49 protein-coding genes and 1 pseudogene (2 of these 50 only partly in view) are annotated in these 57,671 nt (G+C 67.0%); 33 read left to right on the top strand and 17 right to left on the bottom strand.

Annotated features, from left to right (window positions below):
- The 7 genes from Sri02f_RS19830 to Sri02f_RS19800 form a co-directional block, all read right to left on the bottom strand.
- Window positions 1–151, bottom strand: partial view of an AurF N-oxygenase family protein gene (locus Sri02f_RS19830; protein ID WP_109002659.1) — the 5' end (the start) only. 788 nt of this gene lie to the left of the window's left edge; only the first 151 of its 939 coding nucleotides appear in the window; its start codon is at window positions 149–151; its stop codon lies beyond the left edge, outside the window.
- Between the two features lie 79 nt (window positions 152–230).
- A complete protein-coding gene (locus tag Sri02f_RS19825) occupies window positions 231–1,688 on the bottom strand; it encodes a peptidoglycan D,D-transpeptidase FtsI family protein (RefSeq protein WP_109002658.1) in 1,458 nt (485 codons plus the stop codon).
- Window positions 1,685–3,268, bottom strand: a complete 1,584-nt coding sequence (locus Sri02f_RS19820) for an FtsW/RodA/SpoVE family cell cycle protein (protein WP_245970698.1) — start codon at window positions 3,266–3,268, stop codon at window positions 1,685–1,687. Before Sri02f_RS19820 ends, Sri02f_RS19825 begins: the two co-directional genes overlap by 4 nt.
- Before the next feature lie 70 nt (window positions 3,269–3,338).
- Window positions 3,339–4,016: an SH3 domain-containing protein gene (locus tag Sri02f_RS19815; protein WP_109002657.1), complete on the bottom strand. Its 678-nt coding sequence runs from the start codon at window positions 4,014–4,016 to the stop codon at window positions 3,339–3,341.
- Window positions 4,017–4,086: 70 nt separating this feature from the next.
- Window positions 4,087–5,487 (bottom strand): ATP-binding protein, encoded by a 1,401-nt coding sequence (locus Sri02f_RS19810; RefSeq protein ID WP_109002656.1) that lies wholly within the window; start codon window positions 5,485–5,487, stop codon window positions 4,087–4,089.
- On the bottom strand, window positions 5,484–6,275 hold the full coding sequence (locus Sri02f_RS19805; protein WP_109002655.1) for a hypothetical protein: 792 nt from the start codon (window positions 6,273–6,275) through the stop codon (window positions 5,484–5,486). The genes Sri02f_RS19810 and Sri02f_RS19805 overlap by 4 nt, the downstream gene beginning before the upstream one ends.
- Before the next feature lie 302 nt (window positions 6,276–6,577).
- Entirely contained in the window at window positions 6,578–7,087 is a 510-nt protein-coding gene (locus Sri02f_RS19800; protein ID WP_109002654.1) for a protein-tyrosine phosphatase family protein, read from the bottom strand.
- 111 nt (window positions 7,088–7,198) lie between these two features.
- On the opposite strand from Sri02f_RS19800, the gene Sri02f_RS19795 reads away from it, so the two are divergent.
- Entirely contained in the window at window positions 7,199–8,002 is an 804-nt protein-coding gene (locus tag Sri02f_RS19795; RefSeq protein WP_109002653.1) for a nuclease-related domain-containing protein, read from the top strand.
- 71 nt (window positions 8,003–8,073) lie between these two features.
- On the opposite strand, the gene ligD is transcribed toward Sri02f_RS19795, so the two are convergent.
- Entirely contained in the window at window positions 8,074–8,985 is a 912-nt protein-coding gene (gene ligD, locus Sri02f_RS19790) for a non-homologous end-joining DNA ligase (RefSeq protein WP_109002652.1), read from the bottom strand.
- Between the two features lie 55 nt (window positions 8,986–9,040).
- On the opposite strand from ligD, the gene ku reads away from it, so the two are divergent.
- Window positions 9,041–10,180, top strand: coding sequence for a non-homologous end joining protein Ku (ku, locus tag Sri02f_RS19785; protein WP_445009689.1), 1,140 nt, complete (start codon window positions 9,041–9,043; stop codon window positions 10,178–10,180).
- Between the two features lie 133 nt (window positions 10,181–10,313).
- Here the strand turns inward: ku and Sri02f_RS19780 are convergent, their stop codons facing one another.
- Window positions 10,314–11,903 carry an acyltransferase family protein gene (locus Sri02f_RS19780; RefSeq protein WP_245970697.1) on the bottom strand — a complete coding sequence of 530 codons (1,590 nt, stop codon included), beginning with the start codon at window positions 11,901–11,903 and terminating at the stop codon, window positions 10,314–10,316.
- A gap of 227 nt (window positions 11,904–12,130) precedes the next feature.
- Between Sri02f_RS19780 and Sri02f_RS19775 the strand changes: the two genes are divergently transcribed.
- From Sri02f_RS19775 to Sri02f_RS19765, 3 genes are all read left to right on the top strand, one after another.
- Window positions 12,131–13,414, top strand: a complete 1,284-nt coding sequence (locus Sri02f_RS19775; RefSeq protein WP_109002650.1) for an MFS transporter — start codon at window positions 12,131–12,133, stop codon at window positions 13,412–13,414.
- A gap of 251 nt (window positions 13,415–13,665) precedes the next feature.
- The gene (locus tag Sri02f_RS19770) at window positions 13,666–15,429 is read left to right on the top strand and encodes a glycoside hydrolase family 35 protein (RefSeq protein WP_109002649.1); all 1,764 of its coding nucleotides are present in this window, start codon (window positions 13,666–13,668) and stop codon (window positions 15,427–15,429) included.
- A gap of 135 nt (window positions 15,430–15,564) precedes the next feature.
- On the top strand, window positions 15,565–16,647 hold the full coding sequence (locus Sri02f_RS19765; protein ID WP_109002648.1) for a LacI family DNA-binding transcriptional regulator: 1,083 nt from the start codon (window positions 15,565–15,567) through the stop codon (window positions 16,645–16,647).
- 211 nt (window positions 16,648–16,858) lie between these two features.
- On the opposite strand, the gene Sri02f_RS19760 is transcribed toward Sri02f_RS19765, so the two are convergent.
- Window positions 16,859–17,146: a DUF4190 domain-containing protein gene (locus Sri02f_RS19760; RefSeq protein WP_109002647.1), complete on the bottom strand. Its 288-nt coding sequence runs from the start codon at window positions 17,144–17,146 to the stop codon at window positions 16,859–16,861.
- A 285-nt stretch (window positions 17,147–17,431) separates the two neighbouring features.
- On the opposite strand from Sri02f_RS19760, the gene Sri02f_RS19755 reads away from it, so the two are divergent.
- Window positions 17,432–19,606: a TerD family protein gene (locus Sri02f_RS19755; protein WP_109002646.1), complete on the top strand. Its 2,175-nt coding sequence runs from the start codon at window positions 17,432–17,434 to the stop codon at window positions 19,604–19,606.
- A gap of 140 nt (window positions 19,607–19,746) precedes the next feature.
- The gene (locus Sri02f_RS19750; RefSeq protein WP_245970696.1) at window positions 19,747–20,277 is read left to right on the top strand and encodes a hypothetical protein; all 531 of its coding nucleotides are present in this window, start codon (window positions 19,747–19,749) and stop codon (window positions 20,275–20,277) included.
- Between the two features lie 126 nt (window positions 20,278–20,403).
- Here the strand turns inward: Sri02f_RS19750 and Sri02f_RS19745 are convergent, their stop codons facing one another.
- The gene (locus Sri02f_RS19745; protein WP_109002644.1) at window positions 20,404–22,647 is read right to left on the bottom strand and encodes an FG-GAP repeat domain-containing protein; all 2,244 of its coding nucleotides are present in this window, start codon (window positions 22,645–22,647) and stop codon (window positions 20,404–20,406) included.
- Between the two features lie 241 nt (window positions 22,648–22,888).
- Here Sri02f_RS19745 and Sri02f_RS19740 point away from each other — a divergent pair, with 241 nt between their 5' ends.
- On the top strand, window positions 22,889–23,305 hold the full coding sequence (locus Sri02f_RS19740) for a DUF6262 family protein (protein ID WP_109002643.1): 417 nt from the start codon (window positions 22,889–22,891) through the stop codon (window positions 23,303–23,305).
- Between the two features lie 23 nt (window positions 23,306–23,328).
- On the opposite strand, the gene Sri02f_RS19735 is transcribed toward Sri02f_RS19740, so the two are convergent.
- A complete protein-coding gene (locus Sri02f_RS19735) occupies window positions 23,329–23,814 on the bottom strand; it encodes a hypothetical protein (RefSeq protein WP_174855671.1) in 486 nt (161 codons plus the stop codon).
- A gap of 155 nt (window positions 23,815–23,969) precedes the next feature.
- Here Sri02f_RS19735 and istB point away from each other — a divergent pair, with 155 nt between their 5' ends.
- From istB to Sri02f_RS19715, 4 genes are all read left to right on the top strand, one after another.
- Window positions 23,970–24,521 (top strand): IS21-like element helper ATPase IstB, encoded by a 552-nt coding sequence (istB, locus tag Sri02f_RS19730; RefSeq protein WP_281261901.1) that lies wholly within the window; start codon window positions 23,970–23,972, stop codon window positions 24,519–24,521.
- A gap of 283 nt (window positions 24,522–24,804) precedes the next feature.
- Window positions 24,805–25,320, top strand: coding sequence for a DUF3761 domain-containing protein (locus tag Sri02f_RS19725; RefSeq protein ID WP_109002642.1), 516 nt, complete (start codon window positions 24,805–24,807; stop codon window positions 25,318–25,320).
- 1,111 nt (window positions 25,321–26,431) lie between these two features.
- Window positions 26,432–27,700, top strand: a complete 1,269-nt coding sequence (locus Sri02f_RS19720; RefSeq protein ID WP_109002641.1) for a restriction endonuclease — start codon at window positions 26,432–26,434, stop codon at window positions 27,698–27,700.
- Between the two features lie 231 nt (window positions 27,701–27,931).
- A complete protein-coding gene (locus Sri02f_RS19715) occupies window positions 27,932–29,368 on the top strand; it encodes a DNA phosphorothioation-associated putative methyltransferase (protein ID WP_109002640.1) in 1,437 nt (478 codons plus the stop codon).
- A 6-nt stretch (window positions 29,369–29,374) separates the two neighbouring features.
- Here the strand turns inward: Sri02f_RS19715 and dndA are convergent, their stop codons facing one another.
- Window positions 29,375–30,529, bottom strand: coding sequence for a cysteine desulfurase DndA (dndA, locus tag Sri02f_RS19710; RefSeq protein WP_109002639.1), 1,155 nt, complete (start codon window positions 30,527–30,529; stop codon window positions 29,375–29,377).
- A 244-nt stretch (window positions 30,530–30,773) separates the two neighbouring features.
- Between dndA and dndB the strand changes: the two genes are divergently transcribed.
- The 10 genes and pseudogenes from dndB (at window position 30,774) to Sri02f_RS19655 (ending at window position 44,491) form a co-directional block, all read left to right on the top strand.
- Window positions 30,774–31,913 carry a DNA sulfur modification protein DndB gene (gene dndB / locus Sri02f_RS19705; protein ID WP_218029887.1) on the top strand — a complete coding sequence of 380 codons (1,140 nt, stop codon included), beginning with the start codon at window positions 30,774–30,776 and terminating at the stop codon, window positions 31,911–31,913.
- Window positions 31,910–33,490 (top strand): DNA phosphorothioation system sulfurtransferase DndC, encoded by a 1,581-nt coding sequence (gene dndC, locus Sri02f_RS19700; protein WP_174855670.1) that lies wholly within the window; start codon window positions 31,910–31,912, stop codon window positions 33,488–33,490. The genes dndB and dndC overlap by 4 nt, the downstream gene beginning before the upstream one ends.
- Window positions 33,477–35,504 (top strand): DNA sulfur modification protein DndD, encoded by a 2,028-nt coding sequence (gene dndD / locus Sri02f_RS19695; protein WP_109002638.1) that lies wholly within the window; start codon window positions 33,477–33,479, stop codon window positions 35,502–35,504. Before dndC ends, dndD begins: the two co-directional genes overlap by 14 nt.
- On the top strand, window positions 35,494–35,874 hold the full coding sequence (gene dndE / locus Sri02f_RS19690; RefSeq protein ID WP_109002637.1) for a DNA sulfur modification protein DndE: 381 nt from the start codon (window positions 35,494–35,496) through the stop codon (window positions 35,872–35,874). The genes dndD and dndE overlap by 11 nt, the downstream gene beginning before the upstream one ends.
- 744 nt (window positions 35,875–36,618) lie before the next feature.
- Complete coding sequence (locus tag Sri02f_RS19685) at window positions 36,619–37,095, top strand: hypothetical protein (RefSeq protein WP_109002636.1); 477 nt, start codon at window positions 36,619–36,621, stop codon at window positions 37,093–37,095.
- Entirely contained in the window at window positions 37,095–39,302 is a 2,208-nt protein-coding gene (locus Sri02f_RS19680; RefSeq protein WP_159106750.1) for a DEAD/DEAH box helicase family protein, read from the top strand. Before Sri02f_RS19685 ends, Sri02f_RS19680 begins: the two co-directional genes overlap by 1 nt.
- 181 nt (window positions 39,303–39,483) lie before the next feature.
- The gene (locus tag Sri02f_RS19670; RefSeq protein ID WP_109002633.1) at window positions 39,484–41,613 is read left to right on the top strand and encodes an AAA family ATPase; all 2,130 of its coding nucleotides are present in this window, start codon (window positions 39,484–39,486) and stop codon (window positions 41,611–41,613) included.
- 10 nt (window positions 41,614–41,623) lie between these two features.
- On the top strand, window positions 41,624–42,169 hold the full coding sequence (locus Sri02f_RS19665; protein WP_159106749.1) for a DNA phosphorothioation-associated 4-like protein: 546 nt from the start codon (window positions 41,624–41,626) through the stop codon (window positions 42,167–42,169).
- A 1,101-nt stretch (window positions 42,170–43,270) separates the two neighbouring features.
- A pseudogene (locus tag Sri02f_RS19660) lies at window positions 43,271–43,780 on the top strand (site-specific integrase); the annotation flags it as partial.
- 102 nt (window positions 43,781–43,882) lie between these two features.
- Entirely contained in the window at window positions 43,883–44,491 is a 609-nt protein-coding gene (locus Sri02f_RS19655) for a hypothetical protein (protein WP_245970695.1), read from the top strand.
- A 232-nt stretch (window positions 44,492–44,723) separates the two neighbouring features.
- On the opposite strand, the gene Sri02f_RS19650 is transcribed toward Sri02f_RS19655, so the two are convergent.
- From Sri02f_RS19650 to Sri02f_RS19640, 3 genes are all read right to left on the bottom strand, one after another.
- Window positions 44,724–45,941, bottom strand: coding sequence for a PIN domain-containing protein (locus Sri02f_RS19650; RefSeq protein WP_159106748.1), 1,218 nt, complete (start codon window positions 45,939–45,941; stop codon window positions 44,724–44,726).
- Between the two features lie 712 nt (window positions 45,942–46,653).
- A complete protein-coding gene (locus Sri02f_RS19645) occupies window positions 46,654–47,646 on the bottom strand; it encodes a DUF4062 domain-containing protein (RefSeq protein ID WP_109002630.1) in 993 nt (330 codons plus the stop codon).
- 366 nt (window positions 47,647–48,012) lie between these two features.
- Complete coding sequence (locus Sri02f_RS19640; RefSeq protein ID WP_109002629.1) at window positions 48,013–48,897, bottom strand: S1 family peptidase; 885 nt, start codon at window positions 48,895–48,897, stop codon at window positions 48,013–48,015.
- A gap of 343 nt (window positions 48,898–49,240) precedes the next feature.
- Here Sri02f_RS19640 and Sri02f_RS19635 point away from each other — a divergent pair, with 343 nt between their 5' ends.
- The 4 genes from Sri02f_RS19635 (at window position 49,241) to Sri02f_RS19620 (ending at window position 52,436) form a co-directional block, all read left to right on the top strand.
- Window positions 49,241–50,089, top strand: coding sequence for a helix-turn-helix domain-containing protein (locus Sri02f_RS19635; RefSeq protein ID WP_109002628.1), 849 nt, complete (start codon window positions 49,241–49,243; stop codon window positions 50,087–50,089).
- Between the two features lie 97 nt (window positions 50,090–50,186).
- Window positions 50,187–50,588: an ATP-binding protein gene (locus Sri02f_RS19630; protein ID WP_109002627.1), complete on the top strand. Its 402-nt coding sequence runs from the start codon at window positions 50,187–50,189 to the stop codon at window positions 50,586–50,588.
- Window positions 50,589–50,763: 175 nt separating this feature from the next.
- Window positions 50,764–51,615 carry a sigma factor-like helix-turn-helix DNA-binding protein gene (locus Sri02f_RS19625; protein WP_109002626.1) on the top strand — a complete coding sequence of 284 codons (852 nt, stop codon included), beginning with the start codon at window positions 50,764–50,766 and terminating at the stop codon, window positions 51,613–51,615.
- The gene (locus tag Sri02f_RS19620) at window positions 51,612–52,436 is read left to right on the top strand and encodes an integrase (protein ID WP_109002625.1); all 825 of its coding nucleotides are present in this window, start codon (window positions 51,612–51,614) and stop codon (window positions 52,434–52,436) included. The genes Sri02f_RS19625 and Sri02f_RS19620 overlap by 4 nt, the downstream gene beginning before the upstream one ends.
- A 28-nt stretch (window positions 52,437–52,464) precedes the next feature.
- On the opposite strand, the gene Sri02f_RS19615 is transcribed toward Sri02f_RS19620, so the two are convergent.
- The gene (locus Sri02f_RS19615; RefSeq protein ID WP_245970694.1) at window positions 52,465–53,772 is read right to left on the bottom strand and encodes a HEAT repeat domain-containing protein; all 1,308 of its coding nucleotides are present in this window, start codon (window positions 53,770–53,772) and stop codon (window positions 52,465–52,467) included.
- 230 nt (window positions 53,773–54,002) lie between these two features.
- Here Sri02f_RS19615 and Sri02f_RS19610 point away from each other — a divergent pair, with 230 nt between their 5' ends.
- From Sri02f_RS19610 to Sri02f_RS19585, 7 genes are all read left to right on the top strand, one after another.
- Window positions 54,003–54,350: an SCO3933 family regulatory protein gene (locus Sri02f_RS19610; RefSeq protein ID WP_109002623.1), complete on the top strand. Its 348-nt coding sequence runs from the start codon at window positions 54,003–54,005 to the stop codon at window positions 54,348–54,350.
- Between the two features lie 5 nt (window positions 54,351–54,355).
- Window positions 54,356–55,720 (top strand): FtsK/SpoIIIE domain-containing protein, encoded by a 1,365-nt coding sequence (locus Sri02f_RS19605; RefSeq protein ID WP_109002622.1) that lies wholly within the window; start codon window positions 54,356–54,358, stop codon window positions 55,718–55,720.
- A gap of 87 nt (window positions 55,721–55,807) precedes the next feature.
- Complete coding sequence (locus tag Sri02f_RS19600; protein ID WP_109002621.1) at window positions 55,808–56,509, top strand: DUF2637 domain-containing protein; 702 nt, start codon at window positions 55,808–55,810, stop codon at window positions 56,507–56,509.
- 15 nt (window positions 56,510–56,524) lie between these two features.
- A complete protein-coding gene (locus Sri02f_RS19595) occupies window positions 56,525–56,704 on the top strand; it encodes a mobile element transfer protein (protein WP_109002620.1) in 180 nt (59 codons plus the stop codon).
- Window positions 56,705–56,719: 15 nt separating this feature from the next.
- Entirely contained in the window at window positions 56,720–56,875 is a 156-nt protein-coding gene (locus Sri02f_RS41765; protein ID WP_167467581.1) for a hypothetical protein, read from the top strand.
- 59 nt (window positions 56,876–56,934) lie between these two features.
- Window positions 56,935–57,210, top strand: a complete 276-nt coding sequence (locus tag Sri02f_RS19590) for a SpdD protein (RefSeq protein ID WP_373865105.1) — start codon at window positions 56,935–56,937, stop codon at window positions 57,208–57,210.
- A 98-nt stretch (window positions 57,211–57,308) separates the two neighbouring features.
- On the top strand, window positions 57,309–57,671 hold the 5' portion of the coding sequence (locus tag Sri02f_RS19585; RefSeq protein ID WP_109002618.1) for a replication initiator. 1,005 nt of this gene lie beyond the right edge of the window; 363 of the gene's 1,368 nt are visible here — the first part of the coding sequence; it begins with the start codon at window positions 57,309–57,311; its stop codon lies off the right edge, out of view.

Here is a 57,671-nt window from a genome sequence, read left to right as displayed (position 1 = left end):
ACGGCGCGTCCCAGTCCAGCTCCTTGTCCGGGTCGAAGGAGTGCTTGGCGGAGGACGCGAGCAGCCGCTCGGCCACCTGCTCCCGGTCCTTGAGCAGGCCCAGCGCGTCCCGCAGCCCTTCCAGCGCGTCGGCATCCGTGAGGGTCGTCATGGCTCTTATGAGACTGCCTGTCAGCAAGGCCGTCAATCCCCCGGACGCCACTTCTTGCCGAGCCCGTGGAGCGTCCGTCTCAGGAGTTGAGCACCGCCGCCATCACCGCCCGAGCGATCGGCGCCGCCATCCCGCCCCCGGTGATGTCCCCGCGGCGCGCCGACCCGTCCTCCACGACCACCGCGACCGCGACCCTCGGCTCCAGGTCCCGCTCGCCCTGCGCCCAGGAGACGAACCAGGCGTAGGGAATGCCGGCGTTGCCCAGCCCGTGCTGGGCGGTGCCCGTCTTGCCGCCGACGATCGCGCCCGGGATCGCGGCGTTGGTCCCGGTGCCCTCCCGCACCACGTCCGCCATCAGCTCCCGCAGCCGCCGCGCCGTCGAGGGAAGCATCGCCTGGCGGGACGGCCGGGAGCCGGCCGTGGCCACCGTCGCCCCGCCCTTCCTCGTGGTCCGCTCCACCAGGTACGGCGTGCGCACCCGCCCTCCGTCGGCCACGGCCGCCGACACCATCGCCATCTGGAGCGGGGTGGCCCGCGTGTTGTACTGGCCGATCGAGGACAACGCCAACTGCGCCCTGTCGAGCGAGGTGTCGAAGGTGCTCGGCGCGACGCCGAACGGGATCCGCACCTTGTCGTCGTTGAAGCCGAACGCCTGAGCCGTCCGGGTCATCCCGGCCAGCCCCGTGTCCACGCCGAGCTTGGCGAACACCGTGTTGCACGACCACTCGAAGGCCTCCCGCAGGGGCGCGTCCTCGCAGCCCTCGCCCTCGTTCGTCAGGCTCGTCGTCGTCCCGGGCAGGCGGTAGGGGGCGGGGGAGTCGGTCGGCGCGTCCAGGTCCGTGACCACGCCCGCGTCCAGCGCCGCCGCCGCGGTGACCACCTTGAAGGTCGACCCCGGCGGATACGTCTGCCGCACCGCGCGGTTCAGCATCGGCTTGTCCGGGTCGCTGTTGAGCCGGGCCCAGGCCCGTTCGGCGCGGGCGCCGTTGCCGGACAGCACGCCCGGGTCGTACGACGGACTGGACACCAGCGCCAGCACCCGCCCCGTCGACGGCTCCACCGCCGCCACCGCTCCCTTGCGCCCGTCCAGTCCCTCGTAGGCGGCCCACTGGGCGTGGCGGTTCAGCGTCGTCACCACGTCGCCGCCGGGCGGCCGTCCGTGCGTGACGTCGTTCCACAGCGGGAACGGCGAGAGCAGCGGATCCGTCCCGGAGAGCACGTCGTCGCCGGCGTGCTCCAGGAACGTCGTCCCGTACACCTGCGAGGCGAACCCGGTCACCGGTGCGTACAGCGGCCCGTCCTGGTACGTGCGCTCGAAGCGCAGCTGCTCACCGGTGTCCCGGGAGCCGGTGACCGGGGTGCCGCCGACGAGGATGTCGCCGCGGGGCTGCGCGTAACGGGCGATGGCGCCGCGCCGGTTGGCGGGGTTGTCGTCGTAGGACCCGGACCGGACGAGCTGGACGCGCGCGGCGTTGACCAGGAGCGCTGTCAGCAGCAGGGCGCAGAAGACGGCGGCATGCCGGATGTGCCGGGTCAACGGGTTCTCCCTGGGCTCTTGTCGACCAGCGCGTCGACCGGTTCGGCGGGCTGCCCGGCGGACGGTTCGAGGCGCGGGACAGCGGACGGTTCGACGCGCGGGATGGCGGACGCGGCGGAGTGAGCGTCGGACGGAGCGGCGGACTGAGCGGCGGACGGAGCGGCGGACTGGGCGTCGGACGGAGCGTCGGACGGCGCGTCGGACGGCGCGTCGTACGGTCTGCGGGCCGAGTCGCTCACCCGGATCAGCAGTGCCACGATCGCCCAGTTGGTGACCACCGAGGAGCCGCCCTGTGCCAGGAACGGCATCGCCATCCCGGTCAGCGGGATCAGGCCGGTCACCCCGCCCGCGATCACGAACACCTGGAGTGCCACGATCGAGGCGAGGCCGGCCGCCAGCAGCCGCCCGAAGGGGTCGCGCAGCGACAGCCCCGCCCGGTAGCCGCGCTCGACGAGCAGGCCGTAGAGCAGGAACAGCGCCGACAGCCCCGCCAGGCCCAGCTCCTCGCCCGCCGTGGCCAGGATGAAGTCCGACTTCACGGCGAAGCCGATGAGGACCGAGTGGCCGACGCCGAGCCCCGTGCCGAACACCCCGCCGGCCGCGAAGGAGAACAGCGACTGGGCGAGCTGGTTGGCGCCCTGACCGGCCTCGATCGACGCGAACGGATGCAGCCAGTCCTCGACCCTGCTGTGCACATGCGGCTCCAGGCGGCCGACGGCGACCGCGCCGAGCGAGGCGAGCAGCAGACCCACGGCGATCCAGCCGGTGCGGCCGGTGGCGACGTAGAGCATCACCACGAACAGGCCGAAGAAGAGCAGGGACGTGCCGAGGTCCCGCTCCAGGACCAGCACGCCGACGCTCAGCAGCCAGATCGTGACGATCGGGCCGAGGACCCGTCCGGTGGGCAGCTGCATCCGGCTGAAGCGCCAGATCCGGCGGCCCGCGTACGCCAGCGCCGTGCGGTTGGCGGCCAGGTAGGCGGCGAAGAACACCGCCAGCAGCACCTTCGCGAACTCCCCCGGCTGGATGGAGAAGCCGGCGATCCGGATCCAGATGCGGGCCCCGTTCACGGCCGGGAACAGGATGGGGAGGGTCAGGAGGGCGAGCGCGGCCACCACGCACACGTACGAGTACCGCTGGAGCACGCGATGGTCGCGCAGCGCCGTCACGACCACGATGAACAGAGCCACCCCGACCGTGGACCACACCAGTTGCGTGGGAGCCGCCCGGTCGCCCGGCGTCTCCAGGTCGAGCCGGTAGATCAGCACCAGGCCCATCCCGTTGAGCAGCACGGCGATGGGAAGCAGCAGCGGATCGGCGCAGGGGGCGCGCAGCCGCACCGCGAGATGCGCCAGCAGCGCGAGCACGCCGAGCCCCGCGCCGTAACCCGCGGCGCCGGGCGGTACCGCGCCGCTCCGGGCCAGCCCGACGGCGCAGTACCCGTACACGGAGAGCAGAACGGCCAGGACGATGAGGGACAGTTCGACGCCACGGCGCCGGGGGAGGCCCACCATGGCGGCGGGCGCGTCCGCCGCCGCCACGGTGGTACCGGTTCCTGCTCCGACTCCGGCTTTCGTCATGTCCGGAACCTACCCAAATGGGGCTCCTCGTGAGCCTTGGACGATCTTTCGTGTCAGCTCCGGCGCGGCGTCAGCACCAGCGCGGCGTCGTGCCGATGACGTCGATGTACCGCGCCGCGCCCCAGGCCCAGGTGCCGTCCGTGAGGAGGTACCAGACGGAGTTGCCCTGGACGTTCTGGCCGCGGGTCCTGCAGAAGATGGAGACGATCTCGCCGCGACGGGCGACCCGGATCACCTGGCTGGCGCGGTTGGGCGCGCTGCGCAGCAGCAGTTCGCTCGCGGTGACGCGTCCGCGGTACCGGCGGGAGTCGTTCTGGTTGCCGGACTGCCAGTTGCCGCCGCCCCCGTCGCCGCCGCCCGACTGCCAGTCGCCGCCGTCGCCACCCGACTGCCAGTTGCCGTTCTGCCCGTTCTGGCTGTTCTGCCCGTTCTGGTTGCCCTGGCCGTTCTGATTGCCCTGGCCGTTCTGATTGCCCTGGCCGTTCTGGTTGCCGTTCTGAGCGGCCTGGTTGCCCTGGCCGTTCTGGTTGCCCTGGTTCCCTTGGTCGTTCGGGTCGCCGGGCTGGTCGTTCTGGACGCCTCCGCCCCCTTGGTCCACCCAGTCGTGCGAGTCGCCGCCCTGGGTGGTGTTGCCGCCGCCGTCGCCGTCCCAGTCGTCGGCGAGGGCGGGGGCGACGGCCGCGGTGGCGGCGAGTGCGCCGGCTGCGGTGACTATGGCCAGACGGGTGAGAGCCGAGCGCAAGGACATGGCGATACCTCCACGAAGAGGGTGAAACTGACTTATCGCCACATTAGGAGCGGTTCGCGCGTGTCGCCCGTCACGCTGCGCCATCGGGGAGACGTGCCGGGGCGGGAGGCGTCTGAGGCAGCGTCAGCGTCGCCACCGCGCCGCCGTCCGGCGCGTTCGTGAACGCCAGCCGCGCGCCCAGCACCTCGGCCTGCCCGACCGCGATGGTCAGCCCCAGCCCGTGGCCCTTGGCCCCGCCCTCGGTGCGGAACCGCTGCGGCCCGTGCGTGACCAGGTACTCCGGATATCCGTCCCCGTGGTCCCGCACGGTGACGACGGGCCCGTCCACCGTGAGCGTCACCGGAGCCCGACCGTGCCGGTGCGCATTGGCCAGCAGATTGCCGAGCACCCGCTCGAGCCGCCGCCGGTCGGTCTCCACGTGCGCGTTCCGGACGATGACGACCGTGACCTGACCGTCGGTCGCCGCAGCCCCGTCGGCGACCCAAGCGCCGGAGGCCGCCGAGGTTCCTTGGGCTGCCGGAGTCCCGAGGGCTGCCGTGGTCCCGGAGGCCGCCGGAGTCTCGAAGAAGTCCGAGGCCTCCGCCGCCCGCACCACCCGCACCGCCAGCGCGCCCAGGTCCTCGGCGTCCAGCTCCAGCCGCTCGCGCCCGGTGTCCAGCCGGGAGATCTCCAGCAGGTCCTCGGTGAGCGTACGCAGGGCCGTCACCCGGTCGCGCACCAGTTCGGTCGGCCGTCCGGGTGGCAGCAGCTCGGCCGCCGCGTGCAGTCCGGTCAGGGGCGTGCGCAGTTCGTGCGCCACGTCGGCGGTGAAGCGCTGCTCGCTGAGCAGCTTGCCCTGCAGCGAGGAGGCCATGGAGTCCAGCGCGACGGCGACCGCGCCGACCTCGTCCTGTGGCCGGCCCGGCTCCTTCGCGCGGCGGTCGTCCACCCGCGCGTCCAGGTCGCCGGCGGTGATCCGGCGAGCCACCTGCGCGGTGGTGTGCAGCCGACGGGTCACCCGGGTCACGGCGACGGCCCCGACCAGCAGCGTCGCGCCGATCGCGAGCGCCGACGACCACAGGATCGCGGTGTCGAGCGCCTCGATGGTGTGGGCGCTCTGCGAGTAGTCGACCGCGACCGCGAGGGCCCGCCGCCCGTCGGCGGGGCCCGCCGCCCACATCGTGGGGCGGCCCCGGCGGTCGGCGACCATCGTGCCGCGTTCCCCGCCCACCGCCAGCGCCCGCAGCGACGCGGGCAGCTCGGGCGGGTCCAGGCTCGCCGCGTGGCCGAGGGAGTTCCCGGCCTCGAACGCCGTGGTCGCGTCCGACAGCCGGGACAGCGCGAGGTCGCGGGCCTGGCCGACGGTCTGGTTCGTCACCGATACGTGCACCAGGATGCCGAGCAGGGCGGCCAGCGCGCAGCACATCACCGTGATGAAGACGGCGGCCTTCACGGCGAGCGTGCCCGCCCACGAGGGCAGCGCCGGTCTCATCGGCCGCTCGCGGAAGAGGACACCCGCGACGACGGAGACGCAGACGCAGACGCGGACGACGCGGACGCCGATGACGGGGCCGGCCGGCCGGCCGGAGCCGCCGGGGACGCGCCGGAGGCGGAGGGTCGGGGGGAGCGCTTGCGACCGCCGGTGCGGCGCATCTCGTCATGGGTGAGCAGCATCGCCTGCTGCTGCTGGTCCCAGGTCCACTGCAGCCGGTACTCGTAGCCGGCGACCTCCGAGGGGGCGCGGATGATCACGGACCGCCCGGCCAGCTCGACCCCGCTCACGGCGTCCTCGTAGGCCATGATCTTCACGAGCCTGTTCTTGCGCACGGTGTAGACGCGGACGGCCGTCAGGTTGCCCGGCAGCTGGCGGAAGCCGAGGGTCAGGTCGGGGTGGCCGTCGCCGGTGAGGTCGCGGTAGTACGCCTTGAGCACGGGACATCTGCTGCCCTGCGCGCCGCTCTTGCCGCAGTCGGCCATCCGCCGGGCCGTCTCGTCGTACGACCCCTGGCCGTAGTCGCCCGGGTGCTCGGCGATCTCCTTGCGCACCACCGCGACCGGGTCGACCTTGCGGATGTCGCCGTCGGGCACGGTGATGCCCTTGACCACCTCGGTGTCCACCTCCCCGATGTCGAACGCCGGGCGGGAGGCGGGGGTGAGATCCGGCCAGAGCCTGTCCGGGCTGATCGCCGTCGGCGTCGCCCCCGCGCCCTGCAGCTCACCGGCGTCACCGCAGCCCACGGCGGCCGAGGCCAGCAGGACCGCGACGGCGGCGGCGAGCACGGGACGGCCGGGGAGCCCCGAGCGGCCGAGGCCACCGGGACGGCCCGAGCGGCCGGGGCGGCCGGGGAGACCAGGGCGGCCGAGGAGACCAGAGCGGCCGGGGAGGCCGGGGCGGGTGCGGAACACGGGACTCCTGTGGCTCCTCTCGGACGACGACGATGCCAGGCCCCGTACACCTTATTCATAGGGAAGTCCGTTTTGCGTACCGGTGGGCCGGCGGCGCTGAGGCAGCGTACTGCCGCGCTGAGGCGCAGTGCTGTGGCGCTGACCACGGGCGAAACGATTACTCGGGTACGCGGCGGCTACTCGGCCAGTTCCTCCAGAAGCCGGGCCGTGGGCAACCCCGCCCGCAGGTACTCCACGAACAGCTCGTTGTGCAGGGCCCAGGGCGAGCGCCGTGACCGTATCAGCCGGATGGCCCCGTCGGCCGAGTGCCCCCGGCCCACCAACGTGTGGGCGACGACCAGGCCCGAACGGTTGTAACCGCTGTAGCAGCGCACGAGCACCGTGAGGCCCTCGTCCAGCGCGTCTCCCGCGGCCTGCGCCAGCCGGATCACCCCGGCGAGCTGGGTCCCGTCCAGCGGCCCGTCCGGGATCGGCCACACCTGGTGCCGCACACCCGGATCGGGCCCGTGCCCCTGCCGGGCCCGGGTCAGCGTCTGGACGAGATCGAACTCGTCGCGCGCCACGGCGAGCCGCGGCTCTCCGCCGGGCCCCCGGAACTCGTGGCCGCCCATCCACAGGCCGGGCACGATCTCGCTCCACGGACGATCCGGAACAGGTACGTCGGGCTGCTTCCTGCGGGTCCGCAACGGCGCCTCCCCAAACGCGCTGCCCAGTGCCTGCCCAACGCGCGCCGGGGATAACCGCCTTCTTGCCCCGGAGCGCCCCTCCTGTTCCCATGGTCGGAGGGGTGATGGTGCATGAACGGACTGCGCGTCATACCGACCCGGCGGCATGGCCGGGAGCGGCTCTACGTCCGCCTCGCGGACGGCAGCAACGTCGCCTGGTACGACCGTGAGGCGGCCAGGGTCAACCTCATCGGGGACGACCGCAGGGAGGACGTCCTGGAAGCCCTCGGCCCCTTCCTCACGGGCCCGGTGACGGTGGGCCCGCCCCCGGTGCCGACCCCGGCGGAACTGGCCCGGCTCTCCCTCCACCCGGACGACGACCTGGCCCCCAACCGTCCCGGCGAGGCCCTGGTGATCGACCTGGACCGCGACCCGCCCCCCGCCCACCGGCTCCGGACCGACCCGCGCCGCCACGCCCTCGCGGCCGAGCAGACGGTCGGCGAGGCCCTGGACCGCCTCGACGGCGCCGGCTGGCACACACTGCACTCCGTCGCGCTGCCCGGCGGGGACCGCGTCCACCACCTGGCCATCGGCCCGGCCGGCCTGTTCGCGATCCACGCCGTCTACGCCCGCAGACGCCGGGTCCGGATCGCCGACCCGATGGTCGCCCTGGGCCGCCGCGCCCCCGAGCCCCTGCTGCGCCGGGTGCGCGCCGACGCCGACCGCGCCTCCTACGCCCTGACGGCCGAGGTCCACCCCGTGCTGGCCCTCGTCGGCCCGACGGACGTCTCCGTGACGGCACCCCCGCGAACGACCCGCATCCTCACCGACGCCGACCTCCCCGACCTGGCCCGCCTGGGCGGCGTGCTGAAGCCGGCGGACGTGGAGGCCCTGCACGCGATGGCGCGGGACCGGGGGACCTGGGCGAGGGTGTGAGCAGGAACCGCCCGCCGCAGTAGCATCCCGGGTGCCATGGGGCGGCATTCCAGGTGTCTGGGGGGCGGGTGTCATGAGGTCGCCCCGGCCTCCGGCTCCGGCGCCGGCACCGTTCCCGCGTGCCGCGCGTCCGTCAGCGGCGCCAGCAGGTCGCCGAAGTCCTGCAACCGCGGCGCGACGTCGGACGCCAGGAACGTGAGCGTCCCGGCCGACCGGCACTCCTCGACCTCCTCCCACGTCACCGGCGCCGACACGGTCGGCTCGGCCCGGGCCCGCAGTGTGTACGGCGCGGCCGTCGTCTTGCGCGCCGCGTTCTGACTCCAGTCGACGAACACCTTCCCCGGCCGCAGGCTCCGCGTCATCCGGTGCAGCACCAGCCGCGGAGCGGCCCGTTCCGCCTCCACGGCCAGCTGTTTGGCGTACTCCGTGACCCGTTCGGACGACGCCCCCCGCACCGGCGCGAGCAGATGCAGCCCCTTCGACCCGGACGTCTTCGGGTACGCCTCGATGCCGTCCGCCGCCAGCCGCTCCCGCAGCCACAGCGCGACCTCGCAGCACTCGACGACGGTCGCGGGCGCGCCGGGGTCGAGGTCGAAGACGAGTCGGTCGGCGAGCTCCGGCTCATGGATCACCCACTGGGGCGTATGGAACTCGGTGACGAGGTTCGCCGCCCAGACGAGGCTCGCCAGGTCCTGCACGACGACCATCCGCGCCGGCCCCTCCGAGCGCGGCACCTCGGCGGTGGTGACCCACCCGGGCGTCCCGGGCGGCACGTTCTTGGCGAAGAACACCTGGCCGTCGGGCCCGTCCGGATAGCGCAGGAAGGACAGCGGCCGGTCGCGCAGATGGGGCAGCAGGGCATCGGCGACGGTCGCGTAGTAGTGCAGCACCTCGCCCTTCGTGAACCCGGTCGCCGGGTACAGCACCTTCTCCAGATTGCTGAGCGCGAGCCTCCGCCCCTCCACCTCGGTGATCGGCGTCATACGATGAGAATCACACGAAACCAGTGCATAACGCTCACTCGGGAGGGTGCTGCACGTGCGATCCATCTGGAACGGCGCCATCTCGTTCGGCCTGGTCAGCATCCCGATCAAGCTGGTGAACGCCACCGAGAGCCACTCGATCTCCTTCCGCCAGATCCACACCGAGGACGGCGGCCGCATCCGCTACCGCAAGGTCTGCGAGCTGGAGGAGCGCGAGGTCAGCTCGGCCGAGATCGGCAAGGGGTACGAGGACGCGGACGGCACGATCATCCCGATCACCGACGAGGACCTGTCCCACCTGCCGCTCCCGACCGCGAAGACCATCGAGATCGTGGCCTTCGTCCCGGCCGAGCGGATCGACCCGCTCCAGATGGACGCCGCCTACTACCTCCAGGCGGGCGGCGCCCCGGCGGCGAAGCCGTACACGCTGCTCAGGGAGGCTCTGAAACGCAGCCACAAGGTGGCCATCGCGAAGTACGCCCTTCGCGGCCGTGAACGCCTCGGCATGCTCCGCGTGGTCGGCGACGCGATCGCCATGCACGGCCTGCTCTGGCCCGACGAGGTGCGCGCGCCGGAGGGCGTCGCCCCCGACACCTCCGTCACCGTCCGCGACAAGGAACTCGACCTCGCGGACGCCCTGATGGACACCCTCGGCGAGGTCGATCTGGACGACCTGCACGACGAGTACCGCGAGGCCGTCGAGGAGGTCGTGGCGGCGAAGGCGGCCGGTGAGACGCCTCGGGAGGCCCCGAGCGCGCCGTCCAGCGGCAAGGTGCTGGACCTGATGGCCGCCCTGGAGAAGAGCGTGCGGGCGGCGAAGGAGTCGAGGGGCGAGGAACCGGAGCCCGCGGCGGACTCGGACTCGGAGGCGGACTCGGAGTCCGGGCCCGCGTCGGGGCGGGCGAAGGTGAGCCGCCTGCCCCAGCGCAAGTCCGCCCGCAGCGCGCCCAAGCAGACCGGCGGCAAGAAATCGACGTCGACGGCGAAGAAGACGGCGGCGGCCCCCAGGAAGTCGACCCAGGCGGCGAAGAAGTCGACGGCGGCCAAGAGCGCGACGGCGGCGAAGAGCACGTCGAGCGCCAAGAGCACGACGAAGAAGACCGCCGCCAAGAAGACGACGGCGACGGCGACGGCGACGCCGACCGCGAAGAAGACCCCGGCGAAGAAGACCGCAGCCCGCAAGCGAACAGCCTGACCGCCCAGCCGCCCGCCGCCCGCCGCCGAGCTGCCCAGGCGTCCAGGTCCCAGTCGCACCCGGTCGAGCAGGAGGTCATTGCGGGCGGCGGGCGGCGGCCGGCGGGTGCCGGTCACCGGATGCGGGTCGCGGGTCACGTCCCAGAACCGACCGTGCTCCCCGTGCTCCCCGTGCTCCCCGCGCTCCCCGCGCTCCCCGGATGCCCCGCAGTCCCCGGGCTCTCCGGAGTTCCCGGACTCTGTGCGCCACCCACGCTCGTGCCCTGGCCCCCGGCCTCCTTCCCGTCGACCGCGCCGGGGCCGTCGGCCCCGGCGGCCTCCCGGCGGCGCGCAGCGCCGGAGGAGACGCCGGCTCCCCGGGTCAGACTCAGCAGAACCGTGCCCGCCCCCAGCCCCACCGCGGGCCACACCGGAAACGTGCCCCCGTACGCGAAGCCGTGCCCCGCGAAGTACGTCAGTGCGCAGACGCTCATCCCGAGCCCACCCCACATCGGCCAGGACGCCGCTCCCCGAAGCCCCGCGTCGGGCCGCACCCGCGCCTCCGCGACGGCCACCCCCCGCTCCAGCGGCGACAGCGCCCGCACCACGCCCGCAAGGACTGCGCCCAGTACCAGCAGCCACGGCAACCGCAGCACCCACCAGGCGGCGGAGCCGTAGCCGGGTTCGGGAGCGAGGCCGGTCAGATAGAACGCGGCGGCGACGATCAGCACCGGCGCCATGTGCCACAGGTAGAGCGCCATGCTGCCGGCCCCCAGCACCCGCACGGCTCTCTCCACCCGGGCCCGTCGCAGCACCCGTCGCACGAGCGGTGCGACGAGCAGGGCCACCCCGACCTGCGCCACGGCCCAGGCCAGCATGGCGGGCGACGGCGGGTCGGCGTTGCTCAGCTCCTGCCCGGTCACCAGGATCAGACTCACGGGAAACGGACCCGGCCCGACCAGTGCGACGAACGCCGCCCCGCCGCCCACCGCGAGTGCGAGCGCGATCGGCGCAGCCGGCCGCCCGCCGTTGCCCAGCGTTCCGCTGCCGCCCAGCGTCCCGTCACCGCCCAGCGTCCCGTCGCGCCAGCAGAAGCCGAGTTGGTAGACGACCCCCCACACGAGCAGGTAGTTGAGCGCCCCGACGGCTTCGACGATCCCGGGACGGGGCGAACCGGCGGCCGCGACCGACGCACCGATGCCGAACCCGACGACGCCCATGCCCACGGGCACACGCACCCCCCAGCGTTCGTGGAGGGCGTACATCGCCGGTGTCAGGGCGCTGAGCAGCAGATACACCGGCAGGAACCAGAACTGCATGGCCAGCGCCCACCCCACCAGCGCCAGTGTCGCGGGGTCCACGCCCAGCCCGGCGCACACCCCGACGGCGAGCAGCACGAGGCCGCTGTACGCGGCGGCGGGGAGCAGCAGCCGCACCGCCCGCTGTCCCACCCACCCGGCGACGGTCCCGCCTGCGGACCGGGCCCGCACCCAGGAGCCGCCGGCGGCATGCCCTCCGGCGAGGAAGAACAACGGCATGATCTGGAAACCCAGGGTGAGCCACTGCGTCCAGGGCACGGTCGCCAGCAGCTCCGGCGCGACGATCTCCCCGTCCGGACGCCGGACCAGACCGGTGATCAGCCAGTGTCCGAGCACCACCAGCAGAATGGCCCAGGCCCGCAGAAAATCGACGTACCGATCGCGACCCCGCTCCCCGTCTCCGTCCCCATCTCGGTCTCGGCTCATGCCTCGCATGCTGCCGTTCCGCCAAAGCCCCTACGGCGTAAAGCCCTTGTCGCAACCAACCCGTGCCCGGTCCGACACCCCGTACGCCCGGTCCCGTGCCCGGCCCGACGCTCCGGGCTCCTTGCGACGGTCATCTTGACGGTCTGGATGTTACCGGTAACATCGACGCTCGTCGGAGCATCACCCGCATCCCACACCGCAGTGGGCCGTCCGCCACTGGAGTCCGCGTGACCGACCACCCCACGGCACAGCGCGCCCCGGCCACCCACCCCCACTCGCTCGCCCCGCCCGGGCCCGCCGCCCCGCCCACGCCCGTCTTCACCGCGTCCGCGGCGGTCGCCTCCTGTGCGGGCTTCGTCCTGATAGGCGCCCTGCAAGCCCTCTACGGTCCCTCGATCCCGTCCCTCCGTGACGAGTTCGGACTCTCGCCCTCCGCGGCGGGACTCGGCCTGAGCGCTCACTTCGTCGGCGGGGTCGCCGGAGTCCTCCTCTTCGACCGCCGCTACGGGCGCACGGGCAACCGCCGGATCCTGGGGGCCTCGTACCTCCTGATGGCGGCCGGAGCCGCAGGCTTCGCACTCGCGCCCGACTGGCCCGTGGCCCTCGTCGCGGCGTTCGTCGCAGGGCTCGGCTTCGGCGGCATCGACTACGGCCTCAACCAGCTCTTCTCCATCGGCTTCGGCCACCGCTCCACGGCGATGCTCAACATCCTCAACGCCCACTTCGGCATCGGCGCGATCCTCGGCCCGGCCCTGGTCGGCGTCGTCGGATCCGAGCACTACCGGGCCCTCTTCCTGGCCTTCGCGCTCGCCAACCTCCCCCTGCTGCTGTGCCTGGGAGGCGTGAGAAGCCACGCCCCGCACCCCACCGACCAGACCGGGACAGGCAGCGATCCCGATCCCACTGCCGGCGCCCATCCCGGGACGGGTGCCGCGGACCGAGCGCCGGCCAATGCCGCGCTGCACTCGGTCCTCGCGGTCTTCGTCACCCTCTACGTCCTGCACGTGGGCATCGAAGCGGGGGTGGGCGGCTGGGAGCCCACCCACCTGGAGACCGTCGGCTACGGTGCGGGCGCGGCGGCCACCGCGACCAGCGTCTACTGGCTGATGATGACCGTGGGCCGTTTTCTGGTCGCTCCGATCGCCCTGCGCTTCTCCGCCCGGGCCATCATCACGGTCTCGTGCGCCGGCATGACCGCGTGCCTGCTCCTGGCGGGCGTCCCCGACCTCGCCCCCTACGCCTACGCGGGCGTGGGCCTCTTCATCGCCCCGATCTTCCCCACCGGCCTGCCCTGGCTCAACCGGGCCGCCCCGAGAGCCCGTCGCGCCGGAGCGGTCGTCATCGCCGCGTCCATGCTGGGCGGCGTGGCAGCGGGCCCGGCCCTCGGCAGAACCATCGAGTGGTCGGGCGTCCGAGCGGTCCCCCTCATCCTCGCCGCGGTCTCGGCGGCCTGTCTGGCAGCCACCCTCTGGCTGGCCCGGGCGACGCAGACGCACCGGACGTCCGCCTGAGAGCGACCGCGGAACCGCACCCGAACCGCCTCGCACCCGAACCGCCTCGCACCCGAACCGCCTCGCACCCGAACCGCCTCGCACCCGAACCGCCTCGCACCCGATCGCGGAACCGCACCTGAACCGCACCTGAACCGCACCTGAACCGCACCTGAACCGCACCTGAATCGCCTCGCCCCCCATCTCACCGCATCGCATCCCACCGCATCGCATCCCATCGCATCGCGCCGCACCTGAACCGAAGGGACCCCATGCCCGCTCTCACCACGACCTCCGACGGCTTCCTCCTCCACGGAGCCCCCTTCCGGATCATCTCCGGCGCCCTGCACTACTTCCGGGTCCACCCCGACCAGTGGACCGACCGCCTTCGCAAGGCCCGCCTCATGGGCCTGAACACCGTGGAGACGTACATCCCCTGGAACCTCCACCAGCCCGAACCCGGCGCCCTCGTCCTGGACGGCCTCCTCGACCTGCCCCGCTTCCTCCGCCTGGCGGCGGCGGAGGGCCTGCACGTCCTTCTGCGCCCCGGCCCCTTCATCTGCGCCGAGTGGGACGGCGGCGGCCTGCCCCACTGGCTCACCGCCGACCCCGACATGCGCCTGCGCAGCAGCGACCCCCGCTTCACGGACGTCATCGACCGCTACCTCGACCTCCTCCTCCCGCCGCTTCTGCCGTACATGGCGGAGGCGGGCGGCCCGGTCATCGCCGTGCAGGTGGAGAACGAGTACGGGGCCTACGGCGACGACGCGGCCTACCTCAAGCATCTGGAGCAGGCCTTCCGCTCACGCGGTGTCGGGGAACTCCTGTTCACCTGCGACCAGACCGACGGCGACCACCTCGAGAACGGCACCATCCCCGGCGTCCTGGCCACCGGCACCTTCGGCAGCCGCGTCGAGACGTCGCTGCGGCGACTGCGCGAGGCGCAGCCCGAAGGCCCGCTCATGTGCGCCGAGTTCTGGATCGGCTGGTTCGACCACTGGGGCGGCCCCCATCACGGCCGGAACACCGAGGAGGCCGCCGCCGACCTGGACCGGCTCCTGTCGGCGGGCGCCTCCGTCAACATCTACATGTTCCACGGGGGCACCAACTTCGGTCACACCAACGGTGCCAACCACCACCATGCCTACGCCCCGACCGTCACGTCCTACGACTACGACGCCCCGCTCACCGAGAGCGGCGACCCGGGCCCGAAGTACCACGCCTTCCGCGAGGTCATAGCCCGTCACGCCCCGGTCCCCGACGAGCCGGCGCCCACCCCGGCCCCGAAACTCCCCCCGACCACCGTCGAGTTGACCCACCGCACCCCCCTCTTCTCCCTCGCCGGAAGCCCCGTCCGCGCCACGGACCCCCTCACCGCCGACGACCTGGACCAGCGGGCCGGATACACCCTGTACCGGACGACGGTCCCGGTCCACGGCCCCGGCCTCCTCCACTTCACGGGCGGCGTCGGAGACCGGGCCCAGGTCTTCCTGGACGGCGCCCCCGTGGGCGTCCTGGAACGCGAGCGCTACGACGAGACGCTGCCCGTGCACGTCCCGCGCCCCGACGCCGTCCTGGAGGTGCTCGTGGAGAACATGGGCCGGGTCAACTACGGCCCGCGTATCGGCGTCCCCAAGGGCCTCCTGGGCCCGGTCGCCTTCAACGGCACCCCTCTGCAGGACTGGGACTGCCACGCCCTGCCGCTGGACGACGCCCCCGCCCCGGCAGACCGCGCCCCCGCGTCGATCGCCACCGAGCCGCCCTGCGTCCAACCGGCCTTCCACCACGGCACGTTCGAGGTGAGGACCTCCGCCGACACGTTCCTCTCCCTCCCCGGCTGGACCAAGGGCGAGGCCTGGATCAACGGCTTCCACCTGGGCCGCTACTGGAACCGCGGCCCGCAGCGCACCCTCTACGTCCCGGCCCCCGTCCTGCGTCCCGGCGTCAACGACCTGGTCCTCCTCGAACTGCACGGCACGACCGCCCTCCGAGCCCACCTCACGGACACCCCCGACCTGGGCCCGTCGAGCCCCTGACACCCAGCACCCTCCCTCCCGCGTGCCACCGGCCTATCCTGTGGGTCCGCCGGGCAGGGCAGGGCAGGCCCGTCGGATCCGCGGTCGAGACCCCACTCGCCCGCGGATCACTCCAGGCCGAAGGAAGCACCCACCATGACCCCAGGCGCCGCCGACGGCCCGGCGACCAAGGGACGCAGCCGCCGCAACTTCGCGGGCGCCCGCCCGGTGATGGACGACGTCGCGAAACTGGCCGGCGTCTCCAAGCAGACGGTCTCCCGGGTGCTCAACGACCACCCGGCCGTCCGCGCCGAGACCCGGGAGGCCGTCCGGACGGCCATGCGCACGCTGGGCTACCGCCCCAGCAGCAGCGCGCGCTCGCTGGCCAGCGGCCGCACCCGCATGCTCGGCGTGATCTCCTTCGACGCGGCCCGCTACGGCCCCGCCTCCACCCTGACCGCGATCAACACGGCGGCACAGGAGGCGGGCTACCTGGTGAGCTCGATCGCCCTGGACACGGCGGACCGGGACACGGTGGTGCGGGCCGCGGACCGGCTGTCGGCCGAGGGCGCGGACGGCGTGATCGCGATCGCCCCGCAGGTCAGGGTGGCCCGGGCGCTGGCCGAGGCCCGTCTGGACACCCCGCTGGTCGTCATGGACAACGACCTCGGGGACGGCACCCCCATGGTCACCTCCGACGCCCGCACCGGCGCCCGCAAGGCGACGCGGCACCTCCTCTCCCTCGGTCACCCGACGGTCCGCCACCTCGCGGGCCCGACGGGCTGGTCATCGGCCGACCGCAGGGCGGAGAGCTGGCGCGACACCCTCAAAGCGGCCGGAGCGGAGATCCACGCCCCCCTCGTCGGCGACTGGAGCGCCGACTCCGGCTACGACCTGGGCCGCAGACTGGCCAAGGACCGGACCCTCACCGCGATCTTCGTGTCGAACGACCAGATGGCCCTGGGTCTGTTGCGCGCCCTCCACGAGGCGGGACGCCGGGTCCCCGAGGACGTCAGCGTCGTCGGCTACGACGACATCCCGGAAGCCGCCCACTTCATGCCCCCGCTGACCACGATCCGCACGGACTTCACGGACATCGGCACCATCGCGCTCCGCATCCTGCTCGACCGCATGGACACCCCGCCGCAGCCCGCCGACCCCCCTGCGACACCCGTCCCCGCCCTGACCCTCGTCCCCGTCGAACTGAAGATCCGCCACAGCACCGCCACGAGAGGCTGAGAACCCCGCCTCCGCACCACGAACACGACGGTGGGCCCGACCCCAGGCCGGACCCACCGTCACACACCCGCGCCCCGCACACTCATGCGGCCCAGACACTCACGCACCCACGGAATCACGCGCCCATGCCCCACATGGCCGCGATGCCATATCGGTATCCGTATCCGTATCCGTATCCGTATCCGTATCCGTATCCGAAGCCTGAGGCGCGTCAGCCGCCCACGTACCAGCTGAAACCGCCGTTGCTGGCGGCGACGGCGAGCAGCAGGAGCCAGAGCACCACGTCGACGACGCCGAGCACGATGCCCGCCTTCGCCATTCCGGCCCCGTTCCTGACGGACGCCTGCCGCCGGGCCACGGCGCCGAAGACGATGGCCAAGGGGCCGAGGACGATGTTCAGGAGGAACAGCCCGACGATGCCGCAGCACAGGCTGGCGATCGCGAGGCCGTTGGTGCGTGATCCGGAGGACGCGGCGGAAGAGCTGCCGTAACTCGTCATTGCACACTCCCGGTTGTCGGTTGCACGGACCGAACGGGTCACGCGCTCCTTACTTTCGACTTGGATCTCCGAGTGCCCCTTCGCGTCGCGGGCATGTCGACGGATCGTCAGATCCACGGCCGACTTCGACGATGTCGCGGTGAACGCGTTGTTCCGGGACGCAACCCCCGGGCTCGTCGTCAGGCACTACAGTCTCTCGTCATGCCGTGCGTCACATGGGGGTGACGTGAGCCGGATGGCCGGGTGCGAACCCGGGCGCCCGCGCGGTGAGCTCTGGGGGGCTTCATGCACGAGATGGTCAAAGGCTCGAACGTGGCGCTGGCGGCGCTGAGCGAGAACGCCGGTTCGCTGATCGCCGGACTGAGCTGGGTCAGCCCGACCGGCGACGGCGATGCGGACGTGTCCGTCCTGCTGCTGGACGCGAACGGCAAGGTCCGCGGCAACGGCGACTTCTACTTCTACAACAACCCCGTCGCCGCCGACGGAAGCGTGCAACTGCTGGGCAAGACCCCGACGGAGAGCGGCGACGAGGACCGGATGAGCTTCGACCTGACGGCGGTCCCCGCCGTCGTCGACCGCGTCGTCGTGGCGGCGAGCCGATACGAGGGGGCCGGCTTCGACGAGCTGGAAGACCTGAAGGTGACGCTGACCGACGCGGGCGGCGAGACCCTCCTCGTATTCGCCGTCGAGGACCCCGGCACCGTGAGCGCGATCATCTTCGGAGAGTTGTACCGGCGCGGGGACGAGTGGAAGTTCCGCGCCGTCGGACAGGGCTACGACACCGGCCTCGCCGGTCTGGCGACGGACTTCGGCGTCGACATCGACGACGAGGCCGCGACGGAGACGCCGAACGGCGCCCAGAGCGGCGAGCAGACGGAGAGCGGCGCGCGGGCCGAGAGCGGCGAGCAGGCCGAGAGCGTCGGCCAGGCCGGGAGCGTGGGCCAGGCCGAGAGCGTGGGCCAGGCCGAGAGCGGTGCGCGGGCCGGGAGCGTCGGCCAGGCCGACACGGCCGTCGCGGCTCCGGCCGTCGAGCAGGAACCGCAGCCCACGCCGGGCGGCTTGGTGCCCACCCCTCGTTCGCCGGGCGACGCGGTGGAACCCGGGAAGTCCGAGAGGACGGCACGGCCGCGCACCGCGAAGAAGAAGGTCACCGTGCCCAGGGTGACCAGGAAGTCCCTGGCCGACAACGACTCCTGGAAGCAGGCCAGGCTGTTCCCGGTCTCGGCGCTCAAGAGCGACCGGGACCGGGAGATGCGCGCCACGTCGGTACTGCTGTCGGTGATGGCCCAGGTGCCGGAGTTCGGCCGCAGACTCACAGCGGCGTTCGGAGCGCCGGCGGGCCGTATGGAGACCTTCACCGAGGTCTCCCTGCCGCACGGCGACACCCCGCGCCGTCCCGACGGGATCATCCGCGTCGAACGGGCCGGGAAGCTGTGGACCGCCCTGGTGGAGACCAAGACCAACGGCAACGGCCTCAAGTCCGAACAGGTGCAGGCCTACGCGGACATCGCCGCCCGCCGCGGCTACGAGGCCGTGATCACGCTGTCGAACGACGTCGCGCTGGAAGGAAGCCCACTCGTCGACGTCAAGATCGACGGCCGGCGCAAGCACAAGGTGGCTCTGCGGCACCTGTCCTGGGCCGAGGTCACCCACGTGGCACAGATGCTGATCGGGCACGAGGGCGTCGGGGACAAGGCCCATGCCTGGCTGCTCCAGGAACTGCTGCACTACCTGCGGCACGAGAACTCCGGCTGCCACGGCTTCCAGAACATGGGGGCCGCCTGGGTCCCGGTGCGCAACGGAATCGAAGACGAGACCCTGTGCCAGGGAGATCCGCGTGCCCTGGAGGTCGTCGAGAGCTGGGAACGGCTCATCCGGCAGATCTGCCTAAGCCTCGGCGGCGAACTCGGACAGAAGGTGCTGCCCGTCCAGCGGGCCAAGCGCGGAGCCGATCCGGGAACCCGTCGCATCGGCCTGGCCGACCGACTCTGCCTCGACGGCAGGCTGCAGGCCGAACTCCGGATCGAGGGCGCACCCGGAATCCTGGGGGTCGGCGCCGACCTGCGCACCGGCAGGCTCCGCACCTCCGTCGAGATCCCCGCCCCCGAGCAGGGCTACCCCCTGACCTGGGCCAAGCGCCTCGTCCGCCACCTGGCCGAGGCCCCGGCGGACCTCCACATCGAAACCCTCGTCGAAGGGGACACCGGCGGACCGCGGGGGACACTGGAACGACTTCGCCCGGAGCCGGCGGACCTGCTCCCCAAGCAGAACGACACCCGCATCACCGGCTTCCGCCTGTCCCTGTTCAAGAGCATGGGAAGCAGCCGCGGAAACGCCGAATCCGGCTTCATCCGCAGCGTCGACGACGCGGTGCACCGCTTCCACAACACCGTCGTGGTCCACCTGGATCGGCTGACGCCCCGACAAGCGCCGGCGCAGGAAAGCACCGGAACCCCCTGACAACCTCGGAACCCCTGACAACCTCGGAACCCCTGACAACCTCGGAACCCCTGACAGCCTCTGGCGACGCCTGACAACCTGTGTCCTCGGGACGGCGTCAGCCGCGAGGCGTCAGGGGGGAATCGGCGTTGTGGGAGCAGGTGCCGGCATTGCTGGGGGTGGTGGTCGGAGCGGCGAGTTCGTACGTGGCGACGAACATCGCCGAGCGGAACCGGTGGCGACGAGGCCGGGCCGAGCGATGGGACGTGAAGCGGCTGGACGCGTACGCGTCCTACGCCAACATCCTCAAGCAGCAGCTGAGCATCGCGCAGCGCATGGGCGCCGCACGGGGCTTTCCGCACACGGCGGACCCGCTGGACCCGGAACCGGGCATGACGCAGCTCGCGGAGAACGAGGTGCGGCGAGCGGCCGAGTGGGAGTCCGTCCTCCTGATCGGGGAGGCCGAGACGATCGGCGCCGCACGTCAGTGGCACGAGGCGGTGTGGAACGTCGAGCTGTACGCGCGCGGCCTGAAGGACGATCACGCAGGATGGACCAGAGCCGTACAGCAGGTGAGCCGAGCGCGCGACGCCTTCTACGCCCTGGCCCGACGCGACCTGGACATAGCGGGGCCGCCTCCGCCTTCGGGCAACTGGCCCCGGGCCTGGCAGCAGGAGGACGAGCCCATCTGACCGAGGACGCCCGCACCGGCCCGCGACCCCACCACGGCAGCCCCGCGGTGGGGTCGGGTGCGAGCGCCGAACGTCAGACGGCCCGGGGCGGGACGGACCACCCGGACACGACCTGACGAAGCACCGCTAGGCGATGTCGTCGAACGTGGCGCCCTCGCCCGCGTAGAGGTCGGTCGTCAGCCGGCTGAAGGGGGCCGTCGTCGAACCGGTCGAGCGGTAGACGTACGTGCCGTTCGGGCCGTGGGCGACCAGGTCGGGGCGGCCGTCGGCGGTCACGTCGCCGGCGCCGACGAGGTGGGAGAAGGCGTTCCACCCGGAACCGATCCTGACGCGAGCGGTGAAGTTGCCGGCGCCGTTGCCCTGGTACATCCACAGGACGCCCGAGGTGTCGCGGGCGACGAGGTCGCCGGCCGCGGTGCCCGCGACGTCGCCGACGGCGGTGATCTGGTTGTAGATCTGCCAGCCGCCGCCGAGCCGGACTCGGGCCGCGAAGGGGGCGGTCGAACCGCCCGTGCCCCTGTACAGCCACAGGACGCCGGAGGCGTCGGTGGCCAGGAGGTCGGATCGGCCGTCTCCGTCGAGGTCGCTGCCGCCGGTGAGCTTCTGGTAGGTCTGCCAGCCGGCGCCGACCTTGACGCGGGCCGCGAAGGCGCCGTCGCCCCTGCCCTGGTACATCCACAGGACGCCCGAGGTGTCGCGGGCGACGACGTCGCCCGTGGGGGAGCCGGCGACGTTCCCCACCGCCTCGATCTGGTTGTAGACCTGCCAACCGGTCCCGCTCCTCGTCCGCCCGGCCGTGGCCACCTTGCTGTCCGACGGCCAGTCGAAGAGGTCGTCCCGCCACAGCACACCCGAGGCGTCCCGCGCGAGGACGTCCGTCGAGCCGTTGTCGGTGAAGTCGTGCGGGTTGGCCTGACGCGAGACCTGGAAGCTCCCCTGGGCCGTCGCCGTGCCGCCGACGCCGTCGGCCGGGGTGGCGGTGATCTGCCAGGTGTAGGCGCCGTTCGGGGCGCTGCCGCCTTCCAGGACGCCGTCCCAGACGAAGGCGAACCGGCTGCCGGAGACCGGCCGGGCCAGGTGCGCGGTGAGCTTCCTGCCGGTGGCCGTGTGCGTCAGCGTGAGGTCCACGGTGGCGTTCGCGAGGGACAGGGTCCACTCCATCGGGACCGTGGCGCCCGCCGTCTCCAGGCTCACCGCGGTGGGGACCTTCGACTCGGTCGCCTTGAGGGGCAGGACCCGGCCCGTGCCGGGCACGAGCGTGGCGCTCGGAAGGCCGCCGGTCCCCTCCCAGATCCGGAACAGCCCGTCGGTGCTCGCCGTGGCGCCGCGCACGAGCAGGCCGCCGTCAGGGGCGTGGGCCACGCTGGAGAAGCGCTCCAGGAGTATGTACGGCGCGGCGGTGGGATCGGTGACACTCCGGGCGTACAGCGGGCTCGGCGTCCCGTCCGCCGCCTTGCCGGGGACGCCGTAGAGCAGTGTGTCCCGGGTGACGCCGACGATGACGGCCCCGCTCATGGAGCTGTCCATGGCGTACATCCGGTGGACGAACGTCCCGTCCACGAGGAGTTCGGTGACCCCGGCCCGGTATTCGACCCACGCCTCGTAATCGGCGGTGTAGGCGCCCGTCGAGGCCTGGGCCCACGGGCCGATGGCCTTCCTGCTGCCCGACTCGATCGCGGCGTCGCCGCCGACGGTCGTGCGCGTCTTCCAGTACTCGGTCCGGAACGTCGACGAGCTGGGGAAGACCCGGTTGCTGCTCAGGACGAGCATGACATCGCTGGTGGAGGCGATGACCTTGAAGTCCATGCTGTAGGAGTTCGAGGACCGCTTCGTCTTCTTGACGACCCCGTCGACCTGGGTGAGCTGCCACAGTTCCTGGTAGCCGCCGCTGCCCGTCGGAACCTTCACGAAGAGGTTGTCGCCGACCACGCCGACGAGCTTCGCGCCGGGCTTGAACTCGGCCGCGAGATCGTAGGACGCGGACCAGGTGGCGTCGTCCTTCATGTCCCGCAGGAAGACCGTGCTGCCGCCGTCGCTCGTCACGACGACGTCGGAGCTGCTGTCGTAGCCCACGACGCCCGCGCTGATCGGCAGCACCGAGCCGTCGGCGTACTTGTGCCACTCCAGAACCCGGTTGCCGGAGTCGTCCGTCCGGGACGTGAGGAATCCGGTGTCGCCGGTGCTGACGACCTCGGAGCCGATGGCCAGATCCGCCTCGTCCGCGGTGCCGGCGGTGACCCCGGTCATGGGCGCGGGAGCGGGAGCGGCGGCGGCCCCGGGCGAGGCCAACACGCCGGCGCCGACCGTCACGGCGAGAACGGCCGCGACGGAGGCGCAGAGACGGCGTCGGGTGGTGCGTCGGGAAGCCAAGGAAGCCCTTCCTGATGAGCCGGGGCGTACGCACATCCGTGCGTGCCGCTGGATCGGACCTGCGAAGGGGAAGGGGGGTTGTACGAGTTGCTCGTACTCTTTTCCGCGACACGGAGCGGAAGAGCGGACGGGGAGCGCAGGGCACGCCCCCGAGACCGACCGCCGGCCGATCCAGACCCGGCCGGCGAAGCCGGCTGAACGACGCCGCACGGCCCGGCCGGACGACACGGCCCCGCCAACCGTGCCTCCTGCTGACCGGCGGATCGCCGCCCTGCGGCAGGCCGCCCAGGACAAACACCAGCAGGCCGTCCAACGAGCGGAGGCGGGCATCCGCAAGCTGATCAAGGAGGGCGAGGAGATCAACTTCCGGGCCGTCGCCCGCAGGGCGGGCGTCAGCCTGGACTTCCTCTACGCCCACACCCACCTGCGTAACCGCATCGAAACCCTGCGCGGCCAGCAACGGACCGAGGACCGACCTCTCCCTCACGCGCCCTCAGCCGACGACGGTACGGTCATCCATTCCCTTACCGAAACCCTTCGTCGTGAGCACACCACCCACCGCGAGCGCGTCCAAGAACTCGAACAGCGACTGGCCGCCGCACACGGCGAGATCCTGCGCTTGCAACGCGTGATCCAGTCACACGGCCCAGGGCTGTGACAGCGCTCTCCGGGCTGCAGAACCTACGATCCAGAGCGCAATCCCAGAGCACTGTGCTCCACCACACCCGAGGGAAGATCACTCTTTCCCGAAGCCCTGGCAGTCAACTCAACAAGGCCAGCCCGGAGTTCAGCGGCGGGCTCACCAAGGACGATCGCGCTGATGATCAGCTCCATCATCAGACAGTCGTACTCGTCGCCCATGCTCCGATAGCGCTCCCCATCGGCCTCCACCACAGCAGAGGCGATGCTCCTCCCACGGCCAGCCGCGGGGGCAAAGGACACCTCATAGACGCCGTGACCGGTCCAACTCCGGTGCATGAAAAGGACATCGCCTTCAACGAAGACGTTCCACTTCTCATCCATGTCCCGGGCTCGATATCCGCGCTGGATCCGGTCCCAGTCCTCGTCAGTCCAGAGACGATCCGGCAACTGAGACACCGGCCGGGGCGTGCTGATCGGGTGGAGGCGCCGGAACGACTCTCGGGTGAGCGGGGCAGCGGCAGTCATGACGTGATCCTATGGAAGCACCACTCCAACAAAACAGTGGATTACCTCCAAGAGCAGGCAACCTGGGCGGAGGCCGCGCCTCAGCCGCCTTCCCGACGCGTCCGCAGCGTCCTGAACAGCAGCTTTGCAAGAATCCTCATCACTACCCCAGATAACTGCGGGACTTCGACTTCGCTCACCTGCGCGGGCTGAAGCGGGAGGCGGTGGCCCATCTGGGCACCCTGGACTTCATCACCGGCAAGGAGAAAGTGGTCTTCCTCGGCCCGCCCGGCACCGGCAAGACCCACCTGGCCATCGCGCTGGGCATCCGCGCCTGCCAGGCCGGACACCGTGTCGCGTTCGCCACCGCCTCGCAGTGGGTCGACCGCCTGGCCGCCGCCCACACCACCGGCAGGCTCCAGGACGAGCTGCTGCGACTCGCGCGCGTCCCCGTTCTGGTGATCGATGAGGTCGGCTGCATCCCGTTCGAACCCGAAGCGGCGAACCTGTTCTTCCAGCTGATCTCGGGCCGCTACGAACGCGCGTCCGTGGTCGTGACCAGCAACAAGCCCTTCGGACGCTGGGGAGAGGTCTTCGGTGACGACACCGTCGCCGCCGCCATGATCGACCGTCTCGTCCACCACGCCGATGTGCTCTCCTTGAAGGGAGACTCCTACCGGCTCAAAGACCGTGACATCGGCCGCACACCGAGCGCGGCAACCGGGTGAACAACTGCACACACGGGGTCAAAAGTCACCGACCCCAAAGGGGTCCAGGTTCAGAGCGCCGACACCTGACATCCTGTCCGGCTTGCTTGTCGCTGATGAGGCAACTCTTGCGCCGTGTAGGGCACCAGGGCCCGCCTGATGGCCGGGGTCCCGCTGCGTGTCGGCCTGCAGGGACAGTTGGGAGCCGCGAGGTCACAACTGGATCACCGTCTTCACCATTTCCTCACGCATGGCGTACCGGTGTAGGTAGCTTCACCCCTCACGTACTGAAGCAGGGGGCCCTGTGAGCTACTACCCGCCTCAACCGCCTTTCCAGCCTCCGCCGGGACCGCCGACCACCCGTCCCGCCCCGAAGTGGGCCCGCAATCGCTTCGTACTGCCCGCCCTGGGCCTCGCGTTCCTCATCGGCCTGGGCGGCGCCGGCCCAGACAGCCAGAACCCGAACACGACGAAGACGGCGGTCAGCGACAAGGCGCAGCCGACGGTCACGGCCACGGCCACGGTCACCGCGACAGCCACGGCGACGGAGACCGCGACGCCGAAGCCTGCGCCGACCGTGACGGAAACGGTCAAGGTGAAGGTGACCGTCACCGCGCACGCCGCTGCCGCAGGATCGGGAACGGGCGGCAGTTTGTCGTCTGGCGGATCGTCGTCCAGCGGCGGCTCCAGCTCGTCGGGCGGCTCCAGCTCCGATGGCGGCGGCGCGACGGCTCTGTGCAACGACGGTACGTACTCGTACGCCGCTCATCATCAGGGCGCCTGCTCACATCACGGCGGTGTGTCTGTCTTCTACCGGTAGCCAACGCCTCGGCCCGGTGCTTCCGACGGCTGTGCGAGCACGGAACCGCCCGCCCCGCCGAACCGAGGAAGGCAGATCCCGCCCTCTCGGGACCTCTAGGCCCGCGCGGGCGTCACAACGCCCGGCCGACCCGTCACGGCATAAGCGCGGGCTGGAACAGAGGCCGCCGCGACAGGCGCGGCCGAGGGATAGGCCTTGCTCCCCCAAAGGCCGAGGCTCAAGGTCGTCGCACACGCGGGGCCTCACCTACGGGGACGCCTCAAGACCCCGTCCACCTCATCCACGGACCCCGACATACGACCGCTCCGAGCGGCACACGGCTGCACATACGCCAAGACCCCGTCCTCAGCGAAAGCGCTGGTGGCGGGGTCTTTGGGCACCTAATCCAAGGTGCCCCCGGCAGGATTCGAACCTGCGCACACGGCTCCGGAGGGCGCTTCAGCTGGCACTGAACCTCCAGGTCAGGGTGCTTCTGCGAGCTAGCCGATCGCAACTGGTCCGCATATGGTCCACGGGCACCTTCGGATGCAGCTGTGTGCCGGTTGCCCCTCCCCTGCGCCGCTGCCGTCGCGACCAAGGCCGCAAGCGGTGCCGATGACGGCCTGCCAACTCTGCTTCAGGGGGAAGCCGTCTTGGCCCCGGGCTGTCATCGACCTGGCCGAGGCCGCCAGATGCACCGTACGACTGATCCGCCACTGTCTTCGTTGCGCTCAGGACGGTCGTCACTGTCTTCGCTGCAACAAGCTCCGGAGGCTAGGTGAAGACAACGATGTACGTCAGAGCAACCTCCAGGCGTCAACGCGGCCGTTGCGTCTACATATAGGGCACGGCCGACGATTTTGCCGACGGACCCCTCCTGGGGGTGTTCCCTGGCCAGCCGGCGAAGCGGAGGGCGTCTGCTTCAGCACTGTCTGAGCTGGTCAGGGGGATGGGTAGGTCTCGATAGCCACCTCGTCCGCCGCCTGTCCGATGGGTGCGGGGCCAAATGCCCTGGCGACACGATGAGTTGTCAGACCTCGGTGTCATGCTTGCTCCTGATACTCGCCTCGCCTCATGCGTCGGCCGTACCGACAACACGCGCACAATCTGACAGAAGGTACGCAAACCTCTGATGGACTCCGCCTTTACAGTTCTCGCCACTCCTGGACAGCTCACCGCTCGCAAGGTCTACGAAGTCCTCCGTGACCACAGTGGGGGCCCTCTGGAGTTTGACCGAATTCTCACAGAATTGGGTGACGAACAGATTGCCGGCAGCACCCTTGCGCAAGAGCAGCTGCTTGAAGCGTTGTTGAGGGATGACAGATTGCGTTCGGCGCGAGGATATCGACAGCGCTTTTCAATGTCCGGGAGGTCTATTCGCCTCCGCCCTCCCGGCAACCGAGCTGAGCTGGCCATTGAACAAGAAAATGGGCAAGTCAAGGAGCAGCTGCTGAAGCAGTTGCGAGAGGTTCCTCCAGAGGTCTTCGAGCACATCGTAGCCGATTTGTTCACTGCGATGAAATACGAAGACGTAAAGGTCACTAGAAGATCTAAGGATGGTGGCGTTGACGTCCGGGCCACTCTCGTTGCAGGCGGCGTTATGACAGTACCTACCGCGATCCAGGTGAAGCGCTGGTCGAAACCGGTAACAGTAAAGGAGGTCAGAGAGCTCAGAGGCACGCTGAGGGCCGGTACGCAAGGGATCATTGTGACCACTGGAGGGTACACTAAAGATGCTCCCAAGGAGGCCCTGGATGATGCTCTCACTCCAATTCACCTGATCGATGGCCGGTTGTTGACTGATTTGCTAACCGAGCACGGTATTGGCGTCCAGGCGTCCCGTCTTTCCCTCCTTTCTCTCGACTTGGAGGCCTTGGCAACTATTACAGGAAAGGTTGGTAGCCCCCTTCAAGGAAGCTCCTCTCAACCGTCTCAAAATGCTCAGCCGCGCTACTACATCGAGAAGATGCCATCGGATCGTGGCAAGGATCTCTTGGGCTGCATCGTTTCTATGACCGACCTTGCCGACGGCCAGCCGAGTTGGGATGACTACGTCGTCAGATTCCAAGAGCGGTTCCCTACGATCACGCGCTCCGATGAGGCGCGTCGACGGTCCCGTGTCCTGGTCTCCCTGGGGCTAGTGGATGTTGAAAATGACCACATGAACTTGACCCTGGCTGGTCGGAAATTGCTGGAAAACCCTGATTCAAACTTCCTCCTCGAGCTGTTCCTAAGCCGGATTGTGGGTGCCCGGGAAATCGAAGGTCTATCCAGGTCTCTCACAAGGGCGGATCTACGCAAAAAACTCCAGGACGGATCCCTGGCGGGGCTTACACCTACGCAAGCGACACTGGTTGAGAAGTGGCTCAGTCACATAAAGAGGCCTGCCGCATCCCGATAGCACGCGTGGTAGCAGACGCGCCGGCGGCGAGCGTCAGGTGCTGCACCTCTCGCGTGTGCTCATAGCCGGGCTACGTTTACCATCGCAAGGACTGGCCAGGGTGCGCGAAACCGTCCACTGCCAGACAGCCGCCTGCTGGTGCTTTGGGGGCAACTTTGTCGTTGCGTAGGTGTGCCGGTCCCATGTCTTCTATCCTGTTGATGGTGTCGTACCTGGACGCAGGTGTCTGTTATGCAGCAAATCTGGGGTAGCGAGCGCCGCCGGACGGCGATTGGGCGGATGGCGCTGTCGGTGCCCGCGCGTCAGGCGCTGGCGGACCGCCAGTTGGTATCTGAGCGAACGATCCTCGACTACGGCTGTGGCCGTGGTGACGATGTCAGAGCATTGCAGCAACTGGACTGCCAGGTGGCGGGGTGGGATCCGTATTACAGCCCTGGCACGCAACTGGTCGCCAGCGACGTTGTGTTGCTGACCTACGTGTTGAACGTAATCGAGGATCCGCTGGAGCGTCGGCAGACCTTGAAGCAGGCGTGGGAGTTGACTTCGACGCTGCTGGTTGTCTCAGCCCGGCTGACCTGGGAAAGGTCAAAGGTCCAAGGTCAGCAGTTCGGTGACGGCCTACTGACGAGTCGGCAGACGTTCCAGCATCTATATGCCGCGAGTGAGCTTCGGGCGTACGTGGAGCAGGTGACCGGCGCGCGGGTGGTGGCGGCCGCGCCCGGAGTCGTCTACGCGTTCCGGGACGAGGGCGCCCGTCTGAGCTACCTGGCGCAGCGGGTGATCCCGGATGCCGAGTGGCTTGCTTCCGAAAACACTGCCTCAGCGGTGAGTGCGGTGGTGGACTTCTTCGAGCGCAGGGGACGTCCGCCGCGGATTGAGGAAATGCCGCGGACTGTTGCGGAGCTCTTGGCTCACCTGAGGCCCGGTGACGTCAAGCGCCTGGTGCGGGATGGCGCTGATCCTGAGCGGGCCACTGCGGGGGCTAAGCGATCGACGTTGAACACGTTGCTCTACCTGGCGGTGGAGCTGTTCAACGGTCGCGGGCCGTTCGGGCGTCTGCCAGTGGGCTTGCAACAGGATGTGCGCACGTTCTTCAGTTCCTACAAGGAGGCTTGTCAGCGGGCTGACCGACTGTTGTTGAAGCTCCGTGACGACGGCTATGTGCGTAATGCCATGAACGCCTCCATTGCCGGTAAGGTGACACCGACGGCGCTGTACGTGCATCGACGCGCGCTGGAGCGGATCCCGACGGTATTGCGCTTGTACGAGCACTGCGCATCGATCGCTGCCGGTCGCCCGGAGCAGTGGACGGTGGCCAAGCTCAAGCACCAAGGGCGAGCGGTTTCGTGGCTGGACTACCCGGACTTTGACAAAGACCCGCATCCGCGGATCCGGTCCTCCTACATGGTGGACCTGCAGACGCTTGAGGCGTCCCACCTCTCATACGAGAGCTCGGCCAACCGGCCGCTGCTGCACCGCAAGCACGAGTTTCTGGCACCGGATGATCCGGACGTGCCGCGATACCGCCGGTTGACCGAGTCTGAGATGCGGGCGGGGTTGTATGAACGGCCGCACCTGATCGGGACCGAGAACGGCTGGCAGGCCGAGCTCGTCAGGTGCGGCCGGCAGCTGCGCGGGCACCGGCTGGTGCGCCGCTCCGAGGCGTAGGGCTGGTCAACCTCCCTGAGGCTGCATGCTGGCGATGGTCTCGGCGAGCGGGAGAGGATCGAAATCGGCTGCTTGGGAAGGGAACCAGGAAAGACGCAGCCCGTTGGCAGCCACGGCGTCGTCCAGGCCCATCGCCTGAAGGACGTGGCTGGGCGTGTAGGAGGCGCTGGTACAGGCCGAGCCGGTGGCGATGGCGACCTGGTCTTTGAGGCGGACGATGAGTGCTTCGGCATTCAGCTCATCGAAGCTGACGTTGAGGATGTGGGGGACGCTGTGCTCGGGGTCTCCGTTGAGGCGGAAGCGTGTCGTGCTGAGCGCAGCAAGGATCCGTTCGCGCATCGCCTTCGCCTCCCGCTCCCACGTTTCCCGCCTCTCGGTGAAATTCTTCGCGGCCTCGAACAGGCCCATGATCAACGGCACTGCGAGGGTGCCTGGGCGCAGCTTGCGCTCCTGCCCACCGCCGAACATGATCGGCTCAAGCGGCACCTTGTCCCATCCCCGCCGGCGGGTGATAAGAGCGCCGACGCCCTTCGGAGCGCCGATCTTGTGGCCGGAGATGCTGATCAGGTCGATGGGCGCCATCAGGTCGGCGGGGACCTTGCCGTAGCCCTGAGCGGCGTCGACGTGCAGATAGGTGGGTGTGACGCGCAGCTTCTCGGAGAGTTCGGCGACCGGCTGGATGACGCCGGTTTCATTGTTGACGTGCATCAGCGACACCATCAGGGTGTCCGGACGCAGCCGCTCAAGCACGGCGTCGGCAGTGATGCGGCCGCTGGGGCCAGGGGAGAGGAAGTCGACCTCGAAGCCGCGGGTATCGCGTAGGTGCGTCAGCGGCTCCAGCACCGCCTTGTGCTCGATGGCGGAGGTGATGATGTGCTTGCGGCCTGTGAGCTCGCCGTGCGGCGCCAGTCCGAGCAGAGCGATGTTGTTGGACTCCGTCGCCCCGCTGGTGAAGATCACTTCTTCCGTCTTGGCGCCCACGGTGCCGGCGATGAAGGAACGCGCCTGCTGCACCGCCTTCTTGGCGCGTGCACCGTACTCGTGGGTGCGGCTGCCGGCGTTGCCGAAGTCTTCGGTCATCCAGTGCAGCACCACCTCGGCGACCCGCGGGTCGACCCGTGTCGTCGCTGCCACATCTAGGTACGCCACCACGGCGCTCACCCGCCTCTTTGCACGCTTCCACCACAGTCGTACGTCAAGTAATTAACGTACACGTCGGGATCGCAGTGCACGAAGCCGCCACCCCAGTACGTCAACATCGTCTTCGCGGCGCTTGTTCCTGTGTGGCTTCGCCGCCTGTAGGCGCATGGTCGAAGGCTGGTACGTCAGTTTGTGCCCCTGAGTACGTCGAGACGAAAGTGGCGTACGTTTCTCAGGAGACGTACGTGCACGCTAGAGTGCATGGGTGCAGACTGAAGCGGCGAGCCAAGCTGCGGGGCGGGCTGTCTCGCGAGTGTCTAATGGCTTTGAGTACACCTTCCCTGCGATCCGCGGAGTGCAGGCGGGGCGGGAGTTTTATGCGTCGATGTGCCCGTTGCGGCTCATCCCGAAGATCTTCCTCTTCGACGAAGATGATCTCTCCGCCGAGCTGAGAGCCCAGCGCGTCCTGAACAAGGGACGCCTGCCGGCGCTCGCCCGCTACATCCTGGATAACCCCGAGGATTATGTCTTCAGCGCCCTGACCGCCTCCGTGGACGGAGACATGGTCTTCGATAGCCAGGGAGCCGAAGGAGCCGCGCACCGTACCGGGCAGCTGCGCATCCCCATGGATGCACGCTTCCTCATCAACGACGGGCAGCACCGCCGCGCCGCCATCGAGCTGGCGTTGAAGGAAAACCCCGACCTGGGGGACGAGACCATCGCCGTGGTCTTCTTTCATGACACGGGGCTCGCGCGCTCTCAGCAGATGTTCGCCGACCTCAACCGGCACGCCGTCCGTCCGGCGCGCTCGATCGGCGTCCTGTACGACCACCGGGACGTCAACGCACAGATCGCTCGGACCCTCACTGAACGCTCGGCCATCTTCAAGGGTTTTGTGGAGATGGAGAAGAGCACCCTGTCCGCCCGCTCCCGCAAGCTGTTCACCCTCAGTGCCCTGTACTTCGGCAACCAATCCCTGCTCCAAGGCCTCGAGCTGAAGCAGGACGAGGCGACTGGGCTGGCGCAGTCGTTCTGGGAGGCCGTGGACGCGGCGCTGCCAGAATGGGCGATGGTGCGTGACAAGCAGCTGTCCGCGCAAGAGATGCGCCGAGACTTCATTCACAGCCACGGCATCGCCCTGCATGCGCTGGGTCGTATCGGCAACTCGCTCCTGAGGGAGTCCATCAAGGCGACCGCGTGGAAGAAGCGTTTGGCTCCGCTGAAGCACGTGGACTGGAGCCGGGCCAACGTTGACTGGGAGGGGCGTGCCATCGTCGGTGGTCGCGTTTCCAAAAGCCACCAAAACATGACACTTACTGTGAATTACCTGCGTAAGCATCTGGGCCTGGAGCTGAGCCCGGAAGAGCAACGTGTGGAAGACGCATACCTGCGAGGCGAGGCATGACCACCATCCCCCTCAATCTTGGGCTCACCCCCGTACGCCGCAAGCCCTTCAACGGGCGTTCACTGGACGCGGTTGTCACCGAGCTTACCGAGGAGATCCGCGAGCTCTACACTGCCGACCAGGTGCCCTGGGTCATCGGTTACAGCGGAGGCAAGGACTCCACCGCCGTCCTGCAGTTGGTGTGGATGGCCCTTGCAGACCTGCCCGCCGAGCAGCGCACCAAGGCCGTGCACGTCATCTCCACCGACACCCTCGTGGAAAACCCAGTCGTCGCCGCCTGGGTCTCCGCCTCCCTGGGCACCATGCAGGACGCGGCACAGGCACAGAGCCTGCCGATCGAACCACACCGCCTCACGCCGGAGATAAAGGACACCTTCTGGGTGAACCTCATCGGCCGCGGCTACCCCGCCCCGCGCCCGAAGTTTCGCTGGTGCACCGAACGACTGAAGATCAAGCCGTCGAACAGCTTCATCCGCAGCGTGGTCGCTGCCCACGGCGAAGCGATCATGGTGCTGGGTATTCGCAAGGCAGAAAGCCAAGCCCGCGCCCGCGCCATGGAAAAGCACGAGAAGCGACGCGTACGCGACCGCCTCTCACCCAACGCCAACCTGCCCAACTCCCTCGTCTACAGCCCCGTTGAGGACTGGACCAACGACGATGTGTGGGAGTTCCTGATGCAGAAGCCCAACCCCTGGGGCTACAACAATCAGGACCTACTCACCATGTACCAGGGTGCTTCCGGGGACGGTGAATGCCCTCTCGTGGTCGACTCCACCACCCCCTCTTGCGGCTCCAGCCGCTTCGGCTGCTGGACCTGCACCCTCGTCGAGCAGGACAAGTCCATGTCTGCCATGATCCAGAACGACGAGGAAAAGGAGTGGATGCTTCCCCTGCTGGATCTGCGTAACAAGCTCGATGCACCCTTCGGTCACTACCAGGAGGGCGACCCCGACCTCCCGGCCGGCCGCAAGGCACCCTTCCCGCGCCCGGACAAGCCGGCCCGTGACTTCCGGCGTATGAACGGCAAGGTGATGCTGTTCAACGATGGCGCCATCCACGGCCCCTATCTGCAGTCCTACCGCGAAGAGTGGCTCAAGGAGCTGCTCCAGGCGCAAACATGGATCCGTGCCCACGCCCCCGAGCACGTGCAGAACATCGAACTCATCACGTTCGACGAACTGCATGAGATCCGCCGGATCTGGGTGTTCGACAAGCATGAGGTCGAGGACAGCCTGCCGCAGATCTATCGGGACGTCACCGGCGAGCCGTTCCCGGGCGGCCCGCTGGATGAGCAGCTTGTCATGGGCTCCGACGAGATGGATGTCCTCAAGCAGGTCTGCGACGGCGACGACCTGCACTACAACATGGTCCGCGAACTCCTCGCCGTCGAGCGGAAGTACCGCACCATGGCTCGCCGGTCCGGCCTCTTCCAGGCCCTCGAGCAAGCCGTACAAAAGGGCTACTACGACAACCACGAAGACGCCGTGGAATTTGCTACGCGCAAGAAAAAGTGGCGTGACGACATTTCCGAGAACCTGACCTTCGACGACGAAGACGAACTCGATGCTCCTGCGTAAGATCACCCTCGAAGAATTCGGGGCCTACCGCGGCAAGCAGTCTCTTGATCTAACCCCCAAAAAGAACAAGCCGATCATCCTGATCGGCGGGTTGAATGGGTGCGGCAAGACGACCCTGCTCGACGCCATCCAGCTGGCGCTCTACGGCAACCGAGCCCGCTGCAGCGGCCGCGGCACCAAGGCTTACGACGCCTACCTACGCGAGAGCATCAACCGCAAGGCCGACCCCACCCGCGGCTCTGCGATCACTCTCGAGTTCACCGTCATGACTGGCGGGCACGAGCACTACTACCGCGTCGTCCGCAGCTGGCACATCAGCGGCAAGACCCTCAAGGAATTTCTCAACGTCTACGTCGACGACACCTACGGCGCACGCGCAAAGACGCAACGCAACGTCACGTTCGAGGGTAAGTTCAATCGGCTGTTGAGTGATGGCTGGGCCGACCACGTCGAATCCCTCCTCCCCTTGGAGATCGCCTCCCTGGCCTTCTTCGACGGTGAGAAGATCGAATCACTGGCCGACCCCGAACGGGCCGCCTCTGTCATCGAGTCTGCCGTTCACTCTCTTCTGGGCGTGAGCACCGTCCAACAGCTCCGCAACGACCTGCTGGCCCTGCAGCGTCGCCAGAAGCTGTCCGACGAGGAACAGCACCTGCTGGACAACATCCGCGCCCAGGAAGCCGAACGCGAAGCGGTGCTCTCCCAATACGACATCGCTCATCAGGAACTCGCCCACTCCCGTACCGATCTCGGTAAGGCGCAGCGCAAGCTGGACAGCCTGGAGAAGGCGTTCGCCGACGAGGGCGGCGATCTGTTCACTAGGCGCATCGAGCTGGAGAACGACAAAAAGCAGACCGCCGCCCGCCTGGCCCAGGTACGCGGCGAGCTGATCCAGCTTGCCGCGGGCCCGCTGCCCCTGCTGATGGCCCAACCGCTTCTGCAGGACGTGCGCCGGCAGGCCGAGAAGGAGCACGAAGCCCAGCAATCGGCACAGGTTCTGGAGGTACTCGAAGCGCGTGACCAGTGGTTGCTGGATCTGGTGCCCGACACCGTCCGCGCCGACGTGCTCAAGCAACTGGACGCCGACCGCGCCGAGCGTGCCGACAAGACGCAGCTGCCGGTGGACCTACGCTTGCCGCACGACGCACTGGCCCAGCTCACCGTCTTGAATGAACTCCTCCAGCGGGACCGGGAGCGCTCACAGCAGCTACTGCACAGCGCCGCAGAACTGACAGAACTACGCGACCAACTGGACCGGCAGCTCGCCGGCGTTCCCGCCCAGGACAAGGTCGAAGCCCTGCAAGTCGCCCGGGACGAGCAGATCGTGGAAGTCGCCCGCAGCCAAGCCGCGTGCGACCGTGCCACGGCCAAGCTGGAGGACCTCAAGCGACGCCGCGAGCACGTCACCACCCTGCTCGAACGAGCCCACAAGGAGTTCGTCCGCACCAAGGTCAAAGCAGAAGAGGTCGAGAGGGTCATCAAATACTCTGAAAAGGCCCGCGGCACTCTCGAACGCTTCGGCTCCGCACTCCTCAAGCGGCACATCAGCCGACTCGAAGTGGCCGTCCTGCAGAGCTTTAAAGCCCTCATGCGCAAGCAAGGACTCGTGCACGACCTGCGCATCGACACCGACAAGTTCACCCTCACCCTCGCCGATGCCGACGGGGAGCCTATCGACCCCGCGCGCCTGAGCGCCGGCGAGCGCCAGCTCCTGGCCGTCTCCCTGCTGTGGGGCCTGATGCGGGTCGCTGGCAACCGTCTGCCCAGCGTTATCGACACCCCGCTGGGCCGCCTCGACAGCCGTCATCGCGAGCACCTCGTCGACCGCTACTTCCCCAACGCCAGCGACCAGGTCCTCCTGCTGTCCACCGACGAGGAGATCGACGAGTACCTACTGGGCCGCTTGAAGAAGTCCGTCGCCCAGACCTACACCCTCGTCCACGACGACACTGAGTTCACCACCGCTGTCGTCGAAGGCTATTGGTGGAACGCAGGAGCACAGCATGCCGGTTGACAACGTCCGCCTGTCCCAGCCAGCTAAGGATCGGCTGGTCTACCTCAAGCGCACCACCGGCATCACCCAGTGGAACGTACTGTGCCGCTGGGCGCTGCTGCTGTCCCTCAAAGACCCCTCGACTCCGCTGGTCAAGGACATCGTCACCGACTCCAACGTGGAGATGACGTGGAAGACCTTCGCCGGCCAGCACGGTGATGTCTATCTGGCCCTGCTCAAGCAGCGATGCGCGGCGATGGGGCAGGAACTCTCAGATGAGAACGTCGCTCGCATGCTGACCGTGCACGTGCACCGCGGCATCGGATATCTGGGCGCGGACAAGCAAATGGCCACCATCGAAGGCCTAGTTGGCGCCGTCGTCACCCTCTGACGCGACCCTAATGATCCCCCAGGCAGACCCCCTGGGGGATCGGTGTATCTGAGCTTCCAGGAGGACCAGACGGTTGCCTTGTAGGGCTGGCTAGCCCTACAGGTGAGCCAGTCCCGGACAGTTTCGCCTGGGGGTATCAGACGGTTGGCTGGCGCTACTATCTCGCGCCCACAAGTCGTCACGACTCGTCCACTATGTCGCTTTCGCCGCGTGTGGCCGCAGGGCATGCCCTTCTAAGCAAGTCCGTCCCCCTGCGCAGGTCCCGACTTGGTCGCGTGTGCTGGCAAAGGTGTGACCGCCAAGTTGATCTCGGTGCCGTCAAGTCCCGCCGATGGGCGGCCGATGTGCGAGCTTCATGGATACACAACAGGAATCCTGTTGAGCCGGGCTGGCCGGCTGTCACCCTCCACGTGTGGTGACGGATGACCGCCGTCTTGCAGTGTGCCCTGACTGGGATGGAGGGTTGCTGGTGTTGTCCCGGTGGCGACGGGTGTTGTGTGAGCCGCGTGGGGACGCCAGGCAGGCTGGTTCACAGACCAGTGCTCAAGGGCAACTTTCCGGGGAGTCTGCGTGTCACAGTGATCGCTACGCTAATTTTTCACACACCACTGGCGCAACCCGTGGGCGCGGTTGGCGTGTCCGGGGGTGAGGATCATCGAGGTAACACTCGCCAGGGTGTTGGTGACGTGGCGACAAGCTGAGAACAATGATGGGTTCAGGGATCGCGGGGAGTGAGGCGAGAACGTGGAGTATGAGCAGGCGGTCGTCGACGTGGACGCGGCTCCTGCCGGCACGATGCGCATGGCGACAGCACAGGCATGGGCTCGGATCCTTGTGGGCGTCGACTCCCCCAACGACCTAGGCACGTTGTTGGGGCGCTCGACGACCACAGGCGACGAGGTCGACATCCGTTGCCATACCCAGCGAGCACGAAACCTGCTACGCAAGAATCATCTTAGGCGCCTCGATCAGCTACTGGGGATCACCATCGCTGATTTGCGTAATATACGACAGTGTGGCAGAGAGAGCGCCGTAGATATCTTGACCGCTTTGTTGCTGACACTAGTTGGCGATTCAGGCATGCAGCCCCAAAGGTCCGACGTTCCGTTGCCGGGGATGGACGCTCAGCTGGATTCGCCCAAGCCTCAGAGGTCTGACGGCGACGGCAGAGACCACGGTCTTGTGAAGGATCCTTTGCTTGACCTCCTGAAAGGCGCGTGATGACCGACGACTTGCCCTCCTGGGAACCGAAGTGGAAGCGCCGGTACAACTCGCCGCCAGATGACCTAATCAAAGATTTCTATGTCCCCGCCTTCGCCCGGTCGCGAAATTACGATCGGGCCGTTGGGTTTTTCTCGGCGGGCATTCTGGCGGCAATTGCGCCCACTCTTGACAGGTTCGTTCTCAACGGCGGCATGATGCGGCTTATTACGTCTCCTGCCCACCTAAGTGACGATGAGCTGGCGGCAATGGGTAAGGGCGAGGAACTCAAGAACTACATTAAGGAGGGGCTTCGACGCGCCATCTTGCAGCCGATTCCTAGCCCTGTGCTAGCGGACCGGCTGAAGCTGCTGACATGGATGGTCGCTACTGGCCGGCTGGATGTCCGTATCGCACTGCGGGAGCATACGCACACTTACGCACTGTTCCATGAGAAGATCGGAGTCTTCTCTGACCAGGCCGGTAACTGGATGACGTTCACCGGCAGTCCGAATGAAACGATCGGCGGGGCTAGGCTTCATTCGGAGTCGTTTCCGCTGCATCGTAGCTGGGTGAACGAGGAGCAGCGCGCGTATGCCTGCGAAGAACGAGATCGGTTCGAGCAGCTATGGGGCGAGCGCGTTGATGGCGTAACTTTGTGGCGGGTAAACGACTGGATTGAAAATCCTATGCGGTCCAACTTCGGCATCCGCGAGCCGTCTGCAGGGCGGACAATAACCGAAATTGACCAACCAGTCTCATCGATCGCCCCCTCTTTGGAAGGCGTGTCGCTTGTCCCGTCGCTACCTGACGACCTCACACTGCGCGAGTTTCAACAAGATGCGGTGAACGACTGGCTCCGGGCTGGTGGACGCGGCACTTTCGCTATGGCAACAGGCACTGGTAAGACCATCACCGCCCTGACCGCCGCGACGCAAGCCTCCGTACACTCCTCCAACGCCAACGAGCCACTGCTTGTGCTGGTGATCGTGCCACTGATCGATCTAGTGGAGCAATGGCGTCAGGAGGCCGAGCGGTTCGGCTTTCGTCCCGCTGTCTGTCACGGCACCCTCACCAGCAGACAGCGGGAGTATCTGAAATCTGTATTCTCAGCTGCCCGATCAAGTCAAGGACGCCGAGCTGAGATGGTAATCAGCACAGCGGGTAGCCTCACGCCGCGTAGGGAGGACGTCGCTGATGACGAACATTTTGTGCAGCGGCAGTTGGCCCGTCATCGTGGCCGGATAATGGTCATCGGGGATGAAATGCACTCGCTGGGCACACCAGCGCGCCTGGATGCGCTGCCCCCAAATCCCACGTTTACCCTGGGGCTCTCTGCGACGCCCAAGCGGCACGGCGACGACGAGGGTACGCAGGCTCTCCTAAGGTACTTCGGCGATCCCGTGGTTTCGATCAGTATCAAGCAGGCGATCTATCAGCACAACGCACTCGTACCTTATGACTACTTGCCCTATCGGATCGAGCTAACCGATGACGAGACCAAGCGTTATCGGCAGATTTCGCAACGGATCGCGGCTGCATTCGCCAAGGGGGATGATCTAGCGGCAGAGGCTCAAATCCGAGCGCGCACCAGGCTAACTCAGCACGCTACTGGAAAGCACGACCGACTTCGTCAGCTGATGGCGAGCGGCTTGAAAGACCAGACGCACCAGATTATCTACGTTGCCGAAGGGACAAATCCCGAAACTGACCTCCCTGCGCTCAAGAAGACCGAGAAGATGCTCCGCGAGGAATTCGGGATGCGGATCGAGTCCTATTACGGTGAGACAGACAGGAATCGTCGTGAGGCCCTTCAGGAGCGCCTGGCTAGTGGGGACATTCAGGCTCTATTGGCTATGAAATGCCTAGACGAAGGAGTAGACATCCCATCTGCGCGTATTGGTGTCATCACCGCGTCGACCCAGAACCCTCGGCAATTCGTGCAGCGTCGTGGGCGACTTTTGCGGCGGGACCCGGATAACCCGAAGTCGCACGCTGTTATCTATGACTTCATCGTAATGCCGCCTCGACCTGCTGGCGAGCCATCTGATTCAGAGAAGCGCCTCATTGGGGGGGAATTGTCTCGAGCCGCTGAACTTGCCGAGGCGGCCCGAAACCGCGAGGCACTTCTGACAATTATCGAGTGGGCATACGAATACGGTCTACGTCCCGTTGAACAGCCCTGGATGAGTATGACTGAGGACGACGAAATGGAGGAATGGGCCTGATGAACCCATTTGAAGAGCAAATGCAGAAAATGGCGAGCGAGTTGAGTTCTGAGGCGAAGGAGGTGGTCGCTTACGTTGTCACTGCGGAACATAGGCGAAGGTTCTCTGATGACCGTAGTGACCTACCCGACGAATTTGCTAACCGTGCCCTTCAGATGGCGAAGACTAAGGAGGGTCGTAAGTGAAGTTCGTGACCTTGGTAATGCGTAATTGGCGGTCTTTCCACGGTGACCACCGAGTAGAGTTCTCTGTCGACCCGCGTAAGCCTGTAACTCTAATCCTAGGGCCTAATGGTGCTGGCAAGACGGCCCTTCTCAATGCGTTCACCTGGGCTCTGTACGGTGAGTTCACTGACGGGTTCGCACAGCCAAGCCAATTGGTCAACGTCGACGCTGTGGAGATGGATCCATCTGCCGAGACCTGGGTAGAACTTACTCTGATCCACGAGAATGATGAATTCCGTATCCGCAGGGTAACCGATGCACACAGGCAGTCCGCTGGCGAATATGACCTAACCGTTACCAAGAACGGTGAGCGTGCGGTTGAAGGCGACATCTATCGGATTCTCCCTAAAGCGCTCAAAGACCTGTTCTTCTTTCCTGCCGAGACGTTCAGTACTGCGAACGTATTGGAGGGGAACAGGCCTGGCGAGGGATCCTCTCTAAACATCGGCCAGGCGATCAGATCTCTGCTGGCTGGCGACATCTACGACCGGGCGATCGAGGATCTGCGTAAGGCGATAGAGAGTGAGGCACTCAAACCGCCTAAAAACTATAGTGACAACACCGTCGAGGAAGCTCGGCGGAGGTATGCGCAGGCTCAGGAGGAGCTCAATGCTGCTGAGGAGCGTCGTGATGCCCTTCCAGTCCTGCTAGCGGATGCCAGAGACAAAGCGAGTAAAGCGAAGAAGGACGCTGAAAGGTACAACCCGGAGGAGATCAAAAAATGGGAGCGTGAGTACGAACAGCGAACGGGTCGCGTGCGGCAAGCAGAAGTGTCAACCCAACAAGCGTACGAGCTTTACCTCGACCTGGCCCGCAAGGCGCATCTCCATTTTGCTCAGAGCGCAGTGCACTCCGCGATCTCGCAGCTTGACCTAGCCGAAAAGGCTGGCTTGATGCCTCCGCGTATTCACGAGTCGGTGCTCGATAAGACGTTGAAAGACCGCCGCTGCACGCTGTGTGGCGAGCCACTCTCGAGGGAAGCGAACGAGCGCATCAAGAGGCTGCGTGCGCACGTCGGCGACGCGCGGATTGCTGTCCGCGGCTTGGAGACTCGCTCTCTGCTTGTGCGGCATGCCACCCAGAAAGACATGGTGGTCGCGAACCTGCGCAACGAAATTGCCGCTCTCGCGTCAGATCTTGGAGTCGCTGGCCCCCAGCAGGGTGCCGACATGAGAATGCTCCAGGCAGTGCTGCGGACGTGCCTTGATATGGCCGAACGGCTGCTTGGCAATGCGACACGTGAACTCTTGGAATTCACCGAAGCCCAGGATGTGGAACGACCCCCAGCAGGTCAGAGCCCCGTTGAGATCGCCATGGTGAGGCAGAAGAGCGTAGATGTACTCATTGCCGAGTCCAAGGGCATTGAAGCCGAAATCGAGGCGCTATCTGCCAAAGTTGGAGAGTTGCTGTCGGACTACACTAAGAAGTCCTCGAAATCTGAGGGGCACAAGCGCAAGACAGCTGCCATTGAGATCCTTCGCGAGGTCAAGAAATTCTTCGATACAGCCCGTAAGGGTCTGAACCGATTTGGTCGAGAAGATTTCGAGAAGGCAATCAATGCGACCTACTCGGACCTGATTGCCAAACCCTATCAAATCCACGTCGGCGAAGATTTCGGCATTACAGTGCGTTTCCCAGGGAAAGATGAGGAGATTCCGCTTTCTCAGTCGGAGAAGGTGTTGGTCTTGATTGCTTTCCTGGGTGCCATCGCAAGGCTGGCTCCGCTTTACGAGGAGATCGCCCGGAATCGGCAACAACTCAAGCGTACGGGGAGCGTCGATACATCGCGGAGTCATGGCTTCCCAGTCGTCCTCGACTCGCCGACAAGCCCATTGGATGATGAGTACGAGGCCGACGTGGTGAATGCGCTGCCCAGGTTGCTGCCTCAAGTCGTCGTGTTGGTTTCAGCGAAATCCATTGCTGTATGGGAGAGAATCGCTGGTAGCGTGGGAAGTGCCAACATTATGGAATTGACCTCGCGTAGCTCTAGCGACCGAACAGTCCGATGGAACGGAAAGGACCACACCTACAGCGCTCAAGACGAAGGTGTGGCACATGCTAGAACACGGATGACCAACATCAGTTGAAGGACGAGATATGGCGAACGTCAACATCTATCCGGATCATAGGGATATCCTTGATTCGCTCGTCACGTCGGGCAAAGCAAAATCGGCCGCGGCAGGTACTAAGACTGGCCCATTCAAGGAGATGCGGGACGCGTACGTATTTGCTGCAACGCTGGCGATGGCGCTAAATCAGCCTACGCCCGCGGAGGAAATGCCTACCTCTAAGAGAGAGGTGCTTCCTATCCAGGACCGAGTGTTTTTCGGTGCAGCTGGCGCTACCGAGATCACCGCTGCGGTGGTCCTGACAAGCGCCGCTCCCGACCAAACTATCGATGATTCTCTGAGATCACAAATGGATCTGCTGGCCAGTGATAACATGGCGGAACAGCTGGCACTGCTCGATCGCTACGCGCACGCAGGGTTCGACTGGCTCCGAAAGCACTCGCAGGACGAAAGCAGCATCCGCGACCTTGTCATGACGGCCATTGACACAGTCGAGTGTGCAAAGAGAGAAGTTGGAGACGGCTCTCAGGTCCAGGATCCACTACTGGGTCTGCTTGATATGATTATCGAGTGATTGGTCGGCGCGAGCCCTCAAGGCATTGGTGCGATGGTGCGTTTAGCCGGGTAGGGGAGCGGGAGGCCGCGAAGCATGCTTTGTGTCGGCTGGCTGTCGTGCGGGTCTGGTGGTGAGATCCCCAAGTTGGAACCAATGCCTCCCTACGCCGTCAGGAGCGGGAGTGGCTCTAGTCCCAGAGATCGTCTGCGCCTAAGCCGACGAAAGCCAGCCACGACGGCGGGTGGGTCGACCGATCACGCGCGCGTGTGTCTCGCTGCAGCTCCACTCGCCTCAACCACGTATCATGCTTTGTGGCCTTGAGCTGAATCGGGCCAGCTGCTTGATGAGTGAGGTGGGTGCTAGGACTCGCTCGTCGAGCACGAGTGCCCACAACACGCTGGTGCGATGTCGTGCCAGCGCAATGACGGCCTGGACGTGTTTGAAGCCCTTGTCGCGCTTCTGAGATACGGCACTTGGTTGGGATCGCCGCGGATGATGCTGATCTGCTCGGACAAGTAGGAGACTTGGCGCAGGAGGCGGTCGTATCGCTTGAGGCGGTGCAGCTCTTTGTGCGGCGGCCGGAGTCGTCTAGGTTGGACCAGTCCGGCTGCTGACGCGTGGTGGTCTGCGCAGATGCTGACAGCGAAGTCGCCGGCAGGAATGACGAGCTCTACCCCGAGGATAGATCCCAAATCAAAAGAGCGACTCGATGAACCCTGCGTGTGGATGGGTAAAGAAGTCTCACATCTGCTGGTCCTCACACTTGGCCCAGCGGAACTGCTTGGGCAGATCGGCGGCAATCTGTGCGGCGGCGTCCCTCTTCTCTGACATCCGTTGGCTGATCGCATTGCGCGGCGCGGGCGCCGGCCGGGGCTGGAGGGGGGCGGAGACAGGAGCGCAGGCCAGCCGGGGGCCGGGTCGCGCGGGGAGCGGAGCGAGCCGCCTTGAACCCGTGAAGAAGGTTGTTACTCAGTCGCGGCTGGGATGCTCCAAAGCGGTCCGCAGTATCGCTCCGGTCGGCTGTGGATGAGCAGCTGGCGCAGGTCGTCTCGCTGGGTGCCGTTGAGGTTCAGGACCTCTGTGAGATGCCGGAATGTCGTGTGGGTCACTCCGCGGCTTCTGCGCGAGAACCCGATCACGGCTGTCCGCTGGCAGAAGCCGAAGGTGTCCAACCAAGTGGATCCCCGCGTTGTCGCCAACCCGGAACAGGCTCGGAATCTCCCGGCGGCCGTCTCCTATGTGGGCGGATACCGGCGTGCCCGCGGCCGTCGTCTCGTGGGTCTGTTCGCCGCGGTGTACTTCGGTGGCCTCCGGCCAGCTGAAGCGGTCGGCCTCGCCGAGACGGACCTGATCCTCCCAGAACAGGGCTGGGGCTCGGCGCTGCTCCATCGGACCCGCCCATCGGTCGGCAAGCAGTGGACCGACTCGGGGGAGACCCACGACGACCGCGGGCTTAAGAACCGGCCGATCGAGAATGTCCGGCAGGTACCTATTCCGCCTCACCTCGTAGCCGTGTTCCGTGAGCACCTGGCCACCTTTGGCACGGCGGACGACGGGCGCCTGTTCTTCAGCGAGAAAGGTTCGGTCGTCCCGTCCTCGACCTACTACCGCGTGTGGCAGGAGGCTCGGTTCCAGTGATCAGGCCGCTCGCTCTCGACGCTGCTGTACCGATTGGCGTACGGCGGTGAGCTCGCGCAGAGCCATGGCGCTGTCCTCCTTCCAAACGGGAGGATGCAAGAGAGTGCCAACGATCGAGAGTACGACGGGGTGGGGATGAAGCAGGGGGATTCTGAGTCTGCGGTCGGCATCGATAAGCCGACGGGGCAGGAGGCACGCGAAGCCTGGAGCTCAGAGGCGTACGTGATCCTCGTAGGCGTAGCGCAGACCTACCACGCAGTGATCACCTACAAGGAGTTGGCGGAGGAGATCCAGAGCAGGACTGGCATGCGAACCAAGACTCTCCTGCACAACTGGATCGGTCCGATCTTGGGCCGGGTGGTGCGCGAAGCCCACCGTCGCGGCGACCCACCACTGACGGCTTTGGTGGTCCACACAGACGACGGCAAGGTAGGCAGTGGCTACAAGGAAGTTCTGGCGGTGGCCGGAGAGCCGCCGGTCGATGACGAGCTGGAACGCGAGCATCATGCTGCCGACGCCCGCCTGGCTTGCTACCGCCACTTTGGGGCGACCATGCCGCCTGGCGGTGGTGTGCCGGCCCTCGCCCCCAGACTTCAAGCCGCGGTCGAACGCCGGCGCGAGCGCACCGAAAAGCCCGCCCGGGTTTGTGAGCGCTGCTTCGTCCAAGTGCCTTCGACAGGCATTTGCGATTCGTGCGGTTAGTCGACGACTGCTTCGTCCCGAAGCAACTTCGGCGGGGGTGCTGCCTTAGGCTGGTGCGGCTCTCACGTGCGCTGACGGTCCGTAGCCGTTCGCGGTTGTTCGCCGGTGTTCGTCGGCGTTGTCACGCAGTTAGACACGCACCTGGTGTGGCTCCTGGCGACCCGGATACTGCTCGTGGTCTTGAAAGGCGTGCGCGCGAGCCATGAGCGCGGCACGCCTTGCACCAGCGGCGCTAGAACGGTGAGTCCTCATCAATGAACCGTTCCATCCGCGTACGGCGCAGGAGTTCTGACATTCGCCGGTCCCGGATCCGTGCCCACCTCGGCCTCTGGGCGAGGAAGCCGACGCGGGCAGCGAGCTCCGGTGTGAGCGTGTCGAGCGGGTCCTTGTTCAAAACCTGGGTGTCCTGGCCTCGGAGCACAGTGAGTTGGGCATCAGCGCTCGTCGGGCTCACCAGCACGCGGGTTTCCCACGTGCACCCGACACCCTTCACCTGGAGGCTGTCGTGCAACAAGGCTGGGCCGCCGAGGGCCCATCGGACAGTGGCGATGCACCAAACGTGTTCCCCGATGCGGTAGGCCTTCAACTCGCTCACGTGGTCGAGGACAGCGGTCGGGGCTTCGACCCAGCCCAGTGCCCGCACGGCCTCCGTCGTGACCAACGTGCCCTCGTCCTCGACAAAGAAGCCCATCGTCGCCTCGAACGTGGGGCCATGGAGACCAGTCCGCGGTACTCGCAGCCTGGTTCCGGACTCTGCTTCGATCACGCTGAGGCTTTCCGGGTCCGAAAGGAGTGAGCGCACCGCATCCTCGTATACATCTTCAGTGCGCTGCGTGAACTTCTCCATGACCTCGTACCAGTTCGTGAGGAGCACGAACCGGTCCTCCAAGCCTTCGAGATCTTGGTTCATCGGGTACGGGTACTCGGACCCGTCGCCGAAGTCCTTCGTGTTCTCGCTGACGAAGTACACCGTTTCGTCAGGGTGCTCTCGCGCGTACTCCACGGCAGTGAGCCATATGGCGGCGTCCCGACCGCCGATCTTCTGCCCACCGTCACGTTCGTTGCTGGCCACCCGCTTGCACGGCGGCAGGACGTTCGCCTCCCGGATCAAGGCCTTCTTGAGGGTGGCCTCGCTCGTCGGGATCACGTCCACGACATCGAGGTACTTCCGCCGCCAATGGTCTTGGATACGGGGCAAGTCCATTGCTGGCAGCGTGGGGAGAGGCCACGGGGTGTCACCTTTGAGGCTCTGCAAAGCCTTTGCTGCCTTTTCGTACTTTTCGCGGTGTGGTTCTGTCCGCTGGGCGGTCAACTCCTCCAGCACAACCCAAGGCACGGCCACACGGTCGATGCCGGAGGTCCTGATGACCTTGAGGAGGTCTGCGGTGACGGTTTCGGTCCCTTTCCACAGGATGTTCGTGTCTAGAATGATCAAAGCGGCCGGCTCCATCTCCTCGGTGCTGTGCAGTAGACCAAGGATTTCAGGAAGTTGGCGCAGCCGTGGGCGTTTTCGATCAGTAGTCGGAGGCGGCGTCGGACGGAAGCTGGTAACCATAACCTCCGGGGAAGGGGATTGCCCCGCATGAACCTGATCGGACCGAGCGGCGAAGCCTGCGGTCGCCACCACTGCTGAGACCGTCACTGGTTCCCGCATGGCCGGATACGCCACTTGCCCGCATAGTGAGTACACGCGATCTTCTCCGACACCTGCTTTACGGAGTTCGATCCATCCCCGTCAAGGTGAGGCCCTTCCGCATACATACTGAAATCTGGTGCGCCGTCGGAGGCCTGAACCTCAGCCCACGACAGTCAGCCACGACGGCGGGTCAGCCGAACGACCAGGCGCGCGTGTGTCTCGCTCTATCCCCACCAGCCTCAGCCACGCTTTCGGGGGCGACGACCAGAACAAGTTGCGACGGCCGGCCCGTGACGACGATGCGGGAGCCCTCAGCTTGGGAAGCTTGGGTCTTTGGTGGTAGTTGCTGCACGGACCCGTGGTGGAGCGGCACTGGAGTCTGGTCGCACCCAGTCGCGCGTCATCACAGCACAACCTCGCTCAGCCGCGCTGCTCAAGGTGGCGTCCCTGCTGTCAACGAGGTCGCCAAGTTGTGAAATGACCGGTATGGATCCCGCTGATGTCGGCCGTTGAAAGGACAGTGCCTTCAAGAACCCGTCATTCGCATTAGCTGAAGCTCGCCATGCGAGGTGAGTTTCCAATAGCAGTTTTTATCGGAAACCGCCCTCTTTTTTGTTCCTTTCTCAATCAATTCCAGGGCGCGGAATCTCACTTTGATCGTATCCCATTCGGTGCGACTGATCCTTATCTGCCTATCGAAAAAGTCCGGCATTCTGCCCGCCTCTGAGAGTCTGTCGGATATATGATTCGCCAGCGTTGAATTTATCTCTCCGTCGGAGACTTCATCCATCATGCACGAGCCGAGCAGTAGGAACAGGTCGCGCCATTGGTATGCAATCACCCCCGTTGATCGCTCTATGCTTTGCGAGAGGACTTTGAATCGAACATCATGCATCTCATCCGCACCCATGAGGGCTTCAAACTTCGCCAACGCTGCGCTATTTTCAGTATTTGCTTCTTGCTGGTTAGCTACGGAAGCCCGCAGTGAATTGAGCTCCTCAATTAGTTCAGGGGTTGCCGCATGTCGGGCTCGCACCCATCCCTCCGCAGGTGCCTCTTCCATGGCTTTGACGAGGCTTATTGTGACGGTGGTATTGAGATCGCCAGGCGTTCTCCAGGTGCGAATTGGCTTTCTCTTTATTTTCCGGCGGAATGATTCCAGCTTTCTGGCCGCGTCACTATCTAGCTCTGACTTTCCAACTTCTATCTTGCTGGGTTCGGCGTGCAGGAACCCTAGCACCGCTTTTTTCTGGGATACCGCGTAATCGTATTCTTGCTCGGTGTAGCTCAGTCCGGCATCACCGATGGTTCCATATCGATTCCCTACAATCACGACGTAATAATCGGACTCATCTATCACTCTCTTGATCAGTTCCCACTGTTCTTCGTCAGCTGCCGGAAACATTTCCATTCCAGCTGGGATGCACCCCAGTTCTAGCAGCGCCTGTATTATCTGGCGGCGCTCATCTTTGAGGTCGGTGTATGTGGAGCTCACAAAGACCTGATAGCGGCGTTTCATGACTCGTCTCAGCTGTCGTCTGCCTGTGGGGATCAGGTATCCGGCACCTCAATGAAGATTGATCGCAGCCCAGTGAGCCCATCGTGCGCCATGTCAGACCAGTTCGCGACTTGGGTTGATGCTTCGTTGACTCCTCCAGGAACCGGCGCGGCTCACCCTGTAGGTGGTTGTCCCTCTGCTGCCTGGCTCCCCCTCTTCAACTCGCTAGAGTCGGCCATCTGAGGCAAACTGGCACTGATTGCGAACGCCGCGTTGATTCGACTGGGTGGTTCAAATCGGAGGGGGATGATCTCCGTACATGCGCGGTTGAGATTGCTTTTGGGCTAGCGGGTGCCGGAGCGGGTGCCTGCAATAGGTCCTGCTTGATTAATCCATTTCGCAAGCACTCGTGCCTCCCGCCTTGAGCTTCCCCAGCTTTTCTGCACCGAAAGGAAAGTCTTCTTCCTTGAGATTCCATCCGTGCCGCAGCTCAAACAGGATATCTGCGTTGGAAGCCGGGAAGATCTTGTTCTCCGCTAGAAGATTCCATAGGGGCTCAACTGTTAGGGCGGCCCCATAGCCGAGCTCGGGAACGGCATGATTTGTGAGCAGGGAAGATGTGACAATTCCAAGGAGCCACCCGTTCTCGCTCAGGACGGGGCCTCCACTAAAGCCGCCACGGGCCATCGGGGAAATTACGAAAAGAGGGTGCTTGGATCCGACGTACGGATCAATGATCGCATTAATCTCGCCTCGAACCGCAACGAGTTCTGGGCGTGGCGAGGTGGGGATCGGTGGGTAGCCGAAGGCTATGACCTTCATCAGGACGAGCCCATCGTCGATCCAGTCGTCAAGGTGCCCTCCGATTTGGATGTGATCTACTTTCGTTACATCGTCTCGCCCCCAGAAATTAACATGCTTCATGTAATAATCGAGTGAAAAATTAGTCTTCAGCAAGGCAAGATCTACCGTAGGATCGGATGGATAGATCACCTCTACGGAATCAAGTGAAATGCTCCCGTCGCGCGCTGGAATTAGATTGGTCAACTGGCGCCCCTCGATGACGTGACGCGCAGTTACGAGATAGCCATCTCCAATATGGAATGCCGTTCCAATGCCGGGTTCGCCGTTCTCATCGTGCGTCTCCACGGACAGCAAGCATGGAGAATGAAGTCGATAGAAACCCAGTTGCGGTGACTGATGGCTTTGTGAATCTTCCATGGTCAAACCGAGCGCCTCGCGATCAAGTTGTACTTCTGTGAATCGCTGCATACCTGCCGTGAGCCGAACCGTACGCCAACGTAGGGGTTTGGCGGAGCGGGTTCGATCGGTGGTCTGCCCAGTTTGGGGAGGTGGCTAAAGCTGTGGAGCTCCATCTATGACGTACCCCTTCTCTGAGGTGCTGACTGCTGTGTGCGCGGCGCGGGCACCGGCCGGGCTGGAGCGGGACGAAGGCAGGAGCGCAGGCCCGGCCGGGGGCCGGGCCGCGCGCGGGGAGCGAAGCGAGCCGCCTTGAACCAGTAGAGAAACTTTGAATCATGGCCTGGGCGCTTGGTCGTGACCGTCATCGCTTGCGGATCCGGCTCTCGTCGTCCCGTGGTGTAGAACCCTCGGTATGGGGAGTGAGCGACGGGAGCTGATGAAGGCGCTTGGGGCGCGTCTTCGAGGGCTTCGTACAGAGGCCGGCCTGACGGGTGCTGTTCTGGCGCAGCGTGCCGGTGTGGGGCAACCGACCGTGTCCAAGGTGGAGAACGGGCGCATGGTCCCCAGCCTCGACGTCCTGGGGCGCTTGTTGCTTGCTCTCGATCTCGACGAGTCGGCGTCCCGCGAAGTGCGGGAGCTCTTGGTAGCCGTGGAAGCTGCGCCTGACGCAATCGAGACGAACGAGGTGGCACTCTTCGGGGGCGTCCTCGATGACGCGGTGCGGTCCGCTCGGCTGGTCCAGTCGTTTCAATGCGTCGTTCTGCCGGCCATGCTTCAGAGCGCCGAGTACGCCAGGCACGTCTTCGCGAGTGCGCCGTACTCGACTCCGGAAGCCGTCGGTCGCGCTGTCGCTGCTCGTGTCGAGCGGCAGAGCCTCTTGTACGAGCCGGGCCGTGAGTCGGTGTTCGTGCTGACCGAAGCGGTGTTGCGTACCTGGCCGGGGAACCCTTCGCTCATGCTCGCCCAGTTTGACCGGATGCTCGCTGTCGAGAGTCTGAGCACTGTGCGCCTTGGGGTGATCCCGTGGCGTCGTGCGGTGCCGGTCATGCCCCGGCATGGGTTCACCCTGTGCGACCGGCGGGCGGTCGTTGTCGAAGCCTTCCGCGGAGAGCGAGTCGTCGACGACTCCGACGAGGTTGCCGCGTATGAGGAGACCTTCCGGCGCTTCGAGGAGGCGGCAGTCTTCGGCCGCGAGGCGCGCGAGCTCCTGGTTCGTGTGATGCGGGAGTTTAAGGAGTTGGAGGACTCCGCCACCCGTTAGAGGAATAATTCCTCATGATGCCTGGCCTGATAGTCACGCATGGGAATACTCTGCTCGCTGAGCCGTCTAGCCCCCTAGGCGAGGAGGAGTGTTTCTCATGCCCAAAAGCTGGTGCCGGATGTTCCCCGGCCTGACCTGGCAGGTTGCCCAGGCCCGTCACTTCGTGGCCGCATTGCTGGAGGACGAGACCGCAGAGCTGGTCGACGACGCCGTCCTGGTCGTCGGCGAGCTGGCGGCCAACGCCGTCAAGCACACGCGGAGCGGCTGGTACCGAGGATGGTTCCTCGTGCTCGTCCACTTCGCGGATGACCTGGTTCGGATCGAGGTCGTCGACCAGGGCGGCGACGAGGAACCTATGGTTCGCAGCGTCACCAGGCACGTGGAAGAGGACGGCCGCGGGCTGATGCTGATTGCGGCCTGCGCCAAGAACTGGGGGGTGAAGGACCGGCCTTCGGGTGCCCGTTGCGTCTGGGCCGAGCTGGTGCGGACCGGCTCGTGATGGGCGGCTTTCCGGCGGTGATGTCTGGTGGCCTCGCGGGCAGTGGAGTGTGAGTCCCCGGGGAGTGCCTGGGCGTCGGGCCGGCTTCTACGTGATCGGGGTTCATTCGGGCAGGCGACTCCCGCCCGTTCCGTCTAGGGCCCTAGACTCCTGGTTACTTCTAGGAGGTGTGGTCATGTCGGACGAGTTGCAGCGGATCATGGCGATCGATGATCCGTACCTGCTCCTGCGTGAGGTCACGACACGGTTGGCCGACGCGCAGCAGGAGGTGACCGAACTCGCCCGGCTCCGCCGTCGTGTCGTTCAGGACCTCCACTCACAGGGGTTGTCCTACGCGCAGATCGCCGAGAAGGCCGGCCTGAGCCGCGGGCGGATTCACCAGATCCGCCACACGGGCCCGGCGCCCGAGGGTGCGTTCCTCGGCGCGGGCGCCGTCACGGTCGTGACTCCGCTGCGGTGGGACGACGAGAAGAAGCGCCCGGTCGTCGCCATGGCGGACGTGAACTCCGGCAGGCGGCTCGAAGAGCTGGCCAAGTCGTACGGGCTCGACGTCAGCTCCGGCCACGTCCTGGTGAGCGGTGAAGTCGACCTCAACCGTGACGGCCTGGTCGTCGTCTGCGGGCCGGGCATGTCGCAGACCATGAGTGACTTCTACGCGCAGGATCCCGTCCTCAGCTGGGAACACCCCGAGAACGAACCGTGGGCGCTGCTGGACCGACGTACCGGCACGGCCTATCGCGCGGGAGCGGACACCGAGCCGCAGCGCCCGCACGACGTCGGATACCTCGGCAGGCTGCCCCGCCCGGACGGCAACGGCTCCGTACTCGCGATCGCCGGTATCCACACCGCAGGCTCCCTCGGCGTCGTCCAGCTGCTCGCCTCGGACCTGAACACGCTCTGGGGCCAGGTGGGAGAGCATCACTTCTCCACGCTCGTAAGCGTCGAGTACGACCCTGAGACGGACGAACCTCAGTCCGTGGAACTGCTCACCCCGATCTATCGGCACGACGAGGAGACGACGGCGTGAACGTCGCTCTCGCCTCGCTGTCCGCAGAACCTGGACAAGCAAACGAGGACTTCGCGGCCGCCGCTTCCGGGGCAGCCGTACTGCTGGACGGGGCCGGCGTCGCTGGGGCAGATACCGGGTGCACGCACGGCATTGCCTGGTTCTCCTCGACGCTGGGGGGCCTGCTGCTGAGCACCATCACCGCACACCCTGCCCGGCCGCTCGCCGACTGCCTGGCCGACTCGATCCGGGCTGTTCGGTCCTTGCACGAGGACAGCTGCGATCTGTCCTATCGGGCGAGTCCAACCAGCACGGTGGTCGCCGTCCGGGCCGGCGCGGATGCTCTGGAATACCTGGTGCTCGGCGATTCAACGCTCCTCCTCGCCGACGAGGAAGGGAAGACGACTGCCATCACCGACCAGCGCCTTGACGAGGTCGGCAAGCGGCTCCGCGGTCCAGTCGACGAACTGCTCACGGGCTCACCCGAACATGTTGCCGCCCTGGCCCGGTACCGGGATGCCCTTACGGGGCTACGCAACCGGTCGGGCGGCTTCTGGATCGCCGGGCCGGATGCGCAAGCGGCCGAACACGCCCTGACCGGGGCGGTACCGCTGGAGTCGCTGGCGTCCGTGACGCTGCTGAGCGACGGTGCTACGCGCCTTGTCGACTCCTTTGACATCGCCACGTGGGAAGAGACGTTGTCAGTCCTCAGCTCCTCCGGGCCGGCTGAACTGATCCGCCGCGTGAGGGATGCAGAGGCCGGCGACCCTGACGGTCGGCGCTGGCCGCGCGGCAAAGCGCAGGACGATGCCACTGTTCTTCACTGGGTGCTGTCGGAGTAACCGGCGCTGCCCCTGCCCTCGCCCTCGCTCAGATTCGATAGGCCCCTGCTGGTACACCGTGGGTGACGCCGTACGGGGTCAAGGCGACGACACCGGTTCCCCGTGACGGCGTTTCGGGACCGATATGGAGGGGGCTGACGCCGTAAGAGTCGGCGAGGTCGGCGGCGAGGTCGTGCGCGGCCCACCGCCACTCGTCCTCGTCCTCCTGGCTCTCCTGCGCTGGGTCCCAGACGGGTTGCAGGCCCAGTTCCGTACGACGGGCCCGTTCGTACGGAACGGGCTCTCCGAGGGTGAGCAACTCGTCCTCTCCCTCGCCTGTTTCGCAGTACCGCCGGACCACTACGCCGTGTTCGGCGATGAGCCAGGCGGAGCCGTCGCCTTGGCCGCCGTAGTAGTACGCCTGCGCCTGCCCGTAGCGGGCGCTGAGTTCGGTGCACAGGCGGAGGACGTCATCGCGACGTTCTTCGCCGCACGGGTCGCACCAGGCGCCGAGGACGAGAGTCCATCCGCCCAGCTCGGGCGTCACGAAAACCCGTTCGTAACCGGTGTACGGGTCCTCATCGTCTCCGCAACCGTGGCCGTCGGCGTCGACGATGTCGTTGCCGAGGGCGAAGGTCACAGGTCTTGGATCGACCACGCCCAGAGCGCGCATGATGCCGATCTGGTCACCGCTGGGGACGGCGATCCAGTGATTCCAGCACCCCCACATTCCTTCGGGCCGGTCGTCCGGGAGCTTGACGCGTATGAGTCGTTCGATCGCGGCCACATCGGCGGCGGACAGTGCGGGCTCGCCGCCCAGGGCGGCGAGCGCCGTCAGCGCTCGCGCCCGCTGCTGTCCCGGTCCCGCTTGTCGGATGCGCTGGAGCATCGGAATCACGTGCGGTCCCTGGAAGACCAGGGCGTCTTGTGCCTGGCGGGCGACTTCTTGGTCTGGGTCTCCGAGCAGCGGCAGCAGGGCGGCCACGGCTGGCCGGCCGGCCTCGCCGCAGTACTGGATTCCGCAGACCGCTTCCCGGCGTACCAGGGGCACGGGATGTGAGAGAGCTTCGGTGTAGTCCTTCAGGAAGGCTGGGCCGAGGTGGGAGAACGCAAGGGCTATGTGCTTGCGGGAGCGCTCATCGGACGCGGAGACCAGGGCCTGGAGCAATCCATCGAAGCCCGAGTCCCCGATCCGCTGGAGGACGTCGGTGATCGGCCGCCAGGGCACGGGGGAGTCCGCGGCTTCTAGCGCCCGTATCAGCTGCTTTACTGCGCCGCTCCCGAGCGCGATCAGGGCCTCTGCTGCTGCTTCGCGTCGATCCGGCACCCCGAGGTCCCTGACCAAGTCGGTGTCCACCACGTTCCTCCAGGAAGTCGACCGATCCCGGACGGCATCATCGTTCAAGGGTCTGACACCAGACGCTCGACCTTCTCGTATATCCCCCTAGACAGTTGACGACTCGTAGGTCTAACGTAGTCGTCAACCCCCCTAGACAGTTCGGGCGGGTCACCCTCCGTTGTCTAGGGGGGTATCCAGACTCAAGCGGTGCGGACTGGACGCATCGCCAACTAAGTGAGGTTCAAGAAATGCGTGTCATCCCCGTAGACGTCTCGTCCGCGACGCTCCTCGTCACCAAGCTGCCCGAGGTCAAGGTGAAGGACCGTCAGACCGGTGAGATCGCCATCGACCCGGTGACCAACGACCGGCTTATGGTGCTGGAGCTGGTGTTCATCGCGGCGGGTGGTTCGGACATGATCAAGGTCACCGTCCCCGAGAAGGGCATCGGTGAAGGCCTGGTGATGGGGGCTCCGGTCATCCTGCCCGGCCTCATCGCCCGGCCGTGGGAGAGCGAGTTCGGCGGGCGGATGCGTCACGGCATCGCGTACCGGGCGGACGCGGTCATGGTCAACGCCCCCGCTTCGGTGCAGGGCTGAAGGCCATGACTGACGCTGTCTGGGCGCTGGCGCTGTGTCTGCTGGCACTCGTCGCCCTGCTGGTCCTGCGCCGGCGCGCACCGGTCGCGTTCTGGTGGCTGGTCGGCTATCCGTTCGTCGCGCTACGCGTGCTCACCACCTACCGGGCAACGATGGACGCGTGCGGCCTGACGGTTCCGGCCTCGGCCGTCCGTCGGGCCACGGCCCGGATGATCGGGCGGGAAGCGGCTCCCGTTCCTCCTCGGCGGTCGCTGCCGTGGCCGACCGGGTCCGGGCTCGTGATGCGGCTGCGTATGGCGACCGGGCAGGCTCCCGAGGACTTCATGGCCTCGGCCGACCGGCTGCGCCATGCCTGGGCAGCGCACGCCGTGCACATCCGTCCGACCAAGCCGGGCTGGCTCGAACTGCGTTTGATCGGCTGGGACGTGCTCTCCGACGTGCAGCCCGCACGGCGGTGGAAGCAGCGTGGGCCGCTCACCCTTCCGCTGGCGCTTCGTGATGACGGACGGTGGCACGTGCGGGACTTCCGTGCCGTGCCGCATGAACTCATCCTCGGCGCGACGCAGTCCGGCAAGTCCGTGTACCTGCGGAACCTGGTGTGCGGCCTGGCTCGGCAACGGGTCGTGCTCGTCGGGGTCGACTGCAAATGGGGTGTCGAACTGGCTTCGTTCGCGCCCCGGTTGTCCGCTCTCGCCGATACCCCGGACCGGGCGAACGAACTCCTTGACGTCCTGCTGGAAGAGATGGAGGCACGGTTCCGTCTCATCGGGCTCTCGTCCACTGCGGGCCCGGACGCCGTCCTCACCTCGGACGTATGGGGGCTGCCGGACGCGGTACGGCCGGTGCCGGTTGTGGTCGTCGTCGACGAGGTCGCGGAACTCTTCCTCGCCGCGAGCCGCGACGACGAGAAGCGACGCGACGCCATGGTCACCAAGCTGATCCGGATCGCCCAGCTCGGCCGTGCGGCCGGCATCTACCTCGAGGTGTGCGGGCAGCGCTTCGGCTCCGAACTCGGCAAGGGCGCGACCATGCTCCGCGCCCAGCTCACCGGCCGCATCTGCCACCGCGTCAATGACGAGTCCTCGGCGAACATGGCGCTCGCCGACATCTCTCCGGAAGCGGCCCTCGCCGCCACCTCCATCCCGGCCGAACGGCCCGGCGTCGCGATCGTCGGCGACTCCTCCGGCGGCTGGTCCCGCGCCCGCTCACCGCACCTGTCCCTCGACGATGCGGCTGTCATCTGCCGCGACACGGCCGCCCTGGTGCCGGAACTGCCCCGCCTCGACTCCTTCCGGCCCGCCGTCGCCGTCGAGTCCTCCAAGGCGTTCGCCCCGGCCGTCGTGCCTACCGCCCGCCCGGTGACCGAGTAGCCGCACCACCTTCCTAACGGCCGGCGTGACCGCCTCGCGCCAACTCCCTACCCCTCCCATGCCTCGAACAGGAAGGAACCCGAGCCGATGCGCGCCCAGTTGGCCCGTGTGGACGCCGTGATCGTCCAAGCCGTGATCGCGGGCGCTCTGTCCTTCTCGCACCTTCACGACCTCGCCGACGCGGCCGGACAGGGCGGCTGGAAGGCATGGGCCTACCCCGTCTCCGTCGACCTGCTGCTTGTCGCCGCCTGGCGCCGGATGCGCGAACAGCAGCGCGCCGGACAGCCAGCCGGGGGCCCGCGGCTGTGGTTCCTGATCGCCCTGACCGCATCCCTCGGTGCCAACATCGCCACCGCCGGACTCCTCGACCTGAACGACGTTCCCGCGTCGCTCCGCGTCGTGGTGGCCGGCTGGCCCGCCGTCGCCTTCTTCGGCGGAACCCTCCTCGCCCACACACCACGCATCGCCGACTCGTTACCGGTCGCCGCGATCCCCGAGACGGACGGTGAACAGGCCCCCGTCCCGGCCGTGGTCGACGCCCCCGACCGTGACGCGCTGCCGGAACCGGTCGCCGAGCCGGACCCCGAACCGGAGCCGCCCACAACGTCCGCGCCGGTCGCAGCCCCCGCAGCCCCGTCAGTCACCTTGCCGCCCGCCCTCATCGACCGCGCCCAAGCCCTGGCCGAGCAACACCGCGCGACCACGGGCGGGCCTGCTGACCCCGACGACGTCCGCGCGCGGCTCGGCCTGCCCCCGTCCATGACGGCCTCCGTCGCCGCTCACCTCTGAGAAAGGACGAACACCGTGAACCCGCGCTTCCGCAACGTCCGCCGCATCGGCCCGGTACAGGTCGCCTCGTACATCGCCCGCGGCCGTAACCGCCACCTAGCCGCCTGCACCGCACCGCGCTGCGACTACTCCACCGAGTACGACAGCCGCGCCGCCGCCGAACTCGCCGCCCGCACCCACCGCTGCAAGGCCTGACAGGAGACCGCTGCCATGACCGTCCCGCTCTGGTTCGCCGTGCTCGTCGTCGCCGTCCTCGGCATCCAGCTCGCCCGCCCGCCGTGGTGGCTGGTCGCCCTGCTCCTCCTCGGCGGCTACCTCGTCGCCAACAGCGTCCTCGCCCCCGCCGTCGCCACGCTCCTCGACTGACCCGCAGAAGGGACCGCCCCGTGTTCACCCCCAAGTACCCCCGCCCGGATACCGCCCCGATGCCCGCCAGCATGCCCCCGGCGACCTACAGCCCTTCGGCCTACAACCCCACCGCCTACGCCCCAGCCCCGGTATCGGCGGCCCCCGCCTCCAACCGGTCGGCGGTCCAACTCACGCCGGGCAGCGTGCTCACCCTCGCCGCCGGTGGGGGAGCCCTGGTCCTGGTCGTCGGCGCCGTCCTGGTCTCCATGCTCCTCGCCGTGGCCATCACCGCCGCTTCCGTGGCCGTCTGCGCCGTCGTCATCCGCTCGATCCTCAAGAGCGACCGCCGCTGACCTCATCTACGCAGCGCTCCGGCCTGCCCATACTGTCTAGCCCCCTACGCAGGCCGGGGTGCACGTCCCGAACTTCCGCCCCGAGGAGGCATCCGCACATGCGCCCCGAGGCTCCCGACGGAGCCATTCGCCAGCTGGCAGCCCTCGCCCAGCACGGTGACCTCAGCGCCTACGCACACCAGGTCCAGCGGCTTGGAGGCTGCGAGCGGCCCGTACGGATGGAGGGGTCCCGCCTCGACGTCCACGCCGCGACCGGCGAAATCGTCCGCGAGATCTTCGACCGCGACCTTCCCGCCGGACAGCTCCTCATCCGCTGCAACAACCGTCGGGCAACCCGATGCGCCGCCTGCGCGGAGGTCTACCGCAAGGACACGTACCACCTCGTCACGGCAGGCCTGAGCGGCGGCAAGGGAATCGGCCCGACAGTCGCCCAACACCCCCGCGTCTTCGCCACCTTCACG

Source organism: Streptomyces rishiriensis, assembly GCF_003112535.1.
GTDB lineage: Bacteria > Actinomycetota > Actinomycetes > Streptomycetales > Streptomycetaceae > Streptomyces > Streptomyces rishiriensis.
Note: the sequence above shows the minus strand (reverse complement) of the source record. Positions and strands in the feature narration are given on the sequence as shown.

What these genes read in the sequence shown, in the direction of transcription:
- Sri02f_RS19820 (WP_245970698.1), bottom strand. Translation starts at nt 3,268, where the DNA reads ATGACGAAAGCCGGAGTCGGAGCAGGAACCGGTACCACCGTGGCGGCG.
- Sri02f_RS19815 (WP_109002657.1), bottom strand. Translation starts at nt 4,016, where the DNA reads ATGTCCTTGCGCTCGGCTCTCACCCGTCTGGCCATAGTCACCGCAGCC.
- Sri02f_RS19810 (WP_109002656.1), bottom strand. Translation starts at nt 5,487, where the DNA reads ATGAGACCGGCGCTGCCCTCGTGGGCGGGCACGCTCGCCGTGAAGGCC.
- Sri02f_RS19795 (WP_109002653.1), top strand. Translation starts at nt 7,199, where the DNA reads ATGAACGGACTGCGCGTCATACCGACCCGGCGGCATGGCCGGGAGCGG.
- ligD (WP_109002652.1), bottom strand. Translation starts at nt 8,985, where the DNA reads ATGACGCCGATCACCGAGGTGGAGGGGCGGAGGCTCGCGCTCAGCAAT.
- Sri02f_RS19780 (WP_245970697.1), bottom strand. Translation starts at nt 11,903, where the DNA reads ATGAGCCGAGACCGAGATGGGGACGGAGACGGGGAGCGGGGTCGCGAT.
- Sri02f_RS19770 (WP_109002649.1), top strand. Translation starts at nt 13,666, where the DNA reads ATGCCCGCTCTCACCACGACCTCCGACGGCTTCCTCCTCCACGGAGCC.
- Sri02f_RS19765 (WP_109002648.1), top strand. Translation starts at nt 15,565, where the DNA reads ATGACCCCAGGCGCCGCCGACGGCCCGGCGACCAAGGGACGCAGCCGC.
- Sri02f_RS19760 (WP_109002647.1), bottom strand. Translation starts at nt 17,146, where the DNA reads ATGACGAGTTACGGCAGCTCTTCCGCCGCGTCCTCCGGATCACGCACC.
- Sri02f_RS19755 (WP_109002646.1), top strand. Translation starts at nt 17,432, where the DNA reads ATGCACGAGATGGTCAAAGGCTCGAACGTGGCGCTGGCGGCGCTGAGC.
- Sri02f_RS19735 (WP_174855671.1), bottom strand. Translation starts at nt 23,814, where the DNA reads ATGACTGCCGCTGCCCCGCTCACCCGAGAGTCGTTCCGGCGCCTCCAC.
- Sri02f_RS19720 (WP_109002641.1), top strand. Translation starts at nt 26,432, where the DNA reads ATGGACTCCGCCTTTACAGTTCTCGCCACTCCTGGACAGCTCACCGCT.
- Sri02f_RS19715 (WP_109002640.1), top strand. Translation starts at nt 27,932, where the DNA reads ATGCAGCAAATCTGGGGTAGCGAGCGCCGCCGGACGGCGATTGGGCGG.
- dndC (WP_174855670.1), top strand. Translation starts at nt 31,910, where the DNA reads ATGACCACCATCCCCCTCAATCTTGGGCTCACCCCCGTACGCCGCAAG.
- dndD (WP_109002638.1), top strand. Translation starts at nt 33,477, where the DNA reads ATGCTCCTGCGTAAGATCACCCTCGAAGAATTCGGGGCCTACCGCGGC.
- dndE (WP_109002637.1), top strand. Translation starts at nt 35,494, where the DNA reads ATGCCGGTTGACAACGTCCGCCTGTCCCAGCCAGCTAAGGATCGGCTG.
- Sri02f_RS19680 (WP_159106750.1), top strand. Translation starts at nt 37,095, where the DNA reads ATGACCGACGACTTGCCCTCCTGGGAACCGAAGTGGAAGCGCCGGTAC.
- Sri02f_RS19665 (WP_159106749.1), top strand. Translation starts at nt 41,624, where the DNA reads ATGGCGAACGTCAACATCTATCCGGATCATAGGGATATCCTTGATTCG.
- Sri02f_RS19655 (WP_245970695.1), top strand. Translation starts at nt 43,883, where the DNA reads ATGCAAGAGAGTGCCAACGATCGAGAGTACGACGGGGTGGGGATGAAG.
- Sri02f_RS19650 (WP_159106748.1), bottom strand. Translation starts at nt 45,941, where the DNA reads ATGGAGCCGGCCGCTTTGATCATTCTAGACACGAACATCCTGTGGAAA.
- Sri02f_RS19645 (WP_109002630.1), bottom strand. Translation starts at nt 47,646, where the DNA reads ATGAAACGCCGCTATCAGGTCTTTGTGAGCTCCACATACACCGACCTC.
- Sri02f_RS19640 (WP_109002629.1), bottom strand. Translation starts at nt 48,897, where the DNA reads ATGCAGCGATTCACAGAAGTACAACTTGATCGCGAGGCGCTCGGTTTG.
- Sri02f_RS19635 (WP_109002628.1), top strand. Translation starts at nt 49,241, where the DNA reads ATGGGGAGTGAGCGACGGGAGCTGATGAAGGCGCTTGGGGCGCGTCTT.
- Sri02f_RS19630 (WP_109002627.1), top strand. Translation starts at nt 50,187, where the DNA reads ATGCCCAAAAGCTGGTGCCGGATGTTCCCCGGCCTGACCTGGCAGGTT.
- Sri02f_RS19625 (WP_109002626.1), top strand. Translation starts at nt 50,764, where the DNA reads ATGTCGGACGAGTTGCAGCGGATCATGGCGATCGATGATCCGTACCTG.
- Sri02f_RS19610 (WP_109002623.1), top strand. Translation starts at nt 54,003, where the DNA reads ATGCGTGTCATCCCCGTAGACGTCTCGTCCGCGACGCTCCTCGTCACC.
- Sri02f_RS19605 (WP_109002622.1), top strand. Translation starts at nt 54,356, where the DNA reads ATGACTGACGCTGTCTGGGCGCTGGCGCTGTGTCTGCTGGCACTCGTC.
- Sri02f_RS19600 (WP_109002621.1), top strand. Translation starts at nt 55,808, where the DNA reads ATGCGCGCCCAGTTGGCCCGTGTGGACGCCGTGATCGTCCAAGCCGTG.
- Sri02f_RS41765 (WP_167467581.1), top strand. Translation starts at nt 56,720, where the DNA reads ATGACCGTCCCGCTCTGGTTCGCCGTGCTCGTCGTCGCCGTCCTCGGC.
- Sri02f_RS19590 (WP_373865105.1), top strand. Translation starts at nt 56,935, where the DNA reads ATGCCCGCCAGCATGCCCCCGGCGACCTACAGCCCTTCGGCCTACAAC.